Source organism: Pseudoalteromonas sp., from assembly GCF_041629635.1.
In the GTDB taxonomy this organism is placed as follows: Bacteria; Pseudomonadota; Gammaproteobacteria; order Enterobacterales; family Alteromonadaceae; genus Pseudoalteromonas.
The window spans coordinates 1-57,281 of the sequence record NZ_JBFKMX010000003.1; the positions used below are offsets into that span (position 1 = coordinate 1).

61 protein-coding genes and 1 other annotated feature (1 of these 62 running past the window's edge) are annotated in these 57,281 nt (G+C 40.1%); of the genes, 51 read left to right on the top strand and 10 right to left on the bottom strand.

Going from position 1 to position 57,281, the window contains the following annotated elements; translation table 11 throughout:
• Positions 1-129: 129 nt before the first annotated feature.
• Together ABYD77_RS00675 and ABYD77_RS00680 are read right to left on the bottom strand one after the other, a co-directional pair.
• Positions 130-1,398 (bottom strand): HlyC/CorC family transporter, encoded by a 1,269-nt coding sequence (locus ABYD77_RS00675; RefSeq protein ID WP_372765998.1) that lies wholly within the window; start codon positions 1,396-1,398, stop codon positions 130-132.
• Between the two features lie 97 nt (positions 1,399-1,495).
• A complete protein-coding gene (locus tag ABYD77_RS00680; protein ID WP_372766000.1) occupies positions 1,496-2,302 on the bottom strand; it encodes an inner membrane protein YpjD in 807 nt (268 codons plus the stop codon).
• A 168-nt stretch (positions 2,303-2,470) separates the two neighbouring features.
• Here ABYD77_RS00680 and ffh point away from each other — a divergent pair, with 168 nt between their 5' ends.
• The 6 genes from ffh (at position 2,471) to tyrA (ending at position 7,481) form a co-directional block, all read left to right on the top strand.
• Entirely contained in the window at positions 2,471-3,844 is a 1,374-nt protein-coding gene (ffh, locus tag ABYD77_RS00685) for a signal recognition particle protein (RefSeq protein WP_372766002.1), read from the top strand.
• 202 nt (positions 3,845-4,046) lie between these two features.
• Entirely contained in the window at positions 4,047-4,295 is a 249-nt protein-coding gene (gene rpsP, locus ABYD77_RS00690) for a 30S ribosomal protein S16 (RefSeq protein WP_038640545.1), read from the top strand.
• 16 nt (positions 4,296-4,311) lie between these two features.
• Entirely contained in the window at positions 4,312-4,842 is a 531-nt protein-coding gene (gene rimM / locus ABYD77_RS00695; protein WP_372766004.1) for a ribosome maturation factor RimM, read from the top strand.
• Between the two features lie 18 nt (positions 4,843-4,860).
• Positions 4,861-5,607: a tRNA (guanosine(37)-N1)-methyltransferase TrmD gene (gene trmD / locus ABYD77_RS00700; protein ID WP_372766116.1), complete on the top strand. Its 747-nt coding sequence runs from the start codon at positions 4,861-4,863 to the stop codon at positions 5,605-5,607.
• 34 nt (positions 5,608-5,641) lie between these two features.
• Positions 5,642-6,001, top strand: a complete 360-nt coding sequence (gene rplS / locus ABYD77_RS00705; protein WP_372766006.1) for a 50S ribosomal protein L19 — start codon at positions 5,642-5,644, stop codon at positions 5,999-6,001.
• A gap of 352 nt (positions 6,002-6,353) precedes the next feature.
• Positions 6,354-7,481, top strand: coding sequence for a bifunctional chorismate mutase/prephenate dehydrogenase (gene tyrA, locus ABYD77_RS00710; protein ID WP_372766008.1), 1,128 nt, complete (start codon positions 6,354-6,356; stop codon positions 7,479-7,481).
• Between the two features lie 24 nt (positions 7,482-7,505).
• Here tyrA and ABYD77_RS00715 read toward each other — a convergent pair whose 3' ends face one another.
• Positions 7,506-8,663, bottom strand: a complete 1,158-nt coding sequence (locus tag ABYD77_RS00715; protein ID WP_274762854.1) for a chorismate mutase — start codon at positions 8,661-8,663, stop codon at positions 7,506-7,508.
• A gap of 24 nt (positions 8,664-8,687) precedes the next feature.
• Positions 8,688-8,804: a sequence feature (Phe leader region), on the bottom strand.
• Between the two features lie 190 nt (positions 8,805-8,994).
• On the opposite strand from ABYD77_RS00715, the gene ABYD77_RS00720 reads away from it, so the two are divergent.
• On the top strand, positions 8,995-12,012 hold the full coding sequence (locus tag ABYD77_RS00720) for an EAL domain-containing protein (RefSeq protein WP_372766010.1): 3,018 nt from the start codon (positions 8,995-8,997) through the stop codon (positions 12,010-12,012).
• A 55-nt stretch (positions 12,013-12,067) separates the two neighbouring features.
• Here ABYD77_RS00720 and ABYD77_RS00725 read toward each other — a convergent pair whose 3' ends face one another.
• The gene (locus ABYD77_RS00725; RefSeq protein ID WP_372766012.1) at positions 12,068-12,397 is read right to left on the bottom strand and encodes a stress response translation initiation inhibitor YciH; all 330 of its coding nucleotides are present in this window, start codon (positions 12,395-12,397) and stop codon (positions 12,068-12,070) included.
• A 179-nt stretch (positions 12,398-12,576) separates the two neighbouring features.
• Here ABYD77_RS00725 and ABYD77_RS00730 point away from each other — a divergent pair, with 179 nt between their 5' ends.
• The 4 genes from ABYD77_RS00730 (at position 12,577) to ABYD77_RS00745 (ending at position 16,579) form a co-directional block, all read left to right on the top strand.
• A complete protein-coding gene (locus ABYD77_RS00730) occupies positions 12,577-12,882 on the top strand; it encodes an STAS domain-containing protein (RefSeq protein ID WP_372766014.1) in 306 nt (101 codons plus the stop codon).
• 7 nt (positions 12,883-12,889) lie between these two features.
• A complete protein-coding gene (locus ABYD77_RS00735) occupies positions 12,890-14,536 on the top strand; it encodes a SpoIIE family protein phosphatase (protein WP_372766016.1) in 1,647 nt (548 codons plus the stop codon).
• A gap of 70 nt (positions 14,537-14,606) precedes the next feature.
• On the top strand, positions 14,607-15,266 hold the full coding sequence (locus ABYD77_RS00740) for a GAF domain-containing protein (protein ID WP_372766018.1): 660 nt from the start codon (positions 14,607-14,609) through the stop codon (positions 15,264-15,266).
• A gap of 122 nt (positions 15,267-15,388) precedes the next feature.
• Positions 15,389-16,579: an amino acid aminotransferase gene (locus ABYD77_RS00745; protein ID WP_372766020.1), complete on the top strand. Its 1,191-nt coding sequence runs from the start codon at positions 15,389-15,391 to the stop codon at positions 16,577-16,579.
• Positions 16,580-16,626: 47 nt separating this feature from the next.
• On the opposite strand, the gene ABYD77_RS00750 is transcribed toward ABYD77_RS00745, so the two are convergent.
• Positions 16,627-16,908, bottom strand: a complete 282-nt coding sequence (locus ABYD77_RS00750) for a YebG family protein (RefSeq protein ID WP_372766022.1) — start codon at positions 16,906-16,908, stop codon at positions 16,627-16,629.
• A 190-nt stretch (positions 16,909-17,098) separates the two neighbouring features.
• On the opposite strand from ABYD77_RS00750, the gene ABYD77_RS00755 reads away from it, so the two are divergent.
• On the top strand, positions 17,099-17,341 hold the full coding sequence (locus tag ABYD77_RS00755) for a DUF6868 family protein (RefSeq protein ID WP_372766024.1): 243 nt from the start codon (positions 17,099-17,101) through the stop codon (positions 17,339-17,341).
• Positions 17,342-17,379: 38 nt separating this feature from the next.
• Here ABYD77_RS00755 and ABYD77_RS00760 read toward each other — a convergent pair whose 3' ends face one another.
• The 3 genes from ABYD77_RS00760 to ABYD77_RS00770 all read right to left on the bottom strand — a co-directional run bounded on the left by ABYD77_RS00760 (position 17,380) and on the right by ABYD77_RS00770 (position 19,209).
• A complete protein-coding gene (locus ABYD77_RS00760; protein WP_372766026.1) occupies positions 17,380-17,940 on the bottom strand; it encodes a YceI family protein in 561 nt (186 codons plus the stop codon).
• A gap of 19 nt (positions 17,941-17,959) precedes the next feature.
• Entirely contained in the window at positions 17,960-18,499 is a 540-nt protein-coding gene (locus ABYD77_RS00765; protein ID WP_372766028.1) for a cytochrome b, read from the bottom strand.
• A gap of 119 nt (positions 18,500-18,618) precedes the next feature.
• Entirely contained in the window at positions 18,619-19,209 is a 591-nt protein-coding gene (locus ABYD77_RS00770; RefSeq protein ID WP_372766030.1) for a DNA-3-methyladenine glycosylase I, read from the bottom strand.
• Positions 19,210-19,336: 127 nt separating this feature from the next.
• On the opposite strand from ABYD77_RS00770, the gene ABYD77_RS00775 reads away from it, so the two are divergent.
• The 31 genes from ABYD77_RS00775 to ABYD77_RS00925 all read left to right on the top strand — a co-directional run bounded on the left by ABYD77_RS00775 (position 19,337) and on the right by ABYD77_RS00925 (position 49,255).
• Positions 19,337-20,431, top strand: coding sequence for a PAS domain-containing sensor histidine kinase (locus ABYD77_RS00775; protein WP_372766032.1), 1,095 nt, complete (start codon positions 19,337-19,339; stop codon positions 20,429-20,431).
• Positions 20,432-20,439: 8 nt separating this feature from the next.
• Positions 20,440-21,846 (top strand): sigma-54-dependent transcriptional regulator, encoded by a 1,407-nt coding sequence (locus tag ABYD77_RS00780; protein ID WP_372766034.1) that lies wholly within the window; start codon positions 20,440-20,442, stop codon positions 21,844-21,846.
• Between the two features lie 165 nt (positions 21,847-22,011).
• Positions 22,012-22,344 carry a flagellar hook-basal body complex protein FliE gene (fliE, locus tag ABYD77_RS00785; RefSeq protein ID WP_372766036.1) on the top strand — a complete coding sequence of 111 codons (333 nt, stop codon included), beginning with the start codon at positions 22,012-22,014 and terminating at the stop codon, positions 22,342-22,344.
• A gap of 79 nt (positions 22,345-22,423) precedes the next feature.
• Positions 22,424-24,076 (top strand): flagellar basal-body MS-ring/collar protein FliF, encoded by a 1,653-nt coding sequence (gene fliF, locus ABYD77_RS00790; RefSeq protein ID WP_372766118.1) that lies wholly within the window; start codon positions 22,424-22,426, stop codon positions 24,074-24,076.
• A complete protein-coding gene (gene fliG, locus ABYD77_RS00795) occupies positions 24,069-25,115 on the top strand; it encodes a flagellar motor switch protein FliG (RefSeq protein WP_372766038.1) in 1,047 nt (348 codons plus the stop codon). Before fliF ends, fliG begins: the two co-directional genes overlap by 8 nt.
• Before the next feature lie 3 nt (positions 25,116-25,118).
• Positions 25,119-25,949 carry a flagellar assembly protein FliH gene (gene fliH / locus ABYD77_RS00800; protein WP_372766040.1) on the top strand — a complete coding sequence of 277 codons (831 nt, stop codon included), beginning with the start codon at positions 25,119-25,121 and terminating at the stop codon, positions 25,947-25,949.
• 2 nt (positions 25,950-25,951) lie between these two features.
• The gene (fliI, locus tag ABYD77_RS00805) at positions 25,952-27,277 is read left to right on the top strand and encodes a flagellar protein export ATPase FliI (protein WP_372766042.1); all 1,326 of its coding nucleotides are present in this window, start codon (positions 25,952-25,954) and stop codon (positions 27,275-27,277) included.
• On the top strand, positions 27,277-27,726 hold the full coding sequence (gene fliJ, locus ABYD77_RS00810; RefSeq protein WP_372766044.1) for a flagellar export protein FliJ: 450 nt from the start codon (positions 27,277-27,279) through the stop codon (positions 27,724-27,726). The genes fliI and fliJ overlap by 1 nt, the downstream gene beginning before the upstream one ends.
• A gap of 62 nt (positions 27,727-27,788) precedes the next feature.
• Complete coding sequence (locus tag ABYD77_RS00815; RefSeq protein ID WP_372766046.1) at positions 27,789-29,786, top strand: flagellar hook-length control protein FliK; 1,998 nt, start codon at positions 27,789-27,791, stop codon at positions 29,784-29,786.
• A gap of 73 nt (positions 29,787-29,859) precedes the next feature.
• Entirely contained in the window at positions 29,860-30,399 is a 540-nt protein-coding gene (fliL, locus tag ABYD77_RS00820) for a flagellar basal body-associated protein FliL (protein ID WP_372766048.1), read from the top strand.
• Positions 30,400-30,411: 12 nt separating this feature from the next.
• The gene (gene fliM / locus ABYD77_RS00825; protein ID WP_372766050.1) at positions 30,412-31,503 is read left to right on the top strand and encodes a flagellar motor switch protein FliM; all 1,092 of its coding nucleotides are present in this window, start codon (positions 30,412-30,414) and stop codon (positions 31,501-31,503) included.
• 21 nt (positions 31,504-31,524) lie between these two features.
• Positions 31,525-31,920 carry a flagellar motor switch protein FliN gene (fliN, locus tag ABYD77_RS00830; RefSeq protein WP_372766052.1) on the top strand — a complete coding sequence of 132 codons (396 nt, stop codon included), beginning with the start codon at positions 31,525-31,527 and terminating at the stop codon, positions 31,918-31,920.
• Positions 31,917-32,291 carry a flagellar biosynthetic protein FliO gene (fliO, locus tag ABYD77_RS00835; protein ID WP_372766054.1) on the top strand — a complete coding sequence of 125 codons (375 nt, stop codon included), beginning with the start codon at positions 31,917-31,919 and terminating at the stop codon, positions 32,289-32,291. Before fliN ends, fliO begins: the two co-directional genes overlap by 4 nt.
• A gap of 46 nt (positions 32,292-32,337) precedes the next feature.
• Positions 32,338-33,048, top strand: a complete 711-nt coding sequence (gene fliP, locus ABYD77_RS00840) for a flagellar type III secretion system pore protein FliP (protein WP_372766056.1) — start codon at positions 32,338-32,340, stop codon at positions 33,046-33,048.
• Positions 33,049-33,083: 35 nt separating this feature from the next.
• Positions 33,084-33,353: a flagellar biosynthesis protein FliQ gene (fliQ, locus tag ABYD77_RS00845; RefSeq protein ID WP_372766058.1), complete on the top strand. Its 270-nt coding sequence runs from the start codon at positions 33,084-33,086 to the stop codon at positions 33,351-33,353.
• 12 nt (positions 33,354-33,365) lie between these two features.
• Positions 33,366-34,145 (top strand): flagellar biosynthetic protein FliR, encoded by a 780-nt coding sequence (gene fliR / locus ABYD77_RS00850; protein WP_372766060.1) that lies wholly within the window; start codon positions 33,366-33,368, stop codon positions 34,143-34,145.
• Between the two features lie 9 nt (positions 34,146-34,154).
• Positions 34,155-35,285: a flagellar biosynthesis protein FlhB gene (gene flhB / locus ABYD77_RS00855; protein WP_372766062.1), complete on the top strand. Its 1,131-nt coding sequence runs from the start codon at positions 34,155-34,157 to the stop codon at positions 35,283-35,285.
• An 80-nt stretch (positions 35,286-35,365) separates the two neighbouring features.
• Positions 35,366-37,474, top strand: a complete 2,109-nt coding sequence (flhA, locus tag ABYD77_RS00860; RefSeq protein WP_372766064.1) for a flagellar biosynthesis protein FlhA — start codon at positions 35,366-35,368, stop codon at positions 37,472-37,474.
• Positions 37,475-37,495: 21 nt separating this feature from the next.
• Positions 37,496-38,872, top strand: a complete 1,377-nt coding sequence (gene flhF, locus ABYD77_RS00865; protein ID WP_372766066.1) for a flagellar biosynthesis protein FlhF — start codon at positions 37,496-37,498, stop codon at positions 38,870-38,872.
• Positions 38,865-39,722 (top strand): MinD/ParA family protein, encoded by an 858-nt coding sequence (locus ABYD77_RS00870; protein WP_372766068.1) that lies wholly within the window; start codon positions 38,865-38,867, stop codon positions 39,720-39,722. Before flhF ends, ABYD77_RS00870 begins: the two co-directional genes overlap by 8 nt.
• 8 nt (positions 39,723-39,730) lie before the next feature.
• Positions 39,731-40,447: an RNA polymerase sigma factor FliA gene (locus ABYD77_RS00875; protein WP_372766070.1), complete on the top strand. Its 717-nt coding sequence runs from the start codon at positions 39,731-39,733 to the stop codon at positions 40,445-40,447.
• Between the two features lie 50 nt (positions 40,448-40,497).
• A complete protein-coding gene (gene cheY / locus ABYD77_RS00880; protein WP_010560568.1) occupies positions 40,498-40,881 on the top strand; it encodes a chemotaxis response regulator CheY in 384 nt (127 codons plus the stop codon).
• A gap of 17 nt (positions 40,882-40,898) precedes the next feature.
• On the top strand, positions 40,899-41,672 hold the full coding sequence (locus ABYD77_RS00885) for a protein phosphatase CheZ (protein ID WP_372766072.1): 774 nt from the start codon (positions 40,899-40,901) through the stop codon (positions 41,670-41,672).
• Between the two features lie 14 nt (positions 41,673-41,686).
• Entirely contained in the window at positions 41,687-43,900 is a 2,214-nt protein-coding gene (locus tag ABYD77_RS00890; RefSeq protein ID WP_372766074.1) for a chemotaxis protein CheA, read from the top strand.
• An 11-nt stretch (positions 43,901-43,911) separates the two neighbouring features.
• Positions 43,912-45,060, top strand: a complete 1,149-nt coding sequence (locus ABYD77_RS00895) for a chemotaxis response regulator protein-glutamate methylesterase (protein ID WP_372766076.1) — start codon at positions 43,912-43,914, stop codon at positions 45,058-45,060.
• The gene (locus ABYD77_RS00900; protein WP_372766078.1) at positions 45,053-45,820 is read left to right on the top strand and encodes a flagellar motor protein; all 768 of its coding nucleotides are present in this window, start codon (positions 45,053-45,055) and stop codon (positions 45,818-45,820) included. The genes ABYD77_RS00895 and ABYD77_RS00900 overlap by 8 nt, the downstream gene beginning before the upstream one ends.
• A gap of 5 nt (positions 45,821-45,825) precedes the next feature.
• The gene (locus ABYD77_RS00905; RefSeq protein ID WP_372766080.1) at positions 45,826-46,797 is read left to right on the top strand and encodes a flagellar motor protein MotB; all 972 of its coding nucleotides are present in this window, start codon (positions 45,826-45,828) and stop codon (positions 46,795-46,797) included.
• An 8-nt stretch (positions 46,798-46,805) separates the two neighbouring features.
• Positions 46,806-47,582, top strand: a complete 777-nt coding sequence (locus ABYD77_RS00910) for a ParA family protein (protein WP_372766082.1) — start codon at positions 46,806-46,808, stop codon at positions 47,580-47,582.
• The gene (locus tag ABYD77_RS00915) at positions 47,575-48,321 is read left to right on the top strand and encodes a chemotaxis protein CheW (protein ID WP_372766084.1); all 747 of its coding nucleotides are present in this window, start codon (positions 47,575-47,577) and stop codon (positions 48,319-48,321) included. The genes ABYD77_RS00910 and ABYD77_RS00915 overlap by 8 nt, the downstream gene beginning before the upstream one ends.
• 41 nt (positions 48,322-48,362) lie before the next feature.
• Positions 48,363-48,857 carry a chemotaxis protein CheW gene (locus ABYD77_RS00920; protein ID WP_372766086.1) on the top strand — a complete coding sequence of 165 codons (495 nt, stop codon included), beginning with the start codon at positions 48,363-48,365 and terminating at the stop codon, positions 48,855-48,857.
• On the top strand, positions 48,857-49,255 hold the full coding sequence (locus ABYD77_RS00925; RefSeq protein ID WP_372766088.1) for a DUF2802 domain-containing protein: 399 nt from the start codon (positions 48,857-48,859) through the stop codon (positions 49,253-49,255). The genes ABYD77_RS00920 and ABYD77_RS00925 overlap by 1 nt, the downstream gene beginning before the upstream one ends.
• A gap of 46 nt (positions 49,256-49,301) precedes the next feature.
• Here the strand turns inward: ABYD77_RS00925 and ABYD77_RS00930 are convergent, their stop codons facing one another.
• Together ABYD77_RS00930 and ABYD77_RS00935 are read right to left on the bottom strand one after the other, a co-directional pair.
• Positions 49,302-49,601 carry an EscU/YscU/HrcU family type III secretion system export apparatus switch protein gene (locus tag ABYD77_RS00930; protein WP_372766090.1) on the bottom strand — a complete coding sequence of 100 codons (300 nt, stop codon included), beginning with the start codon at positions 49,599-49,601 and terminating at the stop codon, positions 49,302-49,304.
• Between the two features lies 1 nt (position 49,602).
• Complete coding sequence (locus ABYD77_RS00935) at positions 49,603-51,786, bottom strand: hypothetical protein (protein ID WP_372766092.1); 2,184 nt, start codon at positions 51,784-51,786, stop codon at positions 49,603-49,605.
• Positions 51,787-51,892: 106 nt separating this feature from the next.
• On the opposite strand from ABYD77_RS00935, the gene ccmA reads away from it, so the two are divergent.
• The 8 genes in view from ccmA to ABYD77_RS00975 are tightly spaced (at most 2 nt apart) and all read left to right on the top strand, a layout consistent with a single transcriptional unit that may run on beyond the window.
• The gene (ccmA, locus tag ABYD77_RS00940; protein WP_372766094.1) at positions 51,893-52,513 is read left to right on the top strand and encodes a cytochrome c biogenesis heme-transporting ATPase CcmA; all 621 of its coding nucleotides are present in this window, start codon (positions 51,893-51,895) and stop codon (positions 52,511-52,513) included.
• Positions 52,514-53,200, top strand: coding sequence for a heme exporter protein CcmB (gene ccmB, locus ABYD77_RS00945; protein WP_372766096.1), 687 nt, complete (start codon positions 52,514-52,516; stop codon positions 53,198-53,200).
• Positions 53,201-53,202: 2 nt separating this feature from the next.
• Complete coding sequence (locus ABYD77_RS00950; RefSeq protein WP_372766098.1) at positions 53,203-53,952, top strand: heme ABC transporter permease; 750 nt, start codon at positions 53,203-53,205, stop codon at positions 53,950-53,952.
• Positions 53,942-54,142, top strand: coding sequence for a heme exporter protein CcmD (ccmD, locus tag ABYD77_RS00955; protein ID WP_274760539.1), 201 nt, complete (start codon positions 53,942-53,944; stop codon positions 54,140-54,142). The genes ABYD77_RS00950 and ccmD overlap by 11 nt, the downstream gene beginning before the upstream one ends.
• Entirely contained in the window at positions 54,139-54,621 is a 483-nt protein-coding gene (ccmE, locus tag ABYD77_RS00960) for a cytochrome c maturation protein CcmE (protein WP_372766100.1), read from the top strand. The genes ccmD and ccmE overlap by 4 nt, the downstream gene beginning before the upstream one ends.
• A gap of 2 nt (positions 54,622-54,623) precedes the next feature.
• Positions 54,624-56,582 carry a heme lyase CcmF/NrfE family subunit gene (locus ABYD77_RS00965; RefSeq protein WP_372766102.1) on the top strand — a complete coding sequence of 653 codons (1,959 nt, stop codon included), beginning with the start codon at positions 54,624-54,626 and terminating at the stop codon, positions 56,580-56,582.
• Positions 56,579-57,148: a redoxin family protein gene (locus tag ABYD77_RS00970; RefSeq protein ID WP_372766104.1), complete on the top strand. Its 570-nt coding sequence runs from the start codon at positions 56,579-56,581 to the stop codon at positions 57,146-57,148. The genes ABYD77_RS00965 and ABYD77_RS00970 overlap by 4 nt, the downstream gene beginning before the upstream one ends.
• On the top strand, positions 57,148-57,281 hold the start of the coding sequence (locus tag ABYD77_RS00975) for a cytochrome c-type biogenesis protein (protein ID WP_274760536.1). The gene runs 325 nt beyond the window's last position; only the first 134 of its 459 coding nucleotides appear in the window; it begins with the start codon at positions 57,148-57,150; the stop codon falls past the right edge of the window. Before ABYD77_RS00970 ends, ABYD77_RS00975 begins: the two co-directional genes overlap by 1 nt.

Sequence of the window (57,281 nt, forward strand, 5' to 3'; positions counted from 1 at the left end):
ACCTGAAACCTGAAACCTGAAACCTGAAACCTGAAACCTGAAACCTGAAACCTGAAACCTGAAACCTGAAACCTGAAACCTGAAACCTGAAACCTGAAACCTGAAACCTGAAACCTGAAACCTGAAACCTTATCTCTTATATTCAGGCATGATCCGCGCAAGCTTAACGGTATTTTCGTTCACTTCGACGATTTCAATTGGGTAGCCAGAAATACGCATACTTACTTTTTCGCTTGGAATATCTTCTAAAAACTCGATAATTAAACCGCTAAGCGTTTTTGGTCCATCGATTGGAAAGTCCCAATCCATTTCTTTGTTAAGATCGCGAATGTTGGCACTGCCATCAACTAAGAAAGAACCATCCTGCTGAGGATGAACGTTCTCGCTCAGTGTGGGTGTCATGCTGGTGGTAAAATCACCTACTACTTCTTCAAGTATATCTTCAAGTGTTACAAGCCCTTGAATATCACCGTATTCATCAACCACAATACCAATACGTTCTTTTGCTTGTTGGAACTTAAGTAGTTGCACATTAAGCGACGTGCCTTCAGGAATGTAATAGATTTCGCGTACTGCACGCAGTAATGTGGCTTTGGTGAATTGCTCTTTAGTAAGCAAGCGAAGAGCGTCTCGTGCATGAATAAAGCCAACTGAATCATCAATATTTTCACGGTAAAGCAATACGCGCGTGTGCTGTGCATGCGTTAGTTGGCGCATAATCAGCTTCCAGTCGTCATTGATATCAATTGCGACGATTTCGTTACGTGGCACCATTACGTCTTCTACTTTTACTTGCTCAAGGTCAAGAATTGAAACCAACATGTTTTGATGACGTTCGGGTAATAACGCTGCGGATTCGTTTACTACGGTTTTTAATTCTTCTTTACTTAAACTGTGCTCTTCAATTTGTTCTGGGCTAATACCAAACAATTTTAAAATGCCATTGGTTATAAAGTTTACTAACATCACCAGTGGAAACAGTAGCTTAAGTAAAATATTGAGAATAAATGAGCTTGGAAATGCGACCTTTTCAGGGTACAACGCAGCTAAGGTTTTGGGTGTAACCTCAGCAAAAATTAAAATTATAAAGGTCAAGCCAAAGGTGGCAACGGCAATGCCTATTACATCACCAAATAAGCGAATACCAATAATTGTTGCAACGGATGATGCAGCGATATTAACTAAGTTGTTACCGATAAGGATAAGCCCGATAAGACGATCAGGGCGTTGCAGCAGTTCACTGACTCGTTTGGCGCCTTTGTGATGCTCTTTTTCGAGGTGTCGCAAACGATATTTATTTAGCGACATCATGCCAGTTTCGGAACTAGAAAAATAAGCTGAAAGTAATATTAATACACCAAGAATGATGAATAACGTACTTGTCGATATGGCGTCCAATGAGGGATCCTTTAAAAACTGTCGAAAGGGTATTAACTCTTAGTTAACGTTATTAGTCAAGTAATCTATTAGTTCAATAATAGCAAAATCAACAAGATTAGAATTTACCTAAAATCACTTCTTGCACAAAACGGCTGCCAAAATAGGCAAGTGTCAGTAGTGTTGCAGCGCAAATAGTGGTGATTACACTGCTTTTACCGCGCCAGCCGCGATATTTATGTCCCCAGGCAACAGCAACAAATAACACCCAAGCTAATAATGATAAAACAGTTTTGTGCACGTAACCTTTAGCAAACATATCATTGATAAATAAAAAGCCAGTGGCTAATGCAAAGGTGAGCAATAACGAACCCATTGATACTAAATGAAAGAGCTGCCTTTCAACTAGCATTAAAGGTGGCAGGTGACTTGTCACAATAGACATGTCTTTGCGTTTTAAGCGACGATTAATAAAGTAAAATTGAATAGCGTATAAAGTCGCAATAATCAGTACACAGTAGGCCATAAACGCCAGAGATATATGTGACACTAATCCCAGTTCAAAGTTAACTGATTGCAAAATTACATGATGAGGGATAAATAAGCTGGCAATTAATAAAATAGCCGCAAAGCCATACACCACAGGTAATAATAAGGTTGCTGGAAAACGCAGCGATACCGTGGTGACCGAGACAACAATTAGCCAACAAATGAGTAATGCAACATTAGCGAAACTGAGGTCTTGCCCGCCTTCGGTAAAAATCGAATTAACCAGTACAGCTAAGTGCAGTAAAATAGCAACGGTACTAAGCAACAAAGTCTTCTTTTGGTTTGGGCCTTGCTTGTCAAACAACTTACTTACCACATGCATTGTGGAGAGACTATAAAAAAGGCTCGCAATAACAGTTAAAACAATTAAATTCATGACTTTGTTATAAATCGATTTTGATTAAAATTTTTACCTCATTGTATTTTATCAATCACTAAAAGCCTAGCCCAAGGAGTGAAATAACTGATGTAACTCAGCGCAAGCCTTTTTTATTCCTGTTTCTTAGGTATAATTCTCGCAAAATACTAGTTTGGATTAACGTGAATGTTTCAGAACTTACAGGAACGCCTTGGTAAAACCCTGAAAAATATCAGTGGTCGAGGCCGATTAACTGAAGACAATATTAAAGATACGCTGCGCGAAGTGCGTATGGCGCTACTTGAAGCGGACGTAGCCTTACCGGTAGTGCGTGAATTTGTGAAAACAGTTAAGGAACGTGCTGTAGGTGTCGAAGTCACTAAAAGTTTAAGCCCAGGTCAAGTTTTCATTAAGATTGTTCGTGAAGAACTTGAAAAAGCCATGGGTGAAGCAAATGAAGAGCTTAACCTAGCGGCGCAACCGCCAGCGGTTGTAATGATGGCAGGTCTTCAAGGTGCGGGTAAGACCACCAGTGTTGGTAAACTGTCTAAATTTTTAAAAGAACGCAAAAAGAAGTCAGTGCTTGTGGTAAGTGCTGACGTTTATCGTCCAGCGGCGATTAAACAGCTAGAAACCCTTGCCAATGAAGTTGGTGTTGAGTTTTTCCCAAGTGATATTTCGCAAAAGCCAATTGATATTGCCAATGGCGCAATTGACCATGCTAAAAAGAAATTTATTGATGTAGTAATTGTCGATACCGCTGGTCGTTTGCACGTAGACAGTGAAATGATGGACGAAATCATTGAGCTACATGGTGCAATTAAGCCAATCGAAACGCTATTTGTTGTTGATTCAATGACAGGTCAAGATGCTGCAAATACGGCAAAAGCGTTTGATGAAGCACTGCCATTAACTGGTGTTGTACTTACCAAAACAGACGGTGATGCCCGTGGTGGTGCGGCGCTGTCAATTCGTCACATTACAGGTAAACCAATTAAATTTATTGGTGTTGGTGAAAAAACCGATGCATTAGAGCCATTCCACCCAGATCGTGTTGCATCACGTATTTTAGGTATGGGTGATGTGCTTTCTCTTATTGAAGAAGTCGAAATGAAAGTCGACAAAGAGAAAGCTGAAAAAATGGCGAAGAAGGTCATGAAAGGTGATGGCTTCACGCTAGAAGACTTTGCAGACCAACTTCGTCAAATGAAAAACATGGGTGGCATGATGGGCATGCTTGATAAGTTACCTGGAATGTCAAACCTGCCTGATGCGGTGAAAGATCAAGTTGGTGACAAGACATTTAATCAAATGGAAGCGATTATCAACTCGATGACACCAAAAGAGCGTGAGCGTCCTGAAATTATTAAAGGGTCACGTAAAAAACGTATTGCTGCAGGTTCGGGTACACAAGTACAAGACGTAAATAAATTGCTTAAACAATTTACGCAAATGCAGAAAATGATGAAAAAAATGAAAGGCAAAGGCGGCATGATGAAAATGATGCGCAATATGAAGAACATGATGCCACCAGGCATGATGGGTGGCCCGAAGTTTTAATTCTTCATTTATTTGTTAAAAAAGCACCTTATTTGGTGCTTTTTTATTAACTAGCCATTCACTACTTCTGACAAACTTGTCAAAAGAGTGCATTTTAACTTGCAATCAGAGTAAAAATTCGTACAATTCTCGGGCTTCCCGTTAGGGAAGTAAAAATTAGTTTTTATGTTAATGAAATCAATCAATCTATGTAGAGGACGGTATGGTAACTATTCGTTTGCAACGTGGCGGCGCTAAAAAGCGTCCATTCTATCAAATCGTGGTTGCGGATAGCCGTTTCTCGCGTGATGGTCGTTTCATCGAGAAAGTAGGTTTCTTTAACCCACTAGCTCGTGGTCAAGAAGAATCACTTCGTCTAGATCTTGCTCGTGTTGATCACTGGGTAGGTCAAGGTGCAGGTCTTTCTGACCGTGTAGCTAAGTTAGTTAAAGACGCTCGTAAAGCGGCTTAATAGGCGTAATGTAACCATGAGTCAAGAGCAAGCCAAATTTATAGCAGGCAAACTCGGCGCCCCTTATGGTATTAAGGGCTGGCTTAAGGTTCATTCATTTACTGATGATCCCGCAGGGATCTTTGATTTCAGCCCATGGTTGATAGGGCAACAAGGAAACTGGCAAACCGTTGAAGTGGTCGACTGGCGTCGTCACAACAAAGGTTTTATCGCCAAGTTGGCAAATGTTGAAGACCGTGACCAAGCAAATGTGTTAACAAATGCTGAAATTGCTGTTTTTGAAGAACAATTGCCAGACTTACCAGAAGGTGAGTTTTATTGGCGTGACCTCATCGGTTTATCTGTTGTAACTGATAAAGGTTACGATTTAGGTAAAGTCGATGACATGCTAGAAACAGGTTCTAATGATGTTTTAGTGGTTAAAGCTAACCCTAATGATGGATTTGGAAAAGGTGAACGTTTAATTCCATATTTAACCGAGAGCGTAGTGTTAAAAGTGGATTTAGACGCAAAAGAAGTTACCGTAGACTGGGATCCTAGTTTTTAAATGTCGCAACAAGCGCACATGTGGTTCGGTGTTATTTCACTGTTCCCTGAGATGTTTGATGCGGTAACAAAGCAAGGAGTTACTGGTCGTGCAGTTAAAAACGGTTTAATCGATTTTAATTGTTGGAGTCCGCGGGATTATGCTTTTGACAAGCATAAGACAGTAGACGACCGCCCATACGGCGGTGGCCCTGGTATGCTAATGATGGTACAACCATTGCGAGATGCCATCGATGCAGCGAAAGCTTCAGCGGGTGAAGGGGCAAAGGTAATCTATCTATCACCACAAGGTAGAAAGCTAGATCAACAAGGTGCGCAAGAACTTGCAAACCACAAAAAGTTGATTTTAGTGGCAGGTCGTTATGAAGGTATAGATGAGCGGTTAATTGAGTCGCACATTGACGAAGAATGGTCAATTGGTGATTTTATATTATCCGGTGGCGAACTCGCTGCAATGATATTAATCGATTCAGTATCTCGATTGGTGCCAGGCGTGTTAGGTCATAATCAATCAGCCGAACAGGATTCATTTTCTGACGGTTTATTAGATTGTCCTCATTATACTCGGCCAGAAAACTTGGATGGCAAGCAGGTGCCTGCTGTATTACTCAGTGGAAACCATAAAGAAATCGCTCGCTGGCGCTTAAAGCAGCAGTTGGGTAGAACTTGGCTTAGGCGTCCGGACTTGTTGCAAAACCTAGCTCTGACTGAGGAGCAAGCAACGTTACTTGCTGAATTTCAGCAAGAACATAATGTTTGTGGCTAGAAGACAGTTACTCCTAGGAAATGTGAGAAATATAATGGCAAAAGTAAACCAAAATATTATTAAAGTGCTTGAAGATGAGCAACTTAAATCTGATTTACCAGAGTTCGGCCCTGGTGACACAGTAGTTGTTAAAGTACGTGTAAAAGAAGGTGAAAAAGAGCGTCTACAGGCGTTTGAAGGTGTGGTAATCGCTAAGCGTAACCGTGGTCTTCACTCTTCATTCACTGTACGTAAAGTATCAAATGGCGAAGGTGTTGAGCGTGTTTTCCAAACACACAGCCCGTTAATCAGCAGCGTTGAGCGTAAGCGTCGCGGTGCAGTTCGTCGTGCTAAGCTTTACTATCTACGTGAGCGTTCTGGTAAGTCTGCACGTATTAAAGAAAAACTTAACTAATACGTCTGAACTTTCAGAATCTAAACAGGCTGAGTTTTCTCAGCCTGTTTTGTTTTATCCCTACCTTTGTTGTAACAACGCATTTTACCTACAACCTTTTTTAAATTTGTGTGCTTGTTCTTCAAGACTTGATACTTGAGCGTGTTTAATTTTATTTGCGCTTCACTGAGTCTATTCACTGTGCCCTTATTGTGTCGTTTTACTGCGTAAGCGCTTGGCTGTATTGTTAAAAAACACTGATTAATAGCAAAGTCATATAAACTATCACTATTTAAGACTTTTCCTGACTTATTAAGCTTGATAGTATTCTGTATATAATTATTTACTTGCTGTAATGATAGGTTTACATTTCATGGGTGCACTTCAAACACTAAGAAAAAAAATAGATGATTGCGATAGGCAACTTGTTGAATTATTGGCGAAACGAAATCAAATAACAACTCAAGTCGGTGCTTATAAACAGCAGCAAGGGCAGCCTGTGTATGTGCCCACTCGGGAAATGGAGTTGATTGAAGCCCGTCGACAAGAAGCTGAAAAAGCAGGTGTCAGCCCTGAACTTATCGAAGATGTGCTTCGCCGTTTGATGCGTGAATCATATCAAAATCAACAGCTCGGTTTGGCGTGTGTTGCACCACTGTTATCGCCCATTGTTATTGTCGGTGGTAAAGGGGCAATGGGCCAATTATTTAAAAAGCAGTTGGAGCGTTCAGACTATCAAGTAAACGTGCTTGATAAGGATAATCAAAGTGAACGTGATAGCTTATTATCTGAAGCACGTTGCGTAATTATCTCGGTACCAATTCACGCGGTCGAAAGCGTTATTTCAGAGTTGCCTAAGCTGCACTCTGAGTGTTTATTGGTTGATATTACGAGTGTTAAATCAGCACCTTTGCGTGCGATGGAAAAGTATCATCAGGGGCCAATTTTGGCACTGCACCCAATGTTTGGTCCTGATATTCCTCATTGGGTTAAACAAACCGTTGTAGTGTGCCAAAACAAACCCTGTGAAGTAGCAAGTTCTTTGCTTGAGCAGCTTACTGTGTGGGGATGTAATCTTGTTGCAATGGATGCTAAAAAACACGATGAAGCGATGCAAATCGTACAGGTGATGCGCCACTTAACGACATTTGTTTATGGTCAGTTTTTAGCAAAACAAAGCCACAGTTTGGAAGAAATTGAATCCTGCTCTTCGCCTATTTACCATTTAGAATTAATGATGGTAGGGCGATTATTTGCTCAATCACCAGAGCTTTACAGCGATATTATGCTGGCGCAATTTGATGATGTAGCACCATTGATGAAAGAGTATTGTGAGGTTTTTAAGCAAACGTTTGAAAAATTAAAACAAAATGATAAAGCAGGGTTAATCGATGATTTTGCAAAAGCAAAAACGTTTTTTTCTGATTCAGCGAGTACCTTCTTAAGTCAGAGTAAAGCATTATTGAGTAAAGCGAATGATGCGAAGGTGTTAGATTATTAAAAAAGGGGCTGTTAGCCCCTTTTTTTATTCTGTTGCGACATTAACTGCGCTTAACGTTTCACTTTGATAGCAGCCTAAAATACGAATGTAGGCAGTAACCTCTTTTAATGCATCTAATGCATTTCTCACATCTGGCATATCAATGTTTGCTTCTAAATCTACATAGAATACTTCTTCCCATGGATTTCCAGGTACTGGACGAGACTCAAGCTTTACTAAATTGATATTGTGTTGTTTAAAAATCATTAGGGCATCAGCAAGCGCACCGGCTGTCTGTTTAGTTGCCATAATTAGTGTTGTTTTGGTTGGAATTTGCTTTGACACTTTCACGGCTTTACGAGCAACGACAATAAAACGGCTATGATTGTGACTTTGGTTTGCTAGATTTGGCTCTAACACCACAAGACCAGCTTTACGCGCTGCATCTTCAGATGCAATTGCAGCGCCTGTGTTGTCAGCAAGTGCTTGTTTTAATGCGCTAGATGTTGAATCGCTATAAGCTAACTGAACACCACTTAGATTGCTAATAAACTGGCTACACTGTGCAAAAGGCTGAGGATGGCCGTAAATTTTGTCAATATCTTCGATAGCGACACCAGGGCTTGCAACTAAACAATGTTCAACTGCCTGCGTTAGTTCACCTACAATTGATACCTGAGTATGCTGCAATAGATCATACACTTCGTTAATACTGCCTGAGCAAGTATTTTCAATTGGTAGTAAACCAAAATCAGCCTGACCGGTTTCTACTTTATTGGTGATTTCATTAAAACTACTACAACCAAGTTCAACTAGTTTGCCAGGACGACGGCTGAAGTACTTGTGACAAGCAAGTTGGCTGTATGAACCTTGACCACCTAAATAAGCTACACGATTTGTTTCTGTGTGCAGATCTGGATTAAGGTTCTGCTGTAGCATGGCCTGTTGGTGTAATACAGAATCTTCAATAATGGTTTGAAACACGCGATTTACATAATAACCGTCAAGACCAAGTGAACTGCCGTAACTAATTAACTTTTCAAGTAGCGCTTGCTCGCGCTGTTCATCGCGAATTGGCTTGTTATTGGCAATTTTGTATTCAACAACACCATGGCTAACTCGGCGCCTTTTGGCGAGTAATACAAGTAACTCTGAGTCTATTTCATTGATATCCCTGCGAAGGGATTCAAGCGCATTGGACATTTTCTTTTCCTCATTCCCAATTGCAAAAAAAAACCTCCCAGTGGGAGGTTTAGTTTGACTTTAGCTTATTTATAACAAAGTCGCCTCCCGAGTTACGGATGGTGAAAAAACAAGCTAAAGTTAAAAATTAATCTGTTCATACCCCGAATGTAGGAAGAAGTGATGGCAAAGTCAACCGTTTAATGGTTGTATCTTCCATTAGGATAAAATTTATCATTATTTATTATGGCTTTTTTGCATTAACTCTAAAAAAAGGTGTAGAAATTGATTAGATTCTTTTATAGTTCAAAGCATAATAATAAACGAGCTGCAGCAGAAGTAAGGTTACAGTGTGAACTCTAAACATTTGGATTCGAGTTTTGGCATTAACGCTCTCAGTACCAAGTTATCCGTATTAATATCGGCAATTTGTTTAATCGCTGGATTGACCGCTGCTTACTTGATGGTTAAATCTGAACGAAAGCAATTACTTTTTGAAGAGTACGGTGTACTTACCGAGCTTTCAAAGCCGTTTGTGGAACGTTTTGACAGTTTATTGAATGAAAAAAAGCGCATCGCCATTGATGCTAATACTATCGTTAGTGAAGCTTTATATTCTGAATCGGCACTTGCTGAGAAAATAGTACCAAGTAAGTTAGTTTTTGGTAAAGATGGTAGTATACGTAGTTCTTCAAGCACAAATATTGCCGGTGTTCGTTCGGCAGCATTTTTACCTCAGCAAAGCTATAGTCACGAATACAAACGTATTTTTGCGCAGACGGAAAAGGTGTGGTCGCAGCTGGCACCTATTTTAACGGACGAAACCTTTTTTAATTTTTACTTTATAAGTGAAGATAGGTTTATTCGAATATCGCCACCCAACTGGGCATTGAATGTGCCAGCAAGCCATGATTTTAGAAACGACGTATTTTATGAAATAGGCACACCCCAAGCAAATCCAAACTTAGAGGCATCTTGGACGCCTATTTACTATGATGATATTTGGGAACGCTGGGTAATTAGTTTAATAATTCCATTGCACCATGGCGGTGAATTTAAAGGAATTACCGGTAGTGATATTGAACTGCCAAAATTGCAAGCTATGTTTCCAGATAAAGTAGGGGATGCAAAGTTATTTGTGTTGAATAGTGCGGGTCAAATAATTCAATTTGAAGGTAAAACTGACATTATTAACCGTATCAGCGGCAACATGAATGACACTCTTGATACAAAAAAACAATTGCCGGAAGAATTACTCAGCCAAGTTGAGAGGTTGCTTACCACTAAGCATCACGAATTGCAGGGTGAATTCTCAATTGATGACAATAAGCATATTTTTAGCATCAAAAAATTTAGTGACTTTGATTGGTATATTGGTGTTTATAAGGCGCATTCAGAGGCTCTTTCCGCAATAGATGAAATTGAAATTAAATTTTTTGGACTCTTCATCCTTTATGCTGTGCTTGTTGTGTTATTACTTCATCAAACACTCTCTCACTTAGTTATTAAGCGAATTAAAGCATTGGTTGCAAGCTCTCGAGAAGTTGCTAAAGGCCAGTTCGACACAGCGCAAAAACTAGCAGTTAATAAAGATGAAATTGGTTTATTGAATTTTGAGTTTGGAGCTATGGCGGGCAAACTTGAAAAAACCATGTGGGATTTACGCCAAGAACTTGCTGAAAAAGAGCAGGCTGAACAACGTGCACGTCGTCTTTCAAAAGCAGTTGAATTCTCAGGCTCTGCGGTTGTTATTACTGATGAACATCTAAATATTGAGTATGTAAATCCGAAATTGCTTGAAATGACTGGTTTTGAAAAGAACCACTTTATCGGGCAGCCCTTACTTGTGTTGATGCAGCCAGATATGATGATTTTAGTAGAAGACATTGTTCAAGATTTACTTGCACGTCATCACTGGAAAGGAGACACGCTATTACACAATGCCGATAAACGTGCACTTTGGGTTTCATTATCGGTCTCACCAATTCGAGATGATAATCACAAAGTTTACAGTTATGTTGCTTCTGCGCAGGATATTTCGTTTGTCAAAGAAAGTCAGCGAAAAATGGAGCAGCTAGCGTATTATGACACATTAACAGGGCTTGCAAATCGTGCTTTATTTCGAATGCAATTAAAGAAATCATTGGCATTGGCTTCGCGAGGTCATTATTCTTTCGCGCTATTCTATTTTGATTTGGATGAATTTAAGCGAATAAACGATACCTTAGGCCATGATGCAGGTGATCAGCTACTGTTAGAAGTCGCGCAACGTCTTCAAAAACGCCTAAGGGCTGAAGACACTATCGCCCGCTTAGGTGGCGATGAATTTGCGGTATTGCTCAGTGGCATCGATGATAAAGAGCAAGCTGCAGATGTTGCCTTAACAATTCAAAATACCCTAAGTCACCCTATTCGTCTTGGTAGTAATGAAGTTATTGTTAGTGCAAGTATTGGTATCACCATGGCTGCTGAACAGAGCCCAGAAGAAGATGTGTTGCTTAAACATGCTGATTTAGCAATGTATGAGGCTAAAGCCCTTGGTAAGAATACTTACTATTTTTACAATGACACACTCGATGCAGCGGCCAAAGAACGTTTATTTATCGAAAACGAATTGCGTATTGCAATAAAAGAACAACAGTTTGAATTGTACTACCAACCGCAAATTAACATTAATAATGATAAAATTGTGGGCTTTGAAGCGCTTATACGATGGCATCATCCAACACTGGGTTATATTGCGCCAGATAAGTTTATTCCTATTGCAGAAACGACAGGTTTAATTGTTGAATTAGGGGAATGGGTATTATGGGAATCATGTGCGTTTGCGCAACGAATGGTATTAAAAGAACACGGTAGCAATATTTCAATCAATCTGTCAGCTCGCCAGTTTAAAGACACAAGCTTAATATTGCTTTTAGAAAAGGTAATCAGTAAGACAGGCATAAATGCATCACGTATTCATTTAGAACTCACTGAAAGTATGCTAATGGGAGATGTTGAAGGTTCAATTAAACAAATGCACCAACTAAAATCATTAGGAGTATCATTATCAGTTGATGATTTTGGTACAGGTTACTCGTCTTTAAGTTACTTAAAACGTTTCCCACTCGATATTTTGAAAATTGATCGTTCTTTTATTAAAGATATTCCAGAAGATAGCAATGATATGGAAATAACAGCTGCTATTATTGCAATGGCACAAAAACTTAATCTTGAACTGGTAGCAGAAGGTGTAGAAAGTGATGCTCAGGTTGAATTTTTGAAAATGAACAATTGTGAAGTAGTGCAGGGGTACTTTTACAGTAAACCAGTGCCGGAACATGAAATATCACTCATGATAGATAAAATTCAAGGGCATAAATTTTAAGTCTGCTTATTTGTAATAAGTTTAGGGAGATAATCGATAAGTATCTCCCTAAAGTTCAGCCACCCGCAATTTTTACTTTAAATCCTTGTTGTTCAAGAAGCCCTTTAAGCTTCTCGCGGTCATCACCTTGAATTTCAATTACGCCCTCTTTTACTGCGCCACCTTGCCCCATTCTAGATTTCAGTGATTTTGCCAGTTTTTTCAAATCATGGTCATCAGGATTGATCCCTACTACAAGCATAACTCCCTTACCTTTTCGACCTTTTGTTTGTCTTTCAATTCGAATGATACCGTCTTTAAATAATTTGACTTCCAAGTCAGATGCTTCTTTAGGTTGTTTTATTCGTCCAGTCGCAGTGGAGTAAACTAAATTTGAATCAGACATATAAATTCCAAGTAATTATTGATGGCAGAAGTTTAACATATTTTTAGATATACTATTTGCCCTATCTATTTTAGATTATTTTCAGTTATTATTTGCAAATTAGCGGGTTAGATACTTAATTTAAATAAAGCAAATGGCGTGATACTAGCAATGCATTTGGACATTCCAAGGAGAATTAAATGAGTTTGAATAAGGCTCTTTCGCCAGATGGCAAATTATTTACGATTGAAATAAAAGGAAAGTTTGACTTTAACTTAGTTCAATCATTTAGAAGTGCTTATGCGGATGTCGGCAATAGTACCCCAAAAGTAATTATTGATTTACGTGAAACTGAATATATGGATAGCTCAGCACTAGGTATGTTGCTAAATATGAAAAAGTCACTCGGTGACTCTGTAAGTGGCATTCAGATCACAAATTGCAGACCACAAATTAAGAAAATTCTGCAGATTTCCCGTTTTGATAAGAAATTTGATATTGACTGATTAACCAATGAAAATATTGGTTGTTGATGATCAGGAGCTTAATCGCAATCTCTTGCGTTTTATGCTCGAGCAGGAGCAGCATAAGGTTGCTCTTGCCGAAGATGGTGAAGTAGCGCTTAAAGTGTTTGAAGAATTTGACCCTGATCTTGTCTTGCTTGATGTAGTTATGCCTAAAATGAACGGGTTTGAGGTAGCGCCATTGCTTAAGGCAAAATCCGCAGAAGTTTATTTACCCATCATCTTTATCACGGCATTGGATGATAAAAGCAGCCTTGAGAAGTGCTTACAAGTTGGTGGTGATGACTTTCTCAATAAGCCTTTTGATAAAGTTATTCTTTCAGCAAAAATCAAAGCTCACGCCCGCACCCGAGAGTTAAGTAAAAAAACGTATAAACAAAATCGTGAACTCGCATATTATCAATTGCATACAGAACGGGAACACGAATTAGTAGAACATATTTTCGATAACGCTCTTGAGAAGCGTTTTTTACTACCAGAACTTATCGAGTTTAATCTTTCACCAGCATCTATGTTTAATGGTGACTTATTCTTAATGGCTCCAAGTTGTACAGGTGGCGTTTATGTCTTAATGGGGGACTTTACCGGGCATGGTTTAGCAGCAGCCATAGGAGCACTTCCTGCTTCAAAGATATTTTATTCCTTGACTCAAAAAAGCTTGCCAGTAGGTGATATAGCTGCGGAATTAAATAATGCCTTGTATGAACTATTGCCTGGAAATATGTTTTGCGCAGCAACAATTCTCGAGTTAAATAGTTCTGGCCGCTCTTGTTCTGCTTGGATGGGTGGATTGCCTGATGGGTTTTTATTAAGTAGCGATGGGAAAATAAAACAAAAACTCACATCAAGACACATGGCATTAGGTATTCTAGATGAATATGAATTTGAACGTGACAGCGTATATTTTGAGACAGAATTTGATGACAAAATATTCCTCTATACTGACGGAGTAATAGAAGCTGAAAATAGTCGTGGTGAGTTCTTTGGTGAAGAGCGCTTATTGCGAAAAGTTTCAGCGCCCACATTTAAAGAATTAGGGTCAATAGTTGAATCAGTTAAGCGTTTTACAGGTAAGGAAGACCAACAGGATGATCTCAGTTTAGCCTTGATAAAATGCAAGCCGTCGCCCATTACACCAAACCTCAGTGAAGAATATATGGGCACGCCGCTTAGTGTGTCGATGGTACTTGATGCTGATCGCCTTAAAAATTCTGATCCAGTATTAGATGTTGTTGAAATGATTTGTGCTATAAAAGGTTGCTCAGATCATCGCTCAAATTTATTTTTACTCATTTCCGAAACTTTTAATAATGCTCTAGATCATGGTCTTCTTGGCTTAGAATCAAGTTTAAAAGACAGCGATAAGGGTTTTTGTCAGTACTACGAGTTGCGAGCTAAGCGATTAGCAGGCTTAGCGAAAGGTGAAATAAGATTAGAGCTTAGCTATATACCCGATGAGCCGAAAATATCTTTTACGATTACAGATTCAGGTAGTGGTTTTGTTATGAATAATCGAGGTGATAACAGTCTTTATCATGGTAGAGGTCTTAGCTTAATTAAGGAAATTGCTGAGTCTGTTAACTTGAATGAACTTGGAAATGAAGTCACAGTAACCTACTCATTAATTCATAGTTAATCTTCGCTTGCATTAATACCGCAAAGAAATATACACTCTGACTTTAAACTTGAGATGTGTAGATGTTTGGATGGCTAATTCAATAGATTTTACCGATTACGTAATCGATCCCGCTAAAGTGGCTGATTTCCGTCAGCAACTTGACGCTGAAATTCAGCAATCAAATGAACAACAAATTGTATGGCAGTATTTAATTCCAGAGTTAGGTGAAGGTGGAAGTTGCAGTTTATTTGGTCAGTTACAAGACACTCCTTTTGAGTTAACACAATACATCGCAGCAAGCTCATCTAATACTCGAGCATTAGCAGCATTGGCAAGTATTATCTCTTTTGTTGAAAAGCAAAATATTATTAATTGGTTTGGAATTTACCAGTCACGTCAGATTGAAGGCAAAGCACAGCTACTTAAATTAAGTTATTTTGGTAATCCAAGCCGTCCATTATTTCCAGTAGATGAGAACTATGCGCGCATAAGTAACAATGCGTTTGTCGCATTACATGGAAAAGGGCGAGTGATTAATAACGTTGAGCAATATGTAGCTAATGGCGGCGAATATTATACCTGCGATCCTGCTGTTAAATCAGAAGTGTGTTTACCGTATTTTTCAGAGTCAGGTGAGGTGTTAGGCATTATAGACGCTGAAGCATTTGAGAATGATGTTTTCAATCAGGATGCACTGGCGCTTTTACAAGCAATATGTGAGGTTGTGCCCAATTACTTACCTGAATAATCTAAAGCAAAAAGTTCTATACAATCATGTCATGAAATTTTCTTTAGATACTTCTTCAAAACAAAGAGTGTGATAAGCTAAGGCTTCATCCCATAGCAAGAAATTGAATTTAAGAGATAACTATGTTTGCAAACTTAAAGCCACTACCAACGGATCCAATTTTAGGTTTGATGGCTAAATTCCGCCAAGATACAAATCCAAATAAAATCGACCTAGGCGTAGGTGTTTATAAAACTGAACAAGGCGATACGCCAATTCTAAGCTGTGTAAAAAAAGCAGAAAAATTCCGCTTAGATAATGAAACTAGCAAGTCTTACATTGGCCTAGCTGGTGACTTAGGTTTTTGTGCAAAAATGGAAACTCTTTTACTTGGTGAGCATCCAGCACTTTTAGAAAATCGTGTACGAACAGCGCAAGCTCCAGGTGGCACAGGCGCACTTCGTGTTGCGGCAGAATTTATTGCTAAAGCAAATCCAAATGCAAGTGTTTGGGTAACGACACCGACATGGGCAAACCACATTGGTTTATTTTCATCTGCAGGTTTAACCGTTAAAGAATATCCTTATTATGACTATGCGAATAAAGGCCTATTGTTTGACGAGATGATGGCAACACTTAAAACTGTTCCAAAAGGTGATATCGTTTTACTTCACGCATGTTGTCATAATCCAAGTGGCATGGACTTAAATGCTGAGCAATGGCAAAAAGTTGCTGATCTTGCGAAAGAGGTTGGTTTTACTCCATTAGTTGATATTGCATACCAAGGCTTCGGCACAAGTTTAGAAGATGACGCTGCAGGTCTTCGTTTATTAGCGGCTACAGTTGATGAAATGATTATCTGCTCATCATGCTCTAAAAACTTTGGTCTATACCGTGAGCGTATTGGTGCATGTTCAATCATCTCAGAATCAAGTGCAGTTGCCGATATTGCCAACTCAGTACTGTTAAGTGTGGTTCGTAGTATTTACTCGATGCCACCTGCACACGGTGCAACTATTGTTGATACTATTTTAGGCAGTGAAGAGCTAACTGCTGAGTGGCATCAAGAACTAGCTGAAATGCGAAATCGTATTAATGGTTTACGTAGTACTATTGTAGAAGCACTTCACAGCCGTGGCGTTGCACAAGATTTCTCATTTATTGAAAAGCAACACGGTATGTTTTCTTTCTTAAGCATCACGCCTGAACAAATTGAACGTTTACAAAAAGAATATTCAATTTATATTGTAGGCTCAAGCCGTGTAAATGTTGCCGGAGTAAGTAAAGCAAATATTGATTACTTTGCAGATGCCGTTGCGACTGTAATCAAGTAAGATTATTTGATAATAAAAAAAGCCACCGATTTAGGTGGCTTTTTTATTTAGCTGACTTTTTTAATATCAGTTACTTTTGCTTTGTTATTAGGCGGGGTGGGCTTTCCGCCTTTAAGAGCAGCGATAAACTGATCTTTGCGTTTAGCCATTTCCAATGCTAACGCTTCATTTTGTTGATCGCTAAGGGGTACATCTATTTCGCCTAACATGGCTTCAAGTGCTTCCGCAATGTCTAACATTTTGTCATATGCGTCCGCATCTTTTTTTGATGTAAATGTCATTCGTTCCACCCCATCTCTAACTACTTTGTAACATACCTCAACGGCCATATCGCACCTTTTTAACTGTTGTTTTATACAGTACTATATCAGTAACCATGAAAAAATAAAGTGTCTTTGTTGATCACAATTCCCTTTTTTATAAATTAATACCACTGTTTATAAAGAAACGCCATGATAGCATTGCGGTGTCTAGTTCGTTGGATTAGTCTAGCATAATGAATTAGAAGGAATAAGTATTATGGCGATTGAACAAATTGTGAATTTTTTAGGGTGGTCAACGGTTGCTAATATGGTGATTTTAAGCATCAGCGCAGTGCTATTATTACTTTTTCGCCAATCAATAGTAACAATTCACAGTCAGCTGTTTAATGTAGAGCATAAAGCACTCAACTTACTTTATGTGCAGTATTTTGCGTTTTATAAAGTACTAATTGTTTTCTTTAATTTAGTTCCGTACATGATATTGAAAATAATTATTTGATTAAGATGAGCAGGTTTTCCTACTCATCTTATAGATTCTTATTTTTTAATGCCTTCAATATGAAGGTCAAAGTCAATTTGACCAAAATCCATTTTGTAACCAAAGTCTTTCATTTGAATCGATGTTGTGCCTGCAAAACCTGCGCGGTAACCACCCCATGGATCTTTACCTTCACCAATTTTTTCAGCGTCGATAGTGATCTCTTTTTCAATGCCTTGCAGTGATAAAATACCCTTGATGGAAAGTTTACCGTTGCCTAAATCAGCCACTTTTGTACTGTTGAAGGTTGCGGTTGAAAATTTCTTAACATCTAGAAAATCACTGTCACGTAAGTGCTTGTCACGCTCAGCATGGTTTGAATCAACACTAGTTGTATCAATGTTTACTGAAATTTTACTCGCTTCAGGTTGTTTTTCATCGTAATTGAATTCACCAGAAAAGGTATTAAATCGACCTGTTAGCCAGCTATAACCTAAGTGTTTAACTTTAAAATTAATCGAAGCATGGGCGCCTTTTGTATCAATCACATAATCTGCGGCCATTACCGGCATTGCAAAACTGCTAAACGCAAGTGCTGATGCTAATAGTGTTTTCTTCATCGTCATTTTCCTTATAAATTTACTTAATCATTCGGCGCAAGGTGGCATCTTTATCGATAAAGTGATGCTTTAGCGCCGCTAAAATATGTATTACTACTATTGCCATTAAACTGTAAGCTGCATATTTATGAATGCTGCCAGCAATATCTTCTTGATTCGCAATCAGCTCACCAAGGCTCACTACTTCAAACCAAGTGAATACTTCAATTGCACGTCCATCTGCGGTTGAAATGAGATAACCGCTAAAAAGAATAACCATCAAGATGCTATACAGTGCTAGATGACCTAATTTTGTAACTAACTGGGTTAACTTTGCATGTGTTGTTAACGCTTTTGGTGATGGTGTTATAAATTTCCACAGTAATCTGGTGAGCGTAAATCCAAGTAAAAGAATACCAATACTCTTATGCCAATAAGGTGCAGTGCGGTACCATTCGCTGTAGTAGTTTAAATCGACCATCCAGAAACCTACGGCAAAGAGTGCTAGAATTACGATGGCACTAAGCCAATGAAATACTTTGCTAACTGTACCGAATTTAGTTTCATTATCGAGAACCATAATCATTTCCTTAATTAGATAGACACACTTTAATTGAGCTTCATTTGAATGTGAATAGATCAAAAGTGAATTCATTATTCACTTTTGACTATTAATAAGCAGTATTAGAAAGAGGTTCTTTAAGAAAACAAAGAAGGGTAGAGTGCAATAACTGCTTGTTTGCGAAAACAGTGATTATGGTGGTCGTTTACCATGCCACAAGCCTGCATATGCGCATAAACTGTAGTTGGTCCTAAAAATTTAAAACCTCTTTTCTTTAGGTCTTTGGCAAAGGCTTCGGATTCTTTGGTGGTGGCTTGATAATCATCTTTGCTGTTGATGTCGTTGATTATTGGTTTGTTATTTACAAATTGCCACTGGTAGTTGGCAAAACTGCCAAACTCCTGTTGAATCGCTAAAAACTGTTGTGCATTATTTACCGCAGCGTTAATTTTAAGTCGATTGCGAATAATCCCACTGTCTTCCATTAGCTCAAGTTTCTTACTTTCATCAAATTTTGCGACTTGGTTTGGGTCGAAATTGGCAAAAGCTTTTCGATAATTATCGCGTTTTTTTAAAATGGTATACCAACTTAATCCTGCTTGAGCGGATTCAAGCGTTAAAAACTCAAACAGTAAGTGGTCATCAAATAATGGCACGCCCCACTCTTTATCATGGTAGGCAATATAATCCGCTTTTGTGGTATCAAGCCACTCACATCGTTTGCACATATAAATCCCTTAGACAAATAATTGACGTCTATTTTGAACTCTAAGTTGTTGTATTTTATTAAAATAAAAATTGGCACACTTCGTGTATAACTACTCATTAGTTAGAGTAATTAATTGGTGTACCATTATGGCGTTAGCACAAATCATACCCCAACAATTTCACGAGGTATATAACCCATGTTTGATGCAGGAAAAGTACGTGGGCGAACTTAGTGAACTGAGAAAACAAGCAAGTTGGTTGAGTCATTTAGTTGATACCATGCCTGCCGGTGTGATTGTGCTTGATGGTAAAGGAATGGTAGCGAAAGCAAACCAAATCGCTATTGATTTGCTTGGAGAGCCGCTTGAGGGTGAACGTTGGTTTACGATTATTCAGCGCTCGTTTGCACCTAACGGTAGTGATGGTCATGAAGTGACATTACGCGATGGTCGTTTAGTGAAGCTTGATATCTCGCCACTGACACCTGAGCCGGGTCAGTTGATCTTAATGACAGATTTAACCCAAACAAGACAGTTACAATCGCGTATTGCACATATGCAACGCCTGAGTGCATTAGGCAAAATGGTAGCCTCGCTTGCACACCAAGTACGCACGCCACTTTCTGCTGCAATGTTGTATGCCGCTAATTTATCGTCTGATAAATTAAACCCGACAGCGCGCACCAATTTTCATGAAAAGCTGATGTCGCGTTTACAAGATTTAGAAAGCCAAGTTAATGACATGCTGCTATTTGCTAAAAGTGGTGAGCAGCAAGTGCTAGCACCCGTATCAATGCAGGCATTACTAACAGATGTTACTAATGCATCTGAAGCTATGATAATGCGCCAACAATGTGAACTTGATTTGAAGTTACCAGAGCCAGATATTGAGATAATTGCCAATAAAGTGGCGCTTAGCAGCGCTATCAGTAACTTGGTTCATAATGCAGTGCAGGCATCTGGGCAGGGTGGAAAAATTATTTTAAGCGCAACGCGTTCAGAGCGATTTGCAGATCATGTCAAAATTTCGGTGCAAGATAATGGGCCAGGCCTCAGTGAAGCTGCTGCTCAGCAAATTTTTGAACCGTTTTTTACTACCAAATCACATGGTACAGGATTGGGTCTTGCAGTTGTGCAATCAGTTGCAAACAGCCATCAAGGGTTTGTTAAAGCAGGCAATGGTGAACTCGGTGGTGCCGAATTTAATTTATACCTTCCTATTATTGGCAAAAAAGCGTGTTAGGAGACATTATGAGCGATGCAAAAGTATTAGTTGTAGAAGATGATTCTGGTTTACGCGAAGCTTTAGTTGATACCTTAGCATTGGCAGATATTAGCTGCATTGAAGCCGATAGTGCCGAACAAGCCATTATTAAATTAAAACAAGGTGGCATTTCGCTGGTGGTGAGTGACGTGCAAATGGGGGCTATGTCGGGCATCGATTTACTTAAAAGCATCAAGCTAAATTACCCTGATTTACCAGTATTAATGATGACTGCATATGCCACTATTGACGACGCGGTTGAAGCGATGCGTCTTGGTGCTATTGACTATATGGCGAAGCCATTTGCTCCCGAAGTACTGCTAAATATGGTAAGCCGTTATCTGCCAGAAAAAGAATCAATTAAAGATGGTCCTATTGTAGAAGACCCAGCCAGTAAAGCTCTAATGGCACTTGCTGAGAAAGTGGCTAAGTCAGATGCATCTGTGATGGTGCTTGGCCCTAGTGGTTCGGGTAAAGAAGTGATGGCCCGTTATATCCACGATAATTCATTACGCTCAGAAGAAAATTTTGTTGCTATTAACTGCGCTGCAATTCCTGAAAACATGCTTGAAGCGACGTTATTTGGTTATGAGAAAGGTGCATTTACAGGTGCAATTCAAGCCTGCCCAGGTAAGTTTGAACAGGCGCAAGGTGGCACCATTTTGCTTGATGAAATCACTGAGATGGATTTAAGTCTACAGGCAAAACTGCTACGCGTACTGCAAGAGCGTGAAGTAGAGCGATTAGGCTCGCGTAAAACCATTAAACTTGATGTACGCGTTCTTGCAACATCAAACCGTGACTTGCGCGATGCGGTTGCTGAAGGTGTGTTCCGTGAAGATTTATATTACCGTTTAAATGTGTTTCCACTTGAATGGTTGCCGTTATCAGAGCGCCCTGGGGATATTATCCCGTTAGCAGAACATTTAATTCAGCGTCATAATAATGACATGCCAGTGCAATTTGATGAGGCTGCAAAAGCAAAATTATTAAGTCATAGCTGGCCGGGTAATGTACGTGAACTTGAAAACGTGGTGCAACGCGCGCTGATTTTACAAAGCGACAAAAGCATTCATGCGGATGATATTTTCTTAGGCTCAGTTGCTAGTTTACAATCGACCAGTATCTCTTCAAATGTTGTAGGGCATGGGGTCGTTAAACCCGATGTGGCAACGGTGCAAAGTTCAGAATCATATCAGACTGAGCAATTTAGCGATGAGTCGTTTGGTTACAAACAAGAACTCAAAGATAAAGAAAACTCCATTATTCTCGACATGCTTAAAGCCTGTAATGGCAAACGTAAAGATGTCGCGGATAAACTTGGCATAAGCCCTCGCACATTACGCTATAAATTAGCAAAAATGCGTGAAATGGGGATTGAGCTGCCTGCGTGATTACCTCCATATCATTGTAAAGCTCTCATTGTGAGAGCTTTCTTGTTGTATGTTTATTCAACTGAGTCAAAATAATGTCATTGTAAGTTGTTGAAATTAAACTGCTTATTGTTGGCATTAAGTTTGCATTAATCGTTTTAAGTTTATTTATCACGGTTTGTCAGTATGAATATTTCAGCAAACAATCTTTATCAAGAAATGCAGTCACTTGCAGTTGAAGCAAGTAACTTCTCAAAACCGAAACAACCTATCGAATCGATTCAGGGCAGTTCTCAAGTTGAGTTTAATAACTTACTAAAAGATGCCTTAGATACCGTTAACGGTTTACAAGCGGACTCGAAAGCAAAAGCTACGGCCCTTGAAATGGGGGATCGTAATGTATCTCTTGCAGAAGTGATGATTGCATCACAAAAATCATCAGTAGCTTTTGAAGCAACGGTTCAAGTGCGTAATAAGCTTGTAGAAGCTTATAAAGACATTATGAACATGCCTGTTTAAGCGATAGTGGAGTAGGGTTGTGGCTAATTCATCAACAGATTTAACAACACTGGATGCCAATGACTTAAGTGTCACTGACATGGACAGTGACAATCAAGAGCAAAAATCAGGTTTCCTTGGCAGCTTAAATGGTGTTGATGTAGCACGCCAAGTGACGTTAATCATCGCATTAACCATTTGTGTGGCAATTGCGGTGTTTATCATGATTTGGGCTAAAGAGCCTGATATGCGCCCACTAGGTAAAATGCCTATGGATGAACTTATCCAAACCCTCGAATTTCTTGATGCTCAAAAAGTTGAATACAAACTTGATGGCAACGTAGTTATGGTGCCTGTAGAAGCCTATCAAAATATTAAACTATTAATGGCTAAAGAAGGGTTAGAGCAAACCCCTTCATCTGGCACCGAAATTTTGATGCAAGATATGGGCTTTGGCGTAAGCCAACGTTTAGAACGCGAACGTTTAAAGCATTCTCGTGAACAACAACTTGCTCGTACCATTGAAGAATTAAGCAAAGTAGCACGGGCAAAAGTGCTTCTTGCTATCCCAAAAGAAAATGTATTTGCGCGCCGTGAAAAAAAGCCGAGCGCAACGGTAGTACTAACAGTGAGACGTGGCCGTACACTGGATGGCGAAGAAGTCGATTCAGTCGTGGATATGGTTGCATCTGCAGTACAAGGGCTTGAACCAAGCCGAGTTACTGTTACTGACCAAAATGGCCGCTTACTAAATTCAGGTTCGCAAAATTCACTTACAGCTCGCTCACGTAAAGAATATGAAATTGAGCGTAAACGTGAACAAGAATATTTAGAGAAAATCGACTCAATTATGATACCCGTGGTGGGCCTTGGTAATTACACCGCACAAGTAGATTTAGTGATGGACTTTAGTTCTATCGAAGAAACACAAAAACGTTTCAACCCAGATTTACCTGCAGTGCGCAGTGAAATGACCCGCGAAGATATTAATATTGGCGGCCTAGCAGTGGGCATTCCGGGGGCGCTTACCAACCAACCTCCGGTTAACTCTCAAATACCAGAGCAAGCGAATGATGAATCTTCACAAAGCACCATGCCGAGCCGTAACAGTAAAGAAGCAACGCGCAACTACGAACTCGATACTACTATTTCACACAAGCGCCAACAAACCGGTGTGATCCGCCGAATTAGTGTGTCGGTTGCAGTTAATTATAAAAATGGTGTGGCAGAGGGTGGTGAAGCAACGCGTGACCCACGTACACAACAAGAATTGGCGAATATTCGTCGTTTATTACAGGGCGGCATAGGTTTTGATATGCAACGTGGTGACGCATTGGAAGTGGTGACCATTCCATTTGTGCAAGAAGATTTAGGCGAAGTAATTGAATTACCAGTATGGGAACAACCTTGGTTCTTTAAGGCATTACGCTTAGCATTGGGTGCACTGGTAATTATCGTACTTATTCTTGCTGTCGTTCGTCCAATGTTACGCAAACTAATTAATCCAGAAGATACGACAGAGGATTATGATGACGCGAGCCTATCTGCAGGTGTAGACTTAGGTGATGAGGCTATCGATATGCTGAGTCAAGAATTTGACGAGTCTGCTGTAGGATTTAGCCCAGATGGTACCTTACAGTTGCCAGATTTGCATGGTGATGAAGATTTATTAAAAGCAGTAAGAGCACTTGTGGCAAATGAGCCAGAACTTTCTTCTCAAGTAGTTAAAGCGTGGTTAACCGAAGATGACTGATCAAGATAATCAAATAGCTGAAGTTAAAAGTGGTTTTGACGTAGATAAACTCGATGGTGTAGAAAAAGCATCGATTCTTCTACTCAGCTTATCTGAGGAAGATGCAGCACAGATATTAAAACATTTAGAACCTAAACAAGTGCAAAAAGTAGGTATGGCAATGGCGGCCTTAGACGACTTAAGTCAAGCCAAAATTGCTGCAGTGCATAAATTGTTTATCGACCAAATTCAAAGCTTTAGTACTATTGGTTTCCAATCGGAAGATTTTATTAAGAAAGCGTTGACTGCCGCATTAGGCGAAGAGAAAGCAGCAAACCTAATTGACCAAATTATCATGGGATCAGGGGCAAAAGGTCTCGATTCTTTAAAATGGATGGACTCAAAGCAAGTTGCTAATATTATCCGCAATGAGCACCCGCAAATCCAAACGATTGTACTTGCGTATTTAGAGCCTGAGCAATCGGCAGAAATTATTAATCAGTTTCCTGAAAAAGTTCGCCTCGATTTAACTATGCGTATTGCCAACCTTGAAGAAGTGCAGCCAGCAGCATTGCAAGAATTAAATGAAATCATGGAAAAACAATTCGCAGGTCAAGCGGGTGCACAAGCTGCGAAAATGGGTGGCTTGAAAGCTGCGGCAGACATTATGAATTACCTCGATACCAATGTTGAAGGTCAGTTAATGGATGCCATTCGTGAGCATGATGAAGAAATGTCACAACAAATCCAAGATCTTATGTTTGTATTTGATAATTTGATTGATGTGGATGACCGTGGTATTCAAGCGATTTTGCGTGAAGTTCAACAAGATGTGCTGATGAAGGCCATCAAAGGTGCAGATGAAGGTCTTAAAGATAAAATACTTAAAAATATGTCGAAACGCGCCGCTGAAATGATGATTGATGATCTTGAAGCAATGGGGCCGGTGCGTATCAGTGAAGTAGAAGCTGCACAGAAAGAAATTTTGAGCATTGCTCGCCGTTTAGCTGATTCGGGTGAAATCATGCTCGGTGGCGGCGGTGGTGAGGAGTTCCTCTAATTTATGAAATTGGGAAAATACCGCTCAGGGCATAAAATCGAAAATGCAGAGGCTATTGATACCTTGTTGGAGAGTTGGCCTATCCCTGATGTTAAAGACGAAAGACGTAATTTGACAGGTCGATCAACGGCAATGGGCATGTCGCTAGAGCAGCTTTATCAAAAACAGCATAAGCAAGAACCTGTTGAGCCTGAAGAAGAATTTACCCCATTAAGCATTCAAGAAATTGAACAAATTCGCGAAGAAGCATACCAAGAAGGACATGCCGAAGGAAAAGAAGCTGGATTTCAGCAAGGATTTGAACAAGGTAAACTTGAAGGCGCACAAAAAGGCTACGAAGAAGGGCTAGAGCAAGGCAAACAAGAAGGTCTAGAGAGTGCGAAGCCAGAGATAGCCGAAAAAATTGCACAATTGACCAAGTTACTTGATGAATTGGCAACGCCGTTTGAACAAGTGAGTAAAGAAGTAGAAAAGCAAGTTGTTATGTTGGCTACTGAACTTGCAAAAGCCGTTGTACACGGCGAAATTACTGTTAATGAAAAAGCCATATTTAATGCAATGAAAGTTGCAACTGATGCCCTCAAAAATCAACATTACACCCTTGAAATATTATTGAACCCTGATGATTTTGAATTGGTAGAGCAGGCTATTCCTGCTGAACAGCTAGTAGACAGAAATTGGAAACTGGTTGTTGAACCTAGTATTAGTAAGGGCGGTTTACATATTAATTCTGATAATTCCTCCATTGATTATTCTGTTGAACTGCGCTTAAAAGAAATACTGGAAAGCTTTTTGCAAGAAGCTGGTATCGATAGTCAAAATCACGACAGTTAATTATGAGCCAAGGGCTTGCTGAGCGTCTCGCCAGTTATCAATCTAAAATTAAAACGCACCGTCCAGCGGTTGCTGGCAGTTTAAAGCGTGTTGTGGGGTTAACATTAGAAGCCGAAGGTTTAAAAGCGCCTGTTGGCAGTAGTTGTCAAATTGAAACACAGCACGGATTAGTTGAGGCTGAAGTTGTTGGTTTCAGTGGAGACACGCTTTATTTAATGCCCAATGATGCAATTTCTGGAGTGCTCCCCGGAGCAAGAGTGATCCCCCAACAATCTGATGCTGGCTTGCCCGTTGGTATGAGTTTATTAGGACGGGTTGTCGATGGTTTGGGCCGTCCATTAGATGGACTAGGGCCAATTCAAGCGGAAGCTAAACTCAAATTTGCTGCTAAATCAATTAATCCTCTTGCCAGACGCCCTATAAAACAACCTATGGATGTAGGGGTTCGTGCAATTAATTCGGTGCTTACCGTTGGTCAAGGTCAACGTATGGGCTTGTTTGCCGGAAGTGGTGTTGGTAAATCTGTATTGCTTGGCATGATGACTCGCGGCGCTAATGCAGATGTGATTGTTGTTGGCTTAGTCGGTGAACGTGGTCGCGAAGTAAAAGAATTTATCGAAGAAATTTTAGGCCATGAAGGGCGTGCACGTTCGGTGGTGGTTGCAGCTCCTGCTGATGCATCCCCTTTAATGCGTCTAAAAGGCTGCGAAACAGCAGTTACCATTGCTGAATATTTTCGTGACCAAGGGTTAAATGTTTTATTGTTATTGGATTCGGTAACACGTTACGCAATGGCGCAACGTGAAATTGCACTTGCCGTGGGTGAGCCACCTGCGACAAAAGGCTATCCACCTTCTGTTTTTGCTAAATTACCTGCGCTGGTAGAGCGAGCTGGTAATGGTGGAGAGGGCCAAGGCAGTATTACCGCTTTTTTTACTGTTTTATCGGAAGGGGATGATATGCAAGACCCCATTGCTGATGCAGCCCGAGCTATTTTAGACGGGCATATTGTCTTGTCGCGAGAGCTCGCTGATGCAGGGCATTACCCTGCCATTGATATAGAGAAATCGATTAGTCGCGTAATGCCACAAGTAATTAGTGAAACCCATTTACAGCAGGCTAGGGTATTAAAGCAAATCTATTCGCTTTATCAGCAAAATAAAGATCTTATTACGTTGGGAGCATACCAAAAAGGCAGTGATCCAATGCTCGATAGAACCATTGAAATGATGCCAGGCATAAATCATTTTTTACAACAAGGTATGACAGAAGTGATCCCGTATGATGAAGGGTTGATTAGCTTAGCCCGTATTTTAGGGCAGGCATAATGGCACGCGACCAACTAGCATTACTGATTAAACTGGAATCCGACAAAGAAGAATCATTGCGTATGGATTTTATCGGGGCACAGCAACACCTCGCTAATTTACAGCGTCAGTTAAGCGGGATAGAAACTTTTCGCTCAGATTACCTCGCACAACTACAAAGCCGTGCTAAACAAGGCGTAGGTGGCAGTTATTACAATCAATTTCAACAGTTTATCGGCAAGCTTGATGATGCATTAAAGCAGCAGCTAGCAGCAATTAATACGGCAAATAAAGTCCTCAAACAACGCGAAGACTTATGGTTAGCGCAAAAAGCCAAGTTAGAAGCTATCGAAAAATTAAAACAAAAAAAGCAGCTTAAGCAGCAGCAAATACTAGCAAAAGCTGAACAAAAACAACTTGATGAATTTGCCACGAACATTTTTGTAAGAAATAGGAAAAGACTGGCTTAGTTTTTGCTTTATTTATATACCAGCGAAAAAGCGGCAAACTTTTACAAGATAGGAAGCGTATTATGGCAACTATTAATTCACAGTTAAGCGTTACAAACCTTGATTTAGGATTAACGTCCTCTACTTCCGAAGCTGATAATAAGAACAGTTTTTTAGCCGTATTAGCCTCTGTTCAGAGTGAAGCTGAAACAAATCAGCGAGAAATAGAGCAGGAAAAAGCCAATTCAATAGAATTAGATGATACATCTGAATCTGATAATGTTGCACTGGTTCATCAGCAAAGTGGGGTTGATGCTAGTATTTTGGATGATGTTAGTGATAAAAAGAATGAGAATCAGAGTGATATTCAAGATAATGATGTAGCGCAAAAAGTGCTGTTTACAGAACAGCAAGTTGCCGAAACATCTGAAGAATCTTTTGTACCAGATATCGCACAATCCCAAGACTTTCAGCACTTTGTAAGTATCTCTGATGAGCAAAAAGTAGCACAAACAGCAAAGACAGAAGTTACTAACATTGTAAAAGTAGATTCACTAAATTTTAAAGAGCTTAATGATAAAGTAAGTACCCACAATAATGAGCCGGGTAGAGCAATTTCCCCTTACAGTACAAAGCCTGTAGTTGAAGAAGCACCATCATTTCTAGAACAACTTACTAAGTTACAATCTCTGAATGTTGAATTAATGAAAGCGACAAATGACAAAAACGGTGCCATTAAAACATTTGGTTCAACGCCTTCAGAAACAGACGCTAATGCAGAAAATGATAGCGGTTTTAAATTTAGCCAAAATATCATTAAGTTAGAAAAAGAGTTAGAAAAGCTAGATAGGGATGGTTTAACTGCACTAAAACAAATTCTCTCACAGATTAAGGGTGATGGTGATGGTGTTGAAAAGCTGGGATTAACAAAACTCGATTTACATCAAATTAATGAAAAAATAAACCTTGCACTTGAAGATATTGAAACACAGACGGCAAAGCAAACATCATCATTTAAATCGTTATTAATGCCGTCTTCTCAAGAAAGTTCTGAGAGGTTAATCTTAAAGACTAATGGTGGTGATACTTTAAAAATAAGCGAGAATACAAGTAGCGCTCTCTCACAGTTAATCGATGATGGCAATATTGTGATTCCAGCGAATAAGGTTGCTACCATTTCGCGTCCAGATATGCAGATGCTTCATCAAGTGTCGCAAGTAGAGAGCGTGGTATCACAAACCATTACTGACGAAACAAATCAAGCCCAAGAAGAATTACAAAAAACGACTGATACACTAAATCAGCAGCTAAGTTCCACATCCCAAAGTGCAGCGATGAATCAAGAAGTGATGCAAAAACAACACATGCGAAATGACTTAAATAAGGTCGTTAAACACACTATTGTCGAGGGGGAGAATATTCAGCCTGACTATGAGTTCAACTTAGCTAATGAAGAACATGAGCAACCACTTAGCTTTAGTAAATTACTTAACTCTTTAAAAAATAATGCTAATACACCTGTGCTATCACAGCTAGTAGCTCAAATTCAATCTAGCCAGTTTCAACAAGCTGAATTAAGAGATGTTAATCAACAACATATTGCGTTGCAAACAGCGCAAGTAATGCAAAATACAAAACAAACCCATGCCAGTGCAGAGCAAGCATTACAACAACCAGTTAATATCGCCCAGAGTGATGCGGCAAAAGCATTGTTTAATAAGGCAAATATGCTGTTAAACCTGAATTTGAAAGAAGCAGAAATTAGGCTTGATCCGCCTGAGCTGGGTTCAATGCAAATTCGTATTCGCTCGGATGCAGAGCAAGCTCAAATTAATTTCGTTGTGCAGAGTCAGCAGGCAAAAGAGATGTTAGAGCATTCTATGGGACGGTTAAGAGAAATGCTTGCAGAGCAAGGTATCAATTTAGGTGAAAGTAATGTGTCAGAACAAGGTCAGAGCGAGCAGCAAACAGCGGAACACTCAGGGTCTTCGCAAGCGAATGAGGGTAATGTTGAAAGCAATGGTGATGTATCTGAACAAATTGTCAGCAAACAGAAGAATGGAATTGATTTTTACGCATAACACTAATTGCTATTAAACAGAAATAAACGCACTATTATATAAAATAATAAATTGCAGCAATGGAAACGTCACAATGGCAGAACAAAAAGATCTTGAAATAGAAGAAGGTGGAGAGAAAAAAGGCAATAAGATGATGATTATCATCATAGCTGTTGTAGTGTTACTCGCTGGTGGCGGTGGTGCCTTTTTCTTTTTAGGTGGTGATGATAGTGCTCCTACGGAAACGCTTTCTGAAGAGACAACCTCTGAAGAGGGAGTGGAAGGAAAAGCCAAATCAAGCGCAGCAGAAATGGGAAGCGCCTTGTATGTGGGCATGCCAAGACCATTTGTGTTTAATGTGCCAGGAACTTCAAAGGATCGTCTTGTGCAAATTAAGGTACAGTTACTTGTGCGTGGCGATGTCAACGAGGAAGCGGCAAAACGCCATATTCCACTAATTGAAAATACGCTTCTTCGCGTTTTTTCAGCAAGTAACGCAGACGATTTAGGTACAACCGCAGGCAAAGAAGCTTTGCGCTATAACGCACTGACTGAAGTACAAAATGCATTAGTTGATATTGAAGGCAGTAAAGTTGTTGAACGTGTTCTGTTTACTGGCTTTGTAATGCAATAATTAGGAGTTTAGGTGAGCGATTTATTATCTCAAGATGAAATCGACGCGCTCTTACACGGCGTAGATGACGTTGACGAAGAAGAGATAGACGAAGGCGGCGATAGCGATGCCTCCGCATTACAATACGATTTCTCATCGCAGGACCGTATTGTACGTGGTCGTATGCCTACGCTTGAAATCGTGAATGAACGATTTGCTCGCCATATGCGAATTTCACTGTTTAACATGATGCGCCGCACGGCCGAAGTGTCGATTAATGGCGTACAAATGATTAAGTTCGGTGAATATATCCACACCTTATTTGTCCCAACTAGTTTGAATATGGTGCGCTTCAGACCCTTAAAAGGCACTGGCCTTATCACTATGGAAGCGCGCTTAGTATTCATTTTGGTAGATAACTTTTTTGGTGGTGATGGTCGTTATCACGCAAAAATTGAAGGCCGGGAATTTACCCCCACTGAACGTCGAATTGTACAAATGCTGCTGAAGATAATCTTTGAAGATTACAAAGAAGCATGGGCTCCCGTGATGGATGTATCTTTTGAATACCTTGATTCAGAAGTAAACCCTGCAATGGCGAATATTGTAAGCCCTACGGAAGTGGTTGTTATTAGTTCATTCCATATTGAGCTTGACGGTGGTGGTGGAGATTTTCATATTGCCCTGCCATATTCAATGTTAGAGCCAATTCGTGAATTGCTTGATGCCGGTGTGCAGTCGGACACGGAAGATACCGACTTACGTTGGTCGAAGGCATTGCGTGATGAAATCATGGATGTAGAAGTTGATTTAAGTACCCGTATGCTTGAAGTGGATTTAAGCTTACAGCAAATAATGGAGCTGAAAGAAGGCGATATTATTCCAGTTGAAATGCCTGAACATATTACCGTATTTATTGAAGACTTACCAACATACCGTGCAAAAATGGGTCGTTCACGTGATAATGTAGCAATACAAATTAGTGAAAAAATTAAACGCCCAGAGTCTGTTAAATCAGAATTACATGTATTTACTAAAGGCGGTAAGAAACTCGATTCAGATGCTGAACTAGAGCAATTGGAAGAAGATTTACATTTATCAGACGGTGTAGACCTCGACTGGTAATAGAGAGAAGAGAAATTTAGTATGAGCGATGATCAAGATACAATGGATGAATGGGCAGCTGCCCTAGCTGAAGCAGAAGGTGACGATGGTGAGGCTGAAGTTGCTGAACTTGAAGAGTTATCAGAAGCTCCCAAAGCGGATTTAACTACTGAAGAAAAGCGTAAGCTGGACACAATTTTGGATATTCCAGTGACAATTTCGATGGAAGTTGGCCGCTCGAAAATTAGCATTCGTAACTTATTACAACTAAACCAAGGTTCAGTAGTTGAACTTGACCGAGTTGCTGGTGAGCCACTAGATGTATTGGTAAATGGGACGCTGATTGCACATGGTGAGGTAGTGGTCGTTAACGATAAATTTGGTATTCGTTTAACAGATGTCATTAGTCAAATCGAACGCATCAAGAAGCTGCGATGAGAAAGCGTTTAGCATGTTTATTTCTACCACTCAATGTTTTGGCTGCCGAGCCAGCGGGTTTTCAACAGCTGGCTTCAATGTTATTGTCATTATTTTTGGTGGTGGTGTGCATTGTTGTTCTGGGGCTATTAGTAAAACGTTTTACACCACAAATAACTCAAAGCGACGATTTTAAAGTTATTCGAACCATTAATTTGGGTAGTAAAGAGCGATTACTAGTTGTTGAGATGGATGAGAAGCATCATGTGTTAGGTGTGACATCTGGCTCAATAAACTACTTATACCAATTAGAAACACCTTTGGCTGAGCAGCAAATGCCAGAGTTTGCCAAGCAGTTGGCACATTTTATGAATCCCAAAAATAAGAAATAATATGTATCGAATGTGTCTAAAGTTATTCGTTGTTGGACTGTTTTTTATGCTTCCTGACATCGTTTTTGCCAATGATGGCTTACAAGCATTGACTGTAAAAACCAACGCAGATGGTGCGCAAGAATACTCAGTCACATTACAAGTCTTGATAATGATGACAGCACTGAGTTTTATTCCAGCAGCTGTTATTATGATGACATCTTTTACCCGTATCATTGTGGTACTAGCCATTTTGCGCCAAGCAATTGGTTTACAACAAACACCTTCAAGTCAATTGTTGGTTGGTATGGCACTATTTATGAGTATTTTTATTATGGCGCCCATATATAAGCAAATTGACGATCGTGCCATACAACCTTATTTGAAAGAAGAGCTGACCTCTATTCAGGCACTTGACCAAGCAAAAGACCCTTTAAAAGCTTTCATGTTGTCGCAAACCCGTATTTCTGATCTAGAGACCTTTGCCAAAATAGCTGGATACGAAAAGCTGGATTCACCTGAAGATACCCCATTTATTGTAGTTATCCCGGCGTTTATTACCAGCGAATTACAAACCGCATTTATTATTGGTTTTATGTTCTTTATTCCTTTCCTGATTGTTGACTTAGTGGTTGCCAGTGTCTTAATGGCAATGGGTATGATGATGCTCTCACCAATGATCGTCTCGCTACCGTTTAAGATTATGTTATTCGTTTTAGTTGATGGTTGGTCTTTAGTGATGGGGACATTAGCGCGTAGCTATGGGTTAGGAACTTAGAGATGCTAAACCACACCAACAGGCTAGGAGGCTAAATGCAACCGGAAATATTTGTTGAGGTGCTAAGTGAAGCGCTTTTTCTTGTAATTAAACTTGTTGCGGCGATTATTGTTCCTAGCTTAGTTGTTGGTCTAATTGTGGCGATTTTTCAAGCTGCAACATCAATAAACGAACAGACGTTAAGCTTTCTACCACGCTTGGTGATTACTTTACTCGCCCTGATATATGGTGCTCACTGGATTACCCAAAATCTCACTGATTATTTCCATCAAATGGTGGAGATTATTCCTCAAATTGCCGGCTAGATTAGGCGATTTATGGAAATATTATTTAGCCAACTTGTTCAATACTTATCAGATTTTTTGCTACCGTTAGCACGCATTTCTGCCATGTTTATGGTTATGGTTGGTATCGGTGTAAAAACCGTTCCTACTCGCGTCAAACTCGGACTTTCAGTTCTTGTTACATTGCTGGTGATGCCTATTTTACCTGCTAGCCAATTTACAGAATTATTTAGTTTCCAAATGATTCTCGTGGTTTTACAACAGATTCTGATTGGTGCAGCAATGGGACTTGCTTCTGTGATGATGCTTAATACATTTATCTTAGCAGGCCAAATTTTAGCAATGCAAACAGGCTTAGGTTTTGCCTCGATTGTTGATCCTGCTAATGGTCAAAATGTGCCTGCGGTAGGTCAATTTTATTTGATTTTAGCGACCTTATTATTTTGGGTATATGATGGTCATTTGATGATGATACAAATGTTAGTTCACAGTTTCACAGCGCTGCCTATAGATGGTAGCTGGTGGCCTGTGGCTAATTTTCAAAAAATAGCGTTATGGGGAAGTTGGATGTTTGCAACTGCGCTCGTATTATCATTAGCGCCTTTAACTGCCATGTTAGTGATAAACTTTTCGTTCGGTGTGATGACTCGTGCAGCACCGCAGTTAAACATATTTACCATCGGTTTTCCTTTTACATTACTTGCAGGACTAGTAATAATTTGGGCTACTATGACTAATTTTATTGCGCAATTTGAATTTCAATGGCTAAAGATGATTGAACTCATGTGCAATCTCGTAGGCTGTCAAGTTTAGAGAGTAGTTATGGCTGACGGATCGGATCAAGAACGCACCGAAGAACCCACTGCCAAAAAGTTAGCTGACGCAGCTAAAAAAGGGCAGGTGGCTCGTTCAAAAGAAACGGGTACCACATTTGTATTGATTGCAGCAGCTGTAAGCTTTTTACTGTTTGGCAAAGACATTGCGGTAGGCCTTTATAATGTGATGGGGCGATTATTGTCACTTAACCGTAATGAAGTGTATGACACCACAAAAATGTTTTCAGTTTGGTCTGAAATTGCCAGTGAGCTTTGGTATGGTATGACGATGTTTGTTGTATGCTTGTTGGTTGCCGGTGTCATAGGTAATACCTTTTTGGGAGGCTTTAATTTTAGTTGGGAAGCGGCTGCACCAAAAGCGAGTAAGATGTCTCCGCTAAAAGGATTAAAACGGATGTTTGGTAAACAAGCAGCCATTGAACTTGTAAAAGCGTTACTAAAATTTGGCTTGATAGCCACTGTCGCCGTTTATTTAATCAAAGGTTACTTCCCCGAAATTTTAACGTTAAGTCTAGAAGCTGTACCTGGTAATATCGAACACGCTCTGTGGATCCTTGCTTGGATGTTTTTTGCTCTTGCAATGACTTTGATTGTTATAGCTGCGATAGATGCTCCTTTTCAAAAGTGGAATCATAACGAGCAGTTAAAAATGACTTTACAGGAAGTGAAAGATGAATTTAAAAACAGTGAAGGTGACCCGCAAATTAAGGCACGTATTCGCCGCACCCAGCGCGAGATGTCACAGCGTAGAATGATGCAGGATGTGCCTGATGCGGACGTGGTTGTTACTAACCCGACCCATTATGCAGTTGCTCTTAAATATGACACCGAAAAAGCAGGCGCACCTATAGTGGTTGCCATTGGTGGCGATGAACTCGCATTGCAAATTCGTAAAATTGCAGACCGTTATGAAGTGCCAATAGTTGAATCCCCTCTGCTTGCACGCTCGCTTTATCATACAGGCGAAATTGGGCAGCAAATACCTGAGCAATTATTTGTTGCAGTGGCACAAGTACTTGCTTATGTATATCAATTAAAACAATTTAATAAGGGTCGTGGTAAACGCCCAGAAAAATTAGCCAAAAACTTACCCATACCTGATGATTTCAAATATTAATCAATGAGTTAAATTGATTAATTAGTTGGAACATAATTTGCTTTAGCTATACCAGTGTCAATATATTGAATAGCTGTTGTATGGACTTCAAAGCCACATTAAATCAACTTAATGCGAATAAATCAGATTACTTAAAAGGTATAGGAACGCCTATTCTTGTTCTTGCCGCTCTCGGTATGGTCGTGTTGCCCATGCCTGCGTTTCTGCTCGATATTTTATTCTCATTTAATATTGCACTTTCACTTGTTGTACTACTTATAACTTTATACACACTGAAGCCACTCGATTTTGGCATTTTTCCAACAGTGTTACTTATAGCAACTATTTTGCGCTTAGCGCTTAATGTGGCAAGTACTCGGGTAGTTTTGCTTGAAGGTCATGAGGGCGGTGATGCCGCTGGTAAAGTGATTGAAGCATTTGGCTCTGTGGTTATAGGTGGTAATTACGCTGTTGGTTTAGTGGTGTTTTTAATTCTAATAATTATCAACTTTGTGGTAATTACCAAAGGTGCAGGCCGTATTTCAGAAGTTTCAGCACGTTTTACATTAGATGCAATGCCAGGTAAACAAATGGCAATCGATGCGGACTTAAATGCGGGCTTTATTACTGCTGAGCAAGCGCGAGAGCGTCGTACTGAGGTGACGCGAGAAGCGGATTTCTATGGTTCGATGGATGGTGCCAGTAAGTTTGTAAAAGGTGATGCTATTGCTGGTATTGTTATCTTAGTGATAAATATTATTGGTGGCTTGTTTATTGGCATGATCCAACACGACTTGCCTTTTAGTCGTGCAATGGAAGTTTATACATTGCTGACAATTGGTGATGGTCTCGTTGCTCAATTACCTTCTCTATTACTGTCTATTGGTACTGCGATAGTAGTGACACGTCAAAATGAATCACAAAATATGGGTGAGCAATTTCATGCTCAACTTGGCAATGATAAAGCACTCTATATCGCCGCAGGTATTTTAATTGTAATGGGTTTGGTGCCTGGCATGCCTAAAGTGGCTTTCTTAGGTTTAGGATTCTTAATCGGTGCTATTGCCTACTGGAATAAGCGCATTAAAACGCAAAAAGCGGAAGATGAAGCACAGCAACAAGCTAAAGGTAAATCGCCGAATCAAGAACAAGCGCAAATTGAACAAAAAGAACTTGGCTGGGATGATGTACAGCAAGTAGATGTTATTGGTCTTGAAGTTGGATACCGCTTAATTCCATTGGTTGACCAAGCACAAGGTGGTGAGTTGCTTAGTCGAATTAAGGGCGTGCGTAAAAAACTATCGCAAGAATTAGGCTTCTTAGTACCTCCTGTGCATATTCGTGACAATCTAGAGCTTGACCCAAATGAATATCGTATAACTTTAATGGGGGTATCGAGTGGTCATGGTGAGTTAAAACATAACAATGAATTAGCAATCAACCCAGGACAAGTATTTGGTGAAGTAAAAGGCGTTGCTACTAAAGATCCAGCCTTTGGTTTAGATGCTGTATGGATTGCACCAGAGCAAAAAGATGAAGCTCAATCATTAGGTTATACAGTCGTTGATGCTGCAACTGTTGTTGCTACCCACATTTCCCAACTGCTTCACAATCACGCTGCATTATTGATTGGGCATGAAGAAGTGCAAAACTTATTAGATATGCTGGCCAAATCTCATCCTCGTCTAATTGAAGGACTTGTACCAGACATTTTACCTCTTACTACCATTGTTAAGGTACTGCAAAACTTGTTGAACGAAGGTGTGCCAATTCGTGATATGCGCTCTATTGTTCAAACCTTGGTTGAGTATGGACCACGCAGCCAAGACCCTGATGTGTTAACGGCTGCAGTGCGCATTTCGCTGCGTCGTTTAATCGTTCAAGACGTTGCTGGTAACGCCCCTGAAATTCCTGTCATTACATTGGCGCCTGAGTTGGAACAGATGTTGCATCAGTCACTTCAAAGTGCAGGTGATGAAGGTGCTGGTATTGAACCAGGGCTTGCAGAAAGACTTCAAAACTCTCTCGGCGATGCCCATCAAAACCAAGAAATGGCTGGTGAACCTTCAATACTGTTGACATCGGGGATGCTGCGCAGTGTGTTATCACGATTTGTGAAACACAGCCTACCAGGGCTGCGTGTGATGTCATATCAGGAAGTACCTGAAGAAAAACAGATAAAAATAGTTTGCTCGGTTGGTCAACAGTAATAAGACAAGGTGAGGTGTGACATGAAAATTAAGCGTTTTTTTGCAAAAGATATGCGTACAGCATTAAATGAAGTAAAGCATGAACTAGGCCCTGATGCGGTGATCATGTCAAACAAACGTATGGCTGATGGTATTGAAATTGTGGCTGCTGTTGATTATGAAAAAACGGTACAAAGTGCTCCTGTTTCACCAAAACTTTCGGAAGAAAAGCCGAGATTTAACAGTCAGTTTGTAAAACCTAAACCGCAAATGGCAAAACCTGAAAAGCAAGCTGCTGTTGCTGATAGTCTTTCAGCACTACTCGAGCGACAAGCGAAAAAAGCACCTCAATATGATAAGCCAGCAGCAAAGCAGACTCACAACTGGTTTGATGAAGATAAATTTACTTCTTCTCAAGAAGAATCATTTAATGCGTTTAATCAAACCAAACAACCGACAACGATGAATTCAGAGCCTCAAACATCACACGAAATGCAAGCAATGCGTGATGAAATGGCCTCAATTAGACAGCTTTTAGAACACCAACTTTCAGGCTTAATGAGTGAAGATATGGCACGTCGTGACCCAACACGTGCATTATTGCTAGATCGCCTTAAAGGCATGGGTATAAGTGAAGCTGTAGCTGACCAGTTAGCATGTTTTATTCCTGATGACGTTGCACCGCGTCAAGCATGGCAAGAAACATTAAATATGTTAAGTAAACAACTCTACACGGCAAACAATGAAATCTTACGTCGCGGTGGCGTGTATGCTTTGGTTGGCCCAACCGGTGTAGGTAAAACCACAACTGTAGCGAAACTTGCTGCCCTTGGCGCACAAAAGTTTGGCGCGAACAATATTGCATTGATCACAACCGATACTTATCGTATTGGTGCATACGAACAATTATCAACTTATGGCCGCATTATTGGCTGCCCAGTGAAACAAGTTAAAAATGCAGAAGAACTTACTGAAATTCTTTATCATTTAAGAAATAAGCGTCTAATATTAATTGATACAGCAGGAATGAGTCAACGGGACTTGCGTTTGTCTGAGCAACTGAATACATTAATGCGTAATAGTCGAGTTGATATTCGAAGCTACCTTGTTTTGAGTGCGACAGCCCAATTGGAGGTACAACAAGAAGCCATTAAACAGTTCAAACAAGTTAAGTTAAGTGGTTGTATCTTCACAAAACTTGATGAATGTCTAAGTTTAGGTGAAATTATAAGTGTAGCCATTCAAAATCGACTGCCAATAGGCTATCTTACCAATGGACAACGTGTACCAGAGGACATCCGTGTAGCAAATGCGGAAAAATTGGTCAGTAAAGCACAGCAATTGTATGCAAAACGAACAAACGCGCAAGCAAGACGTGCATCAGGCATGGCGCATCAAGCAGTAGGAATGTATGATTAACCCAGAATTAGATCAAGCTAGTGGCCTGCGGAAAATGACAAACAATAACAAGGCTGTAAAAGTAATTGCGGTAACTGGAGGTAAAGGAGGGGTTGGCAAAACCAACGTTTCACTTAATATGGCAATCGCCATGGCACAACAAGGCCAAAAAGTACTGGTACTCGATGCCGATTTGGGGTTAGCAAACTGCGATGTGATGCTTGGCTTACGCGTTGAGCGAAATTTGTCACACGTGTTATCGGGTGAATGTGATCTTGAAGATATTTTGGTTGAAGGTCCCTATGGCGTAAAAATAGTCCCAGCAACATCAGGTTCACAAAATATGGTTGAATTAACTCCTTCTGAGCATGCAGGGCTTATTCGTGCTTTTGGTGAATTAGATTCTCATTATGATGTGTTGGTTGTAGATACGGCAGCAGGTATTTCTGATATGGTATTAAGTTTCTCACGAGCCTCCCAAGATGTGCTAGTTGTGGTGTGTGATGAACCGACTTCTATTACAGATGCTTATGCTCTGATTAAAGTGCTCAGTCGAGAGCACGGAGTCTATAAATTCAAAATTGTAGCTAATATGGTGCGTAGCTTAAAAGAAGGTCAGGAGCTTTTTGCGAAGCTGTCGAAAGTTACCGATCGTTTTTTGGATGTATCCCTTGAACTTGTAGCAACAGTGCCATTTGATGAAAATATTCGTAAAGCCATTCGTAAACAAAAAACCATTGTAGATGTTTTCCCTAAATCGCCTGCAGCAATCGCCTTTAAAGCCTTAGCAACAAAAGCTGCAACTTGGCCGATCCCTAATCAGCCATCAGGGCATCTTGAATTTTTTATCGAGAAATTGGTTAGCAACTAGGAATGCCTATGAAACGAACCACTGCCTATGCTAACCAAAATCAATTATCTCAACTTGTTGAACAGCATACGCCGTTGGTTAAACGTATTGCCTACCATATACTCGCTCGTTTGCCCTCAAGTGTTATTGTTGAAGACTTAATCCAATCGGGCATGATAGGCTTAATAGAAGCCGCTAAGAATTTTGATGGTTCTAAAGGCGCGAGTTTTGAGACGTATGCGGGTATTCGCATCCGTGGTGCTATTATCGATGAAACCCGCAAAGGAGACTGGGTACCTCGCTCAGTTCATAAAAATGCGAGAGAGGTTGCTGCGGTTATTAACAAGTTAGAAGCGGAGTTGGGTCGCGAAGCAAAAGATAGTGAAGTTGCTGAAAAACTTGATATTACGATAGATGAGTACCATCATATTCTAAGAGATATTAGTAATGGTAAGATTATTGGCATTGAGGATCTAGGTGTTGACGAGGATGTTATAGATGCAGGCCTTGGTAATAATGAACAAAACCCATTATTAGATATACAACAAGATAAATTTAATAAAGCATTGGTAACAGCAATACAAACTTTGCCCGAAAGGGAAGCATTAGTGCTATCGCTTTACTACAATGATGAAATGAATTTAAAAGAAATCGGATTGATTCTTGACGTAAGTGAATCGAGAGTCAGCCAAATACATAGTCAGGCCATGGTGCGCCTTAAAGCAAAAATCCATGACTGGATATAGAATAAAAGTAGTAAGTAAACAATTAGGTGCATACCTCACTGGAGGATATTTTGGATAAAAACATGAAAATTCTTGTAGTTGACGACTTTTCAACAATGAGAAGAATCATTAAAAACCTGTTAAGAGATCTTGGTTTCACAAATGTACAAGAGGCGGATGATGGAAGTACTGCGCTGCCGATGTTACAAAATCAAGAGTTTGACTTTGTAGTAACGGATTGGAATATGCCAGGTATGCAAGGTATTGATTTGTTACGTGCAATTCGTGCGGATGATAGCCTTAAACACATTCCTGTGTTAATGGTGACAGCAGAAGCGAAGAAAGAACAAATTATTGCTGCCGCACAGGCCGGTGTTAACGGCTACATAGTTAAGCCGTTTACTGCTGCTACGTTGAAAACAAAGCTTGACAAAGTTTTTGAGCGTTTAGGCTGATTGGGAAGGAGAGGTTTATGTCAGCAGGTGCTGCGCCTCAAATTACCTTAGAACAAGCTAAGCAGCTCGTTGCGTTTCTTGAAAATGGTGAACATCAACAAGCGCAAGAGCTGTTAAAGCAGGTTACGGCAATTGAGCAGGATGAATTATTTGGTGAGGTAGGCAAACTGACTCGCCAATTGCATGATTCATTAAAAAACTTTCAATTAGACACCACGTTATCAGCGCTAACTACGGAATCCATTCCGGATGCGAAGGAGCGCCTCAACTATGTTATGGAAATGACGGAGCAAGCTGCAAACACAACAATGGATGCGGTTGAAGCTTCTCTACCCATTGCCGATAAACTGCAAACTGATCTTAATAACATTAAACCCAAATGGGATAAATTGATGTCGCGCGATCTTAAAGTTGGTGAGTTCAAGGTACTCTGTCATGAGTTAAATGGTTTTATGCAAGAGGCCAAATCTAACTCTGATAAATTGAATAGTTTAATGACAGAAGTCTTGATGGCTCAAGGATATCAAGATCTTACAGGTCAAGTTATCAGACGTGTTATAGAACTAGTGCGCGAAGTCGAAGATAGCTTGATTCATATGTTAACAGTGTTTGGTACACCGGTAGAACATGTAGGATCACCTGAGACAACACGAAAACAAGAACAACAAATGGTTGCTGATGGTGAATTAGACCAAGTAGCTGAAGGCCCAATTATTAATGCTGAAGCACGTGAAGATGTGGTTTCAGGTCAAGATGAAGTAGACGATCTATTATCTAGTTTGGGCTTCTAATCGGAGAAAAATGCATGAGCTTTGATGTCGATGAAGATATTTTACAAGACTTTTTAGTCGAAGCCGGTGAAATTTTAGAGTTGCTCTCAGAACAGTTAGTGGAATTGGAAAATAATCCTGAAGACACCGACTTACTGAATGCAATTTTTAGGGGCTTTCATACTGTTAAAGGAGGGGCTGGTTTTCTCTCAATGACGGAATTGGTCGATGCCTGTCACGGTGCGGAAAATATTTTTGATGTGTTACGTCAAGGCCAACGCAGAGTTACTCCTGAATTGATGGATGTGATTCTTCAAGCGCTTGACACTATTAATGAAATGTTTGGGCATATTCAAAATCGTGCACAACCAGACCCAGCTGATCCTCAGTTACTCGCTGAGCTGCATAGGTTAAGTCAACCAGAAAGTGCTGATGAAATTGTTTCCAGTGACGAACCTGCTGCCGAACCAGCCTCAGTTGAACAAGATCCATTTGATGATATCTTGTTTGATGCTGGTGATTCAGACATAGCAAACGACTCTGGTAGTGTTGATGACATAACCGAAGAGGAATTTGAAAGTCTATTAGATGAGTTGCACGGCTCTGGAAATGGTCCTGCGACGGTATCGAACTCAAGTTCAGATAGTCCTGATTCTGATGAAATTACTGATGATGAATTTGAAAGTTTATTAGATGAATTGCATGGTGCAGGTTCATTTGGTGGCACATCGGACGAAGTAAGTGCTTCAGTACCGAATGATGAATCGCCAGCGCCTACATCGGTTAGCGCGAGTGGTGATGAAGACATCACAGAGGATGAATTTGAAGCATTACTTGACGAACTCCACGGTAAAGGTGGTGCGCCAAAGGCGAGTGAAAATTCGTCAAATGATGCACCTATAGCAAAACCTACAGCGTCGAAACCAAGCGCACCAACTCAGCAAGCAAGACCAGATGCAGTTAAGCCACAGACGTCAGCAAAACCAGCTGTACCAGCTAAACAACCGGTATCAAACGCTTCAGCACCTCCAGCAAATAAAGCGCCAGCTAAACCAGCTGCACCACCTGCTGAAACTACAGTTCGTGTTGACACTAAGCGTCTTGACCAGATTATGAATATGGTTGGTGAGTTAGTATTGGTTCGAAATCGACTTGTGAGTCTTGGTTCAAATGTCAGCAACGAGAGTATGAGTAAGGCGATTTCTAATCTTGATGTCGTTACAGCTGACCTTCAAGGAGCTGTAATGAAGACGCGGATGCAGCCGATCAAAAAAGTATTTGGTCGTTTCCCCCGTGTTGTTCGTGACTTAGCGCGAAGTTTAAAAAAAGAAATTAACTTACAGCTTGTTGGTGAAGAGACTGATCTAGATAAAAATTTAGTTGAAGCGTTAGCTGATCCGCTTGTTCACTTAGTTCGAAATTCAGTTGATCACGGTATTGAAATGCCAAATGACCGTGAAGCTGCCGGAAAACCGCGTACTGGTACAGTAACACTTTCAGCATCACAAGAAGGTGACCATATTTTGCTAACCATAGAGGATGATGGTGCTGGCATGGATGCTGAAAAACTGAAGAGTATTGCAATAAGTAAAGGTGTTATCGATGCAGATCAAGCTGCAAGATTATCAAATACAGAAGCATATAACTTAATTTTTGCGCCAGGTTTTTCAACGAAGGAAGAGATATCAGATATTTCAGGTCGTGGCGTGGGCATGGATGTGGTTAAGACCAAAATCACACAGCTCAACGGCACAGTGAATATTGAGTCTGAAAAAGGCAAAGGTACGGTTCTTGAAATTAAGGTACCGCTAACACTAGCAATTTTACCAACATTAATGGTGGTTGTTGGTCAACAAACTTTTGCTTTGCCATTAGCCGGTGTGAATGAAATTTTTCACCTAGATTTAACCAAAACTAATTTGGTTGACGGACAACTTACCATTATTGTTCGCGATAAAGCGATACCGTTATTCTATCTAGAAAAATGGTTATTACGTAATCCGCGGACTGAACAAAAACGTTCTCAAGGTCATGTAGTTATTGTTCAACTTGGTACTCAACAAATGGGCTTTGTAGTCGATTCACTGATTGGTCAGGAAGAAGTAGTCATTAAACCGTTAGATGCACTATTGCAAGGAACTCCTGGTATGGCTGGTGCGACCATCACTTCAGATGGTGGGATTGCGCTTATTCTGGATGTACCTAGCTTGTTAAAGCACTACGCAGGGCAAGGTCGCAATAAAAAGTAAGAGAGCATTTAATGACAATTCGGGTTTTAGTTGTAGATGATTCTAGCTTCTTCCGCCGTCGCGTAAGTGAGATATTGAATCAAGATCCCAATATTGAAGTTATTGGTACTGCCAATAATGGAAAAGAGGCTGTTGAAAAAGCTGCGGAATTGAGGCCATCCGTAATTACAATGGATATTGAGATGCCGGTGCTTGATGGGATAAGTGCTGTTAAGCAAATTATGCAGCAAACACCAACGCCTATTTTAATGTTTTCTTCGTTAACGCACGATGGTGCTAGTGCAACACTTGATGCGCTTGATGCAGGGGCCTTAGACTTTTTACCCAAGAAATTTGAAGATATCGCTCGAGATAAAGAAGAAGCAACAAAAGTACTACAACAAAAAGTGCGAGAAATAGGGCGTCGAAGAGTGGGTGGATTGCGCTCACATCGAACGATGACTTCTCCCTCTAGCAGTACAAGACCTAGCCGAGCCTCATCCCCAAGCCTTCGTCAACCAGATAGAATATTCTCACCTAGGACAAATGTTGCTGACTCAAGATCAGGAAGCTCATCAGAAAGACCAAAAGCTTCGGGTAAAAAGTATAAGTTAATGGCAATAGGCACCTCTACTGGGGGACCTGTCGCATTACAAAAAGTGCTTACGCAATTACCAGCAACCTTTCCTCATCCAATATTGCTAATTCAGCATATGCCTGGGGCGTTTACTCCCGCGTTTGCACAACGTTTAGATTCTTTGTGTCAGATTACAGTAAAAGAGGCTGAAAATGGTGATGTACTCAAACCTGGAGTCGCTTATTTGGCACCGGGTGGTAAGCAAATGTTGGTTGAAGGTCGCGGCGGTAGTCAAAAACTTAAAATTTATGAAGATGACAGCGCTCGTGTAACTTACAAGCCAAGTGTGGATATTACTTTTGCTAGCGCAGCGAAGAGCTTTGGAGACTCTGTACTTGCTATAATATTGACTGGTATGGGGGCTGATGGGCGTGATGGTGCACGCTTACTAAAACAAGCAGGTTCAATAATATGGGCTCAAGATGAAGCAACTTGTGTCGTATATGGGATGCCTCAAGCTGTTGTAAGTGCAGGCTTAAGTGAGAAAAGCATTGCATTGGAAGATGTTGCAAAACACATTAATACGGAAATAGGTTGTGGATAAGCTGGCCATTTTCGGTGTCATTTTAGCGTTTGTAGCGATCGGCTTCGGTTACACCATAGAAGGTGGTGTACTGACAAATTTATTTGACGTTTCAGCATTTATTATTGTGTTTGGTGGTACGTTAGGAGCTGTTATGTTGCAAGCTACTAAGTATCAATTTTTAACCGCTATTAAAATGTTACCTTGGGTATTCAAACCACCTAAACATGACTTTCCAAAAGGGATTGAACAAGTAAAAAATTGGGCTGCAAAAGTGCGTCATGATGGGTATCTTTCGCTTGAAAATTTAGCGATAGATGAGAAAGATTATTTTGTCTCTAAAGGCTTAAATCTCCTTGTCGATGGCAGTGATGAACAGCAATTTTTTGACACCATGGAAAATGAAATCTTACAAAGGCGTTATGCTCTTAATGAATCAAGCCAAGTTTATAATGCGATGGGGGGCTACAGTCCGACATTAGGTATATTGGGCGCGGTGTTAGGGCTTATTCAGGCAATGAATTTTATTCAACAGCCGGATATGTTAGGCGCTGGTATTGCAACTGCATTTGTGGCTACTATTTATGGTGTTGGGTTTGCTAACCTAATTTATATTCCGATAGCTAATAAGTTAGCGAATTTGGTTGATGAACATTGCCGCTATCATCAAATGCTTGCTGAGGGAATGTATTGCATCTTGCAAGGTGATTCGCCTAATGTGATTGAACAAAAATTATCAGCTTACTTAATCGAAAAAAATAACAGTTCACTATTTAAGTAACGTTTATGGCGCGGTTCAAGCAATTTAAACAACCTGATAACAACGACAGCAGTCATCGCTGGTTAGTCTCTTATGCTGATTATATGACTTTAATGTTTGCTTTATTTGTAGTGATGTATGCAATGGCAATTATTGAAGAAGAAAAATTCTCTGTGCTATCAGATACTATTTCACATGTTTTTAAATCTAACGATAAATTTGTCAAAGCTGATGGCTCGGGTGTATCAGGCGAAGGTGTATTAAATAGTAACGAACCTAATGTTGATAGTAATTTGCATGGTATTAGTATTGTAAATGAGGAGAAGGGCCCTGAACTTGTTGATGGGCGCGGTGAACTCAATAATTTAACGCAAAAGTATTTAGGTCAGCCGCTAGATTCACTTGAAGAAGAGCTTAAGACGGCTATTTCTGACGAGCTCGAAAGCGGACAAGCGCGATTAGAAAAAGATATGAATTGGCTTACTATAGAGTTGAGTTCAAGCCTTTTGTTCGCTAGTGGCAGTGCTGTTGCAACGGAGCGAGCACGGGATGTATTACAAGCACTACTGCCAATTTTAAATTCTAATCGGAACTATTTAAGAGTTCGAGGCTATACTGATGATTTACCAATAAATAATGAGGTTTTTCGCTCGAACTGGCATTTATCTGTTGCACGGGCAACAGAGGTGCTTGTTTGGTTGGAGTATCTTGGTGTGATTTCTGCCAGAATGGCAATAGAAGGTTATGGTCAATATTCACCTTTCAGTGATAATGACACAGAACAAGGCCGCCAGCAAAATCGCAAGGTTGTGATTGCTATCTCGAAATATGCGCTGCCAGAAAATGACGTAGCTCAACCACAAAATGCAACGGCTAAGAATACAGAATTACAAATTGAAAAATTTAAGCAACAAACTCAACGAGACGATACACTTAAAGTGATCCAATTACCTAATGGTGGGATCCGCATTACGACCCGAGAACAAGAACAACAATAGGTACTCATTTGAAAATTTGGACGGTAGCAAACCAAAAAGGTGGTGTTGGTAAAACCACCACTACAGTGACCTTGGGAGGCTTACTTGCTTCGCGAGGAAAGCGTGTTTTGCTGATAGATACTGATCCACATGCATCATTGACCTATTATTTTGGTATTGATTCTGAAGAGCTAGAAGTCAGTGTGTTTGATATTTTTACGCGCGGCAAAGCAATGGCTCGGGAAGAAATTTTACAGTCTTTGTGTCCTTCAGGAGTTGAAAACTTAGATATTCTACCAGCGACAATGGCAATAGCGACACTCGATAGAAGCTTAGGTAAAAAAAGTGGTATGGGACTTATTTTACGAAATGCCCTCGATAAAGTAAGTGATGAATATGATATTGCTATTCTCGATTGCCCCCCTGTACTAGGGGTGTTGATGGTGAATGCCCTTGCTGCATGTAATCGTGTATTAATTCCAGTGCAAACAGAGTTTTTAGCGCTCAAAGGGTTAGATCGCATGATGCGCACAATGGAATTAATGCAGAGCTCACAAAATAAATTTTATAATTTTACCATAATACCAACAATGTATGATAAACGTACAAAAGCATCATTAGAGGCATACAAAAAGCTGCGGGCATTATATGGTGATAAAGTATGGCCAGGTGTTGTGCCGGTAGATACTAAGCTCAGAGATGCAAGTCTTGCCATGCAAGCGCCACATCAATACTGTCCCAAGTCTCGAGGGGTATTTGCATACACTTCATTACTCGAGCATTTAGAAGGGGTAAGGGATGACTAAGCAGTTATTTGCTAATGAAAAGGTCATGAAACAATATTTAGATGCGCTGTTGCAAGAAGAAGCATCTGAAAATATTGTAAGCCCTGTTGAAAACCTACTGAATGATGTTGAAGTTAAAGCGGCAGAGCATCAAAAGTCTATTGCGCAGCCCATTAAATCACCGGTAACACCTGCTAAGCGAATTATTGAAGAAGTTACTAGTACAGAATTTGACGAAGCGGTCGAAGTTTCATTACCACCACTTCGTACTCAAGATGAGAGCTTTAATGCCGATGAATTCCAAGCACTTTACTTTGAAGTCGCAGGGCTCACACTTGCTGTTCCACTTAAATCTTTGGGTGGTATTTATCAATTAGGTGAAATAAATCAACTGTTTGGTAAACCGAACTGGTTTAAAGGGGTAATGTTGCATCGTGAAGAAAAGCTCAATGTTGTTGACTCAGCACGCTGGGTAATGCCAGAAAAATATAACAAAAAGCTAGAAGAAGGGCTAAACTATCAGTATCTTATAATGTTAGGTGAATCTAACTGGGGACTGTTGGCTGAGCGTTTAATCGATAATGTTAGTTTGTCTCACCAAGATATCAAATGGCGTAATAATGCAGGTCGAAGACCATGGCTTGCTGGATTAATTAAAGAGAAAATGTGTGCTTTAATTAATGTATCAGTAATGACTGAATTATTAGATCAAGGGTTAGATAGCCAAGACGATAATGCCCAATGCAAATCGTCTAGTTAGTCGCAGTTAATACATATCCACATTGGATAGGAGCTAAAAAAATGAGTGAAGAAAGAGTTCTTTCGTCAAATTCAGCCGACGTAAATGATGAAGTATTACAATGGGTAACGTTTCACTTAGGAGAAGAAACGTATGGTATCAATGTAATGCAAGTACAAGAGGTACTGCGTTATAGTGAAATTGCTCCGGTACCTGGTGCGCCAGCTTATGTGCTAGGTATTATTAACTTACGCGGAAATGTTGTTACTGTTATTGATACACGTACGCGTTTTGGTTTAAACAGTGCGGAAGTAACAGATAATTCACGAATCGTGATTATTGAAGCCGAAAAGCAAGTGATTGGTATTTTGGTTGATAGTGTTGCAGAAGTAGTTTATCTCCGAAGTTCTGAAATTGATAGTGCACCAAATATTGGCACAGAAGAAAGTGCCAAGTTTATCCAAGGTGTTTCTAATCGTGATGGTGAGCTATTAATCTTAGTTGATTTAAATAAATTACTCAGCGACGAAGAGTGGGATGAGCTAAGTAATTTCTAATGATATGGCAAATTATTTCAATCGCTGCTTTGTGTGTTGCTATTTGTGCCTGCATAATTGCGTTTAGTGCATTACTACGCTTAAAGCGGGTACAAAAGATACATAAAGACAGTGAGTCTCAGTTAGTAAAACAACAAATAATTAATAAAAATGAAATCGAAGAAATCCGCTCTGGTTTATTAAAAATTGGTAAACATGTGATGGAGTTACAATCTGAAGCACAAGAGTTAAAACAGAAGCAGCAAGATATTCAACTGGCTGACCCTGAATCAAAGATTTACTCTCGTGCCGTTAAAATGATCGATTTAGGGGCTGATATCGAAGAAGTCATGCGTGAGTGTGAGTTACCAAGAGCAGAAGCCGAACTACTTTTTACTCTTCACCAAAAAGAAGGGTGACATGCCAAATAAAAGCCTAGTGATTAGACTAAAAGGTCAACGTTTTCTAGGCTTTTACATCTAATTTGTTATGTAACGCCTGCCACCCTGGTGGAAATTTCCCTTGCAATACATAAGAAAAAGCAATCAATTCAGCAATCACATAATACAGCTCTTCAGGGATCTGCTGACCAATTTCTAGGTTAGCTAAGCTGGTTGCTAATGCCTCATCTTGATGCAATAAAATATCGTTGTCTTTTGCATACTGAATAATGTGCTCAGCTAGCTCACCGAAGCCCTTACTGCTTACTTCAGGTGCGCCTTGTCCATCATAAAAAAGGCCTATTGCTGATTTTTGTGTCGTCATATTAAACCTTAATATTCACTATGCCAGAGCGGGTCTTAAGCTGATGCTGCTCAGTTAAGTTAAACTCGCTGCTTAAAATTTCAATACCATGCTGTGTTAACTTTTGTTCAAGTAACTGTGCTTGCGATTTTGCTTTGTTTATTAGTGCTTCACTGTCAGAGTTAAAGTTCAGTGATAATTGCTGTTTATTGAGTTCTGCTGCAATACTTAAAATATTATTTTCAATTTCAAATGCTAAGTTTACATGCCAAATAGAAACAATCTCACCATCACTCGTTTTACGCTGTTCTTGCTCGATGGTAATTGGCGTCGTGGTAAGTTTTTCTGTTTGTTGTTGTGGTAACGCAAACTGGATATTTACTAGGGGCTGTTCGGTATTTGAGGCTTGCTGTGAACTTGACTGAAAAGTGCCTTGTAAGTTTTTTTGCAGTGACGTTAAGTTGTCACTTAAGCTTTTTTGCAAAGCACCCGGCATTGCTAACTGCCCCTTAAGTGATTTACTTTCTTTTTTATTGTGTAACCCCTTTGTTAAGCTGAGCAACAATGGCAGTAAATTTTCTAACTTTCCTTGCTGTTCGCTCACGAGATTGTTTTGTTGTAATAAACCATTTGCGGCAAGGGAAATCTTAGCATGCTCAATCACACCAATGGGTGTTTGCAAGGAGTCGATTTGTGTAATTTGTGCTGGAGCAATGATTGATTTTATTTGCATCAAAACCGGTTGCAAGGCTGTTGACTCATTTACCATTCTACTAAAGGCTGAATTAACCAATTTGGTTAACGCTTCTGGCAATAGAGGAGATGCTGCTGTTTTATTTAGTTGTGTCGCTAAGGTATGCAAAGGGTTTTGCTTTGCAATTGCTTCTAACGATAATTGGGTTGGTTTTGCTATATCGAAATTGGCTTTAACGCGAGTCGTTATGTCACCTTTTAAGTTAACAGTGTCTTGATGTTGTGGTAAAGCTGCACTAACCGGTCTGCTATAAACAGCTGCTTTTTGCGACTTATCCGAAATTGCTGTTAATAATGGTAATTTAGAAGGCGTAACGTCTTGTTTTATAGAAGTAGAATCAGCTATTTGAACAGTGTTTGTTATATCAAGCTTTGGTAAATTTACACTCCCTTTAGTTGCATGATTTAGCGTGATACTTCGTTCAAACAAAACGGCTTTAATACTTGCTAACATTGGTGCTATAACTGATTGGCTAAAGCTTTTTTGCGTTGCAGTCATACTATTTATGATAGGCAGTTCTTTTATTGCTAATTGAGGCGCAGAAATCAATTCTCGCGGCGCAACTTTTAATGTGGCTTGAGAGGTGTTGAGCGCTACCTTAAATATTTGAGATGGTAGATTTAATACTGCTTTATCACCTAAGTTATTAAGATTAAATGTAAGCTTTTGATTTGTGATAACTTGAGGTGTATTTGTTAGTAATACAGGACTGTTATTAATACTAAGTGCAGGTGTCTTCTTCGCATCAAACTGTAAAAGAGGTGATTGCAGTTTTACAAGCTCAATTGCCTTTTTAATTGGTAAAACTTGTGACTGCACCGGTTGGCTGTGCTTATCAAGTTTAATATTTAAACTTAATTGCTCGTGTTTGTTTTCAACTTCAATAATTGCCGGCTGCTGATGCTTTACTAAGCTTGCAAGACTTTTAGGCAATTCGGCTGATATTGCCACATGATTTGCTTTTACCAACAGATGCTTATCTAAATTTGTAATTTGCGCAGGTATTGCAAACTTGTCTTGCGTTGTTTCTGCACTATTCGTTGCAAGCTTTAAAAGTTGAAAAATAACTTGTTGTGGCAATTTAATGCTCTGTTTTGGCAGATTTATTAGAAGTTCACTCAAATTTGTCGTCACTGACAGTTGTGCTTTATCTGTTTGCAATTGCAGTGGTTGAGAAGGGATCGTCAATTCAACCAGTTTGGGTGTTAATTGTGAGAGCGTGAAAGACAATTTATTGTCAGTTACAGAGAGATTAGTAACGTTCACAGTCTCTTTTATTAATGAGCTAATAAGTTGTTGGCTTGCTTTTGGCGGTAAATTCAGTTGTTGTAAAAGTTGTTGTAGCTGTTTTACCTGCGTTAATTGGTTTTGCGTAAGTTGAGATAACGCGCTTTGCTCAAGCTCATTACTTGGGGTAGATACAATGTTTAGCAGAGATTGGATATCTGTCATCTGTTTTAAATCAAGCTATTGCCAATTTCTCTTATCGAGGAGATTACGTTTTACAATACCATTATGTTAGACTAATGCCCAATTTTAGGTCGAGAGATAGTTAAACTTGTTAAAAGTAGATTCAATTTGCTGCGTTCGGCAAGATAGATGTTTGTTTGAAGATCTCTCTTTTGAATTACATCAAGGGCAAATTGTCCAGTTAGAAGGGCAAAATGGCGCAGGTAAAACCTCGCTATTACGTATTTTAGCTGGTTTTGTACGTGCTGAATCTGGCAAAGTGATGTGGCAAGGTGTGGATATTGCAAAAGACAATTTACAATTTGCTTGTGACACACTTTATATTGGCCATAAAACCGGCGTTAATGGACAATTAACTGCACTTGAAAATCTGGCTTTTTGGCTTGAAACGCATGGTTTAGAAACACAGCAAAATTTGCATGATGTATTAGCGCAACTTGGATTAGTTGGTCTTGAAGATGTACCTGTACGTTTACTTTCGGCTGGGCAACAACGCCGTGTTGCACTTGCACGCCTTTGGCTTAACAAAGCAAAGCTTTGGATGCTAGATGAACCCTTTACTGCGGTCGATAAAAAAGGAGTGGTACTGTTACAGCAACAATTCAAAAAACATTTAGCACAAGGTGGCGCGATTATATTAACAAGTCACCAAGACCTTACAGAACATTTCCCAGAGCTGTCGCGCTTAGTACTGGAGTACCGTTTCTAAATGAAAACTCACGACTCTTACTGGCGCTTATTTTCAAGTATTTATAAAAAAGATCTTACGCTTGCGTTTCGACAGCGTTCAGAGATTATCAATCCTGTTTTATTTTTTATTATTGTTATTACCTTGTTCCCGCTAGGCGTTGGGCCTGAGCCTAATCTATTAGCGCGCATGGCACCTGGCATAATCTGGGTAGCTGCATTGCTCTCTACCATGTTAGGTTTAGATAAAATGTTCCGTGATGATTACGTGGATGGTACGTTAGAGCAGATGATGTTGAGTCCATTTCCTGTATCATTAACGGTGCTTGCCAAAATTGCAGCACATTGGACTGTGACCGGGTTACCCTTGGTGATTATGACACCTATGTTTGCTTTATTACTTAATCTAGAAAGTGAAGCGTTAACTGCGACCTTGTTAACGCTACTGATTGGTACACCGTTATTAAGCCTAATCGGGGCGATAGGTGCGGCGTTAACGGTTGGGTTACAAAAGGGCGGTGTACTCCTTAGCTTGTTAGTATTGCCACTGTATATTCCAGTATTAATTTTTGCGACATCCGCTATCGACGCGGGGGCGATGTCGCTTGACTACTCTGGTCAATTAGCCATATTAGGGGCGCTTCTTGCCGGTGCAAGTGTATTGGCGCCATTTGCCGTTTCATCATCTTTAAAAGTGAGTGTGAGTTAGTTATGTGGAAGTGGTTACATCCATATGCGAAAGCAGAAAAAGCCTATCAAGTATGTAATACTTTGATGCCGTATTTTGCCGTAGTTGCTGTGATTGGTTTAATTGTTGGCTGGACATGGGGCCTTGCTTATGCGCCTGCTGATTACCAACAAAAAGACAGCTATCGAATTATCTTTATTCATGTTCCTTCCGCCATATTGTCAATGGGGGCTTACACCTCAATGGCGATTACCGCATTTATTGCCATGGTGTGGCAGATCCGAAATGCTGAATTGGCCGTAATTTCTATTGCGCCAGTGGGTGCAGCGGTTGCCGCAATTGCATTAATCACTGGTGCTGCATGGGGTAAACCTATGTGGGGCACATGGTGGGTATGGGATGCACGCTTAACCACCATGCTGATTTTACTGTTTTTATATATTGGTGTGATTGCGCTTTATCACGCTTTTGAAGATAAAGGTGCGGCAGGTCGTGCATCTTGTATCTTAGCCATGGTAGGTGTGGTTAATGTGCCCATTATTCATTACTCAGTTGAGTGGTGGAATACTTTGCACCAAGGCTCAACAATTACCAAGTTTGATGGTTCAGCGATTGATAGCAGTATGTTGTATCCGTTGCTTATCAATATCTTAGCATTTGCATGTTTAATGGCTGTTATCGTGTTAATGCGCTTAAAGAATGAAATTTTAGAAAGAGAAAAGCACCGCCCCTGGGTGCGTAATTTAGTGAGTGGAGGTAAAAATGCAGTTTAACTCGCTTTCAGAATTTTTTGCGATGGGTGGCTATGGCTTTTATGTCTGGCTCTCATATGGGGCATGTGCAGTGATTTTATTAGGTATTTTTATATCGAGTAAACGCACTCATGGAAAAATTTTAGACGATGTAAAATCGCAAATCGCGCGCGAAGCACGTATTAAAAAGGCGAAGGAGCAGGGGCTGTGAATCCAAGACGTAAAAAACGAATGTTTACCATTATTGCGGTGCTTTTGGGTATCGGTTCGGCGATTGGCCTAACGCTTTACGCGTTACAAGAAAACATCAATCTATTTTATACTCCATCCGAGCTAATTGATGGTAAAGGGCCTAATAAAGAGAAGCCATTTATCGGTCAAAAGCTGCGCATTGGCGGTATGGTTGTGCCTGGCTCAGTTGTGCGCAATGAAGAATCGTTAGATGTAGAGTTTAAACTGATTGATACTGGACCATTAGTAACCATACGTTATCACGGCATTTTACCGGATTTGTTCCGTGAAGGTCAGGGTATTGTTGCTCAGGGCGTGCTAATCGAACCAAATGTAATTGAAGCATTTGAAGTGTTAGCTAAGCATGATGAAGAATACATGCCTGCTGATGTTGCTGAAGCCGTAAAAGGAATTAAACACGAAAAACCAAAATATAATCTAAATAACGGCGGTTACTAATTATGATTGCTGAATTAGGTTATTTATCGTTAACGCTAGCCCTAGCGTTTGCGATATTACTCAGTGTTTATCCTATGTATGGTGCTGTAAAAGGTAATTTACGCCTAATGCAAAGTGCACCATCGTTTGCATTAGCGCAGTTTATTTTTACTGCGCTTTCATTTGGTATCTTAATTTACGTTACCTTAATTGATGACTTTACTGTAGCGTATGTAGCGAGTCACAGCAGTACTAAATTGCCTTGGTATTATAAAGTTACCTCTACATGGGGTGGTCACGAAGGTGCGGTATTACTTTGGGTACTTATGCAAACTGGTTGGACTGCCATTGTTGCATTTGCCTCTAAATCATTACCTTGGCAGTTGCGCGCTCGCGTATTGTCTATTTTAGGCTTCCTGGGCCTTGGTTTTATTCTTTATACGCTTCTGATGTCGAGTCCATTTGAGCGTTTACTACCTTACTATCCAATTGAAGGTCACGATTTAAATCCATTATTACAAGACCCTGGCATGATTATTCACCCGCCGTTATTGTACATGGGCTACGTTGGCTTATCGGTGTCGTTTGCATTTGCGATTGCGGCGCTTTTAATGGGTAAGTTAGATAACACTTGGGCAAAATGGTCGCGTCCTTGGACTATGGCCGCGTGGTTATTCTTAACCCTTGGTATTACAATTGGTTCTTGGTGGGCTTATGCCGAGCTTGGCTGGGGCGGTTGGTGGTTCTGGGATCCAGTTGAAAACGCGTCACTCATGCCATGGCTTGTTGCTACAGCACTTATTCACTCTCTTGCGGTAACTGAAAAGCGTGGTGTATTTAAGTCGTGGACGGTGTTACTAGCAATTGCTGCGTTTTCACTCACACTGCTTGGTACATTTATTGTGCGCTCGGGTATTATTGTATCGGTACACGCATTTACCACTGATCCTGGTCGCGGTTCATTTATCTTATCTTTCCTTGCTATCGTTGTAGGCGGAAGCTTATTACTTTATGGCTTAAGAGCTGGCACAGTCGAATCAACATCACGTTATAAACTGTTCTCTCGCGAAGTGGCCCTTTGGTTAAACAACTTATTACTATGTGTTGCGACGCTCATTGTACTTCTTGGTACATTACTCCCTATGGTTCACAAAGAACTTGGTATGGGAACAATTTCCATTGGGGTGCCTTTCTTTAATCAAATGTTCTTCTATTTGCTAGTGCCGTTTTCGCTGTTACTTGGCTTAGGGCCAATGCTGCGCTGGAAACAAAACCAGTATTCGCATTTGATGAAAAAGTTAATTGGCGCGTTAGTTGTGACAACAGTGATTACCTTTGCTTGGCTTTACTCAAGTTATGAAAATGTATCAACCTCAACTCTTGTCGGTGTCTTTTTTGCACTTTGGGTTTGTTTAACTGGTGCTATCGACTTACTTGAGAAATTGAGTAAAGAGGGGGCTTCAATCGCAAAATTGGGTAACAGTTTTTGGGCAATGCACACAGCGCATTTAGGCTTTGCTTGTGTTGTGCTCGGCGTGACATTAACGTCTGCTTACTCGGTTGAAAAACAAGTTAAAGTGAACCCTGGTGAGCAAGTCCAATTAAATGATTACAGCTACCGCTTTGAAGGTGTAAAAGCGATTGTAGGTCCTAATTATAAAGGTCATGCAGGCGTTGTAACGGTATTTAAAGATAACCAGAAAGTCACTGAGCTCTATGCAGAAAAGCGTCAATACGATGTGGGTATGCAAGTGATGACGGAAGCCGCAATTGATGCCAAATTAAGCCGAGATTTATACCTTGCGCTTGGTGAGCAACTAAGCAATGGTGCATGGGCGTTACGTATTTATGAAAAACCGTTTGTACGCTGGATGTGGTTAGGTGGTTTGCTAATGGCGTTTGCTGGCTTATTTATGATGTTAGATAAGCGTTACCGCCGTAAAACAGCTGTAGCTGCTGAAGTAAAAGGAGTTACCGCATGAAAAACAAAAGCTTAATGTTGATCCCTTTTATTATTTTTGCAGTGCTATGCGTATTTTTACTGAAAGGCTTATTTGGTAATCCAAAGGAAATTGAAACAGGGCGTTTGGGTCACACTATGCCTGCATTTAATTTACCGGATTTAATGGATGAAAATAAACGTTGGACAGAAAAAGACTTACTTGGTGATGTGTATTTATTGAATGTGTGGGGCACTTGGTGCCCGACATGTTTAATTGAACTACCTTATCTAACAAAGCTTCGCGGCCAAGGTGTTAAAATCATCGGGTTATATTATGAGCAAAACTACGATGCTGATTTTGGCGACGTGTTTGACTTGCCTGCATTACAACGTGAGGTTAAGGGAATGTTGTCACGCACCGGTGACCCGTACCAGTTTAATATTTTAGATCTTAATCGTACCCTCGCGTTAGACCTAGGCGTTTCAGGTGCACCAGAGCATTTCCTAGTGGATAAAGACGGTAAGATTATCCTGCATCACACCGGTGATATTAATGAACGAGTATGGCGTGCTAAATTTGCACCTAAGTTATTAGAGCTCCAGTAATGAAGAAGTTTTTAATTGTGTTATTAACGATTTTCTCGGCACATTTATTTGCGGCAGAAAATCAATATCAGTTTAACAGTGCTCAAGAAGAGCAACTGTTTCGTGAGCTAACGGCTGAACTGCGCTGCCCTAA

Excerpts from the sequence above, each read along its gene's own strand:
- ABYD77_RS00770 (WP_372766030.1), bottom strand. The coding sequence starts at position 19,209 with ATGTGCAAACGATGTGAGTGGCTTGATACCACAAAAGCGGATTATATT.
- ccmB (WP_372766096.1), top strand. The coding sequence starts at position 52,514 with ATGAAAACTCACGACTCTTACTGGCGCTTATTTTCAAGTATTTATAAA.
- trmD (WP_372766116.1), top strand. The coding sequence starts at position 4,861 with ATGTGGTTCGGTGTTATTTCACTGTTCCCTGAGATGTTTGATGCGGTA.
- ABYD77_RS00755 (WP_372766024.1), top strand. The coding sequence starts at position 17,099 with ATGGCGATTGAACAAATTGTGAATTTTTTAGGGTGGTCAACGGTTGCT.
- fliN (WP_372766052.1), top strand. The coding sequence starts at position 31,525 with ATGAGCGATGATCAAGATACAATGGATGAATGGGCAGCTGCCCTAGCT.
- ABYD77_RS00765 (WP_372766028.1), bottom strand. The coding sequence starts at position 18,499 with ATGGTTCTCGATAATGAAACTAAATTCGGTACAGTTAGCAAAGTATTT.
- ABYD77_RS00905 (WP_372766080.1), top strand. The coding sequence starts at position 45,826 with ATGGCGCGGTTCAAGCAATTTAAACAACCTGATAACAACGACAGCAGT.
- ABYD77_RS00740 (WP_372766018.1), top strand. The coding sequence starts at position 14,607 with ATGGCTAATTCAATAGATTTTACCGATTACGTAATCGATCCCGCTAAA.
- ABYD77_RS00725 (WP_372766012.1), bottom strand. The coding sequence starts at position 12,397 with ATGTCTGATTCAAATTTAGTTTACTCCACTGCGACTGGACGAATAAAA.
- flhA (WP_372766064.1), top strand. The coding sequence starts at position 35,366 with ATGGACTTCAAAGCCACATTAAATCAACTTAATGCGAATAAATCAGAT.
- fliQ (WP_372766058.1), top strand. The coding sequence starts at position 33,084 with ATGCAACCGGAAATATTTGTTGAGGTGCTAAGTGAAGCGCTTTTTCTT.
- ABYD77_RS00935 (WP_372766092.1), bottom strand. The coding sequence starts at position 51,786 with ATGACAGATATCCAATCTCTGCTAAACATTGTATCTACCCCAAGTAAT.
- fliE (WP_372766036.1), top strand. The coding sequence starts at position 22,012 with ATGAATATTTCAGCAAACAATCTTTATCAAGAAATGCAGTCACTTGCA.
- tyrA (WP_372766008.1), top strand. The coding sequence starts at position 6,354 with ATGGGTGCACTTCAAACACTAAGAAAAAAAATAGATGATTGCGATAGG.
- ABYD77_RS00965 (WP_372766102.1), top strand. The coding sequence starts at position 54,624 with ATGATTGCTGAATTAGGTTATTTATCGTTAACGCTAGCCCTAGCGTTT.
- ABYD77_RS00750 (WP_372766022.1), bottom strand. The coding sequence starts at position 16,908 with ATGGCCGTTGAGGTATGTTACAAAGTAGTTAGAGATGGGGTGGAACGA.
- ABYD77_RS00780 (WP_372766034.1), top strand. The coding sequence starts at position 20,440 with ATGAGCGATGCAAAAGTATTAGTTGTAGAAGATGATTCTGGTTTACGC.
- fliI (WP_372766042.1), top strand. The coding sequence starts at position 25,952 with ATGAGCCAAGGGCTTGCTGAGCGTCTCGCCAGTTATCAATCTAAAATT.
- ABYD77_RS00970 (WP_372766104.1), top strand. The coding sequence starts at position 56,579 with ATGAAAAACAAAAGCTTAATGTTGATCCCTTTTATTATTTTTGCAGTG.
- fliR (WP_372766060.1), top strand. The coding sequence starts at position 33,366 with ATGGAAATATTATTTAGCCAACTTGTTCAATACTTATCAGATTTTTTG.
- fliF (WP_372766118.1), top strand. The coding sequence starts at position 22,424 with ATGGACAGTGACAATCAAGAGCAAAAATCAGGTTTCCTTGGCAGCTTA.
- ABYD77_RS00870 (WP_372766068.1), top strand. The coding sequence starts at position 38,865 with ATGATTAACCCAGAATTAGATCAAGCTAGTGGCCTGCGGAAAATGACA.
- ffh (WP_372766002.1), top strand. The coding sequence starts at position 2,471 with ATGTTTCAGAACTTACAGGAACGCCTTGGTAAAACCCTGAAAAATATC.
- fliH (WP_372766040.1), top strand. The coding sequence starts at position 25,119 with ATGAAATTGGGAAAATACCGCTCAGGGCATAAAATCGAAAATGCAGAG.
- ABYD77_RS00885 (WP_372766072.1), top strand. The coding sequence starts at position 40,899 with ATGTCAGCAGGTGCTGCGCCTCAAATTACCTTAGAACAAGCTAAGCAG.
- fliJ (WP_372766044.1), top strand. The coding sequence starts at position 27,277 with ATGGCACGCGACCAACTAGCATTACTGATTAAACTGGAATCCGACAAA.
- ABYD77_RS00930 (WP_372766090.1), bottom strand. The coding sequence starts at position 49,601 with ATGACGACACAAAAATCAGCAATAGGCCTTTTTTATGATGGACAAGGC.
- rplS (WP_372766006.1), top strand. The coding sequence starts at position 5,642 with ATGGCAAAAGTAAACCAAAATATTATTAAAGTGCTTGAAGATGAGCAA.
- fliO (WP_372766054.1), top strand. The coding sequence starts at position 31,917 with ATGAGAAAGCGTTTAGCATGTTTATTTCTACCACTCAATGTTTTGGCT.
- ABYD77_RS00895 (WP_372766076.1), top strand. The coding sequence starts at position 43,912 with ATGACAATTCGGGTTTTAGTTGTAGATGATTCTAGCTTCTTCCGCCGT.
- ABYD77_RS00920 (WP_372766086.1), top strand. The coding sequence starts at position 48,363 with ATGAGTGAAGAAAGAGTTCTTTCGTCAAATTCAGCCGACGTAAATGAT.
- ABYD77_RS00890 (WP_372766074.1), top strand. The coding sequence starts at position 41,687 with ATGAGCTTTGATGTCGATGAAGATATTTTACAAGACTTTTTAGTCGAA.
- ABYD77_RS00715 (WP_274762854.1), bottom strand. The coding sequence starts at position 8,663 with ATGTCCAATGCGCTTGAATCCCTTCGCAGGGATATCAATGAAATAGAC.
- fliP (WP_372766056.1), top strand. The coding sequence starts at position 32,338 with ATGCTTCCTGACATCGTTTTTGCCAATGATGGCTTACAAGCATTGACT.
- ABYD77_RS00875 (WP_372766070.1), top strand. The coding sequence starts at position 39,731 with ATGAAACGAACCACTGCCTATGCTAACCAAAATCAATTATCTCAACTT.
- flhF (WP_372766066.1), top strand. The coding sequence starts at position 37,496 with ATGAAAATTAAGCGTTTTTTTGCAAAAGATATGCGTACAGCATTAAAT.
- fliG (WP_372766038.1), top strand. The coding sequence starts at position 24,069 with ATGACTGATCAAGATAATCAAATAGCTGAAGTTAAAAGTGGTTTTGAC.
- ABYD77_RS00775 (WP_372766032.1), top strand. The coding sequence starts at position 19,337 with ATGGCGTTAGCACAAATCATACCCCAACAATTTCACGAGGTATATAAC.
- ABYD77_RS00760 (WP_372766026.1), bottom strand. The coding sequence starts at position 17,940 with ATGAAGAAAACACTATTAGCATCAGCACTTGCGTTTAGCAGTTTTGCA.
- ABYD77_RS00915 (WP_372766084.1), top strand. The coding sequence starts at position 47,575 with ATGACTAAGCAGTTATTTGCTAATGAAAAGGTCATGAAACAATATTTA.
- ccmD (WP_274760539.1), top strand. The coding sequence starts at position 53,942 with ATGCAGTTTAACTCGCTTTCAGAATTTTTTGCGATGGGTGGCTATGGC.
- ABYD77_RS00745 (WP_372766020.1), top strand. The coding sequence starts at position 15,389 with ATGTTTGCAAACTTAAAGCCACTACCAACGGATCCAATTTTAGGTTTG.
- ABYD77_RS00950 (WP_372766098.1), top strand. The coding sequence starts at position 53,203 with ATGTGGAAGTGGTTACATCCATATGCGAAAGCAGAAAAAGCCTATCAA.
- ABYD77_RS00925 (WP_372766088.1), top strand. The coding sequence starts at position 48,857 with ATGATATGGCAAATTATTTCAATCGCTGCTTTGTGTGTTGCTATTTGT.
- fliL (WP_372766048.1), top strand. The coding sequence starts at position 29,860 with ATGGCAGAACAAAAAGATCTTGAAATAGAAGAAGGTGGAGAGAAAAAA.
- flhB (WP_372766062.1), top strand. The coding sequence starts at position 34,155 with ATGGCTGACGGATCGGATCAAGAACGCACCGAAGAACCCACTGCCAAA.
- ABYD77_RS00730 (WP_372766014.1), top strand. The coding sequence starts at position 12,577 with ATGAGTTTGAATAAGGCTCTTTCGCCAGATGGCAAATTATTTACGATT.
- rimM (WP_372766004.1), top strand. The coding sequence starts at position 4,312 with ATGAGTCAAGAGCAAGCCAAATTTATAGCAGGCAAACTCGGCGCCCCT.
- ABYD77_RS00680 (WP_372766000.1), bottom strand. The coding sequence starts at position 2,302 with ATGAATTTAATTGTTTTAACTGTTATTGCGAGCCTTTTTTATAGTCTC.
- ABYD77_RS00815 (WP_372766046.1), top strand. The coding sequence starts at position 27,789 with ATGGCAACTATTAATTCACAGTTAAGCGTTACAAACCTTGATTTAGGA.
- rpsP (WP_038640545.1), top strand. The coding sequence starts at position 4,047 with ATGGTAACTATTCGTTTGCAACGTGGCGGCGCTAAAAAGCGTCCATTC.
- ABYD77_RS00735 (WP_372766016.1), top strand. The coding sequence starts at position 12,890 with ATGAAAATATTGGTTGTTGATGATCAGGAGCTTAATCGCAATCTCTTG.